Raw genomic sequence first — 57671 nt, 5'->3', positions numbered from 1 at the left:
CGACCGGTCTTGGTGAACTCGACCGAGTAGCGGGCCACACCGTCATCGGTCGCCGGCGGGGCCGCGACGGCGATGTCCTCGTAGGCGACGCCCTCGGGCGGCGGGGTCGCTCCGGGCACCGACGGGTCGTCGAAGCTGAAGCTCTCCTCGTGGTAGCCCGCGAGGTCGTAGCCGATCTCGTCGAGGATGCGGCGCACCGCGTCCATGTAGGGCGCGGGTCCGCAGTTGAAGGTGGTCCGCTCGAGCACGTCGGGCACGACGGTCTGGAGCATGGCCGGCGAGATGCGTCCCCGCATGCCGCCCCAGCGCTCCGAGGGGTAGTCCGCCTCGCAGATGTGGACCACCCGCAGGTTGGGCATGAGCAGCTCGATGGCCGCCAGCTCGCTGCGGAAGACGATGTCGCTCGGCGTACGCGCGCTGTGGACGAAGACCACGTCGGCGTCCGACCCGAGGTCGTAGAGCGTGCGCAGCATCGACATCAGCGGGGTGATGCCGCTGCCGGCGGAGAGGAAGAGCAGCTTCTCCGCGGGCTTGTGGGTCAGCGTGAAGGCCCCGAGCGGCGCCAGGACGGGAATCTTCGTGCCGGGCACGACGTTGTCGTGCATCCAGTTCGACACCGTGCCGCCCACGACCCGCTTCACCGTGATGGCGACGCGGTTCGGACGGGTCGGCGGCGAGGAGATCGTGTAGCACCGGTTGACCGGGGTGCCGTCGATGTCGAGCTTGAGGGTCAGGAACTGGCCCGCGTCGAACTCGAAGAGCTGGTCGCCCTCGGGCTCGAAGACGAAGTTCTTCACGTCGTGGGTGACGTCGCTGACCGCCGTGCACACCAGGACGGCCTGGTCCTCCTCGGCCCAGCAGGCCGGGGAGCGCAGGGGCGGCACGAGGCTCTCGAGTGCCTGGTCGGACGACGACATCTCTTCTCCCGATGGAGTCGGTGGCTGGATCTGGTGGCTACTGGCCGGCGACGGCGTTGAGGTGGCCGAGCTTCTCGACGCTCTCGCGGTGCGGCGCGAGGTAGTCGTGGAGCCGGCCGACGTACCAGTTGAGGAAGGCCTCGACGTCGTCCTCGATCAGCGCGTACGGACCGGGCACGTAGCCGGGGTCGGTGACCCCGCGCTGGGCCTTCTCGACCAGGGCGCGGTCCTGGTCGTTGGTCGCCTTCCAGACGCTGGTCAGGCCCTCGATGGTGTAGTCCTCGCCCTCGACGGCGTCGGGGTGGACCAGCCAGGTCGTGCGGACCATCGACTTGTCCGGACCGAGCGGCAGGACGCTGAAGACGATGACGTGGTCGCTGAGGAAGTGGAACCACGAGTTCGGCTGCATGTGCAGCGACAGGTCCCCGAACTTCTCGGTGGGCGCGTCGCCGATCAGCTTCTTGCAGACCTGGGCGCCGTCGATGCCGAACGAGGCACCGTCGCCGTCCAGCGGCAGCCGCATGATCATGAAGCCCGTCTCGCGGCTGTCGAGCTCGTGGACCAGCTCGCGCGGGACGCCGTTGAGCCGGCAGACGTTGTCGAGGTCCTCGGTCGCCTTCAGGTAGCGCTCGTAGAGCGGCTTGAGGCGCGGGGTCACGTCGGCCTCGTCGTAGCGCAGGAAGGGGAAGTACGACGTGATCAGCTCGGGGTGCGAGGCGTCGCAGTGGTGGCACTCGCGGTTGTTCTCCATCACGAGCTTCCAGTTGCCCTGCTCGACCAGGTCGGTCTGGTGGGCGACCTTCGCCTCCGCGATCCTGTACGACGCCAGGTACGGCTCGATGACCGACGCGACCTCGTCGAAGTCGGCCGGCGGCTCCTCGGCCAGGCAGATGAAGATCAGGCCGCCGACGGTGCGGACGTGGACCTGCTTGAGGCCGAACTTGGACTTGTCGAACGAGGGCGACTGGCTCTCGGCGTACAGCAGCTCACCGTCGGGACGGTAGGTCCACTGGTGGTAGGGGCACACGATGTTGCCGATCGAGCCGCACGGCTCCTCGAGCAGGCGGGAGCCGCGGTGCCGGCAGATGTTGCGCAGCGCGCGGATCTCCTCGTCGTCGTCGCGGGTGATGATCAGCGACTGGGTGCCGATCTCGACGGTGACGAAGTCGCCCGGCTCGGGGATCTCGGCCTCGCTCGCGACGAAGATCCAGTGCTCGCCGAAGATCGCCCGGATGTCGAGGTCGTAGACCTCCTGGCTGGCGTAGAAGGCGGACTCGAGGCTGTAGCCCACCTCGCGGCGCTCGACCATGGCGGCGATCTCGGCCATGTTGGCCGCGGGGGCGGTCTTGAAACTCACAGGGGAACCTCCGGATCAGAAGGGTGGGGAGAGGAGAGGCAGGTCAGCCGCGGAGGCGGGTCATCTTCGGGTCGAACAGGGGCTCGGCGGTGACGACGGCCTCGACGCGCTTGTCGAAGTAGCCGATCTCCACGCGGGTGCCGACCTCGGCGACCTCGACGGGCAGCCAGGCGTAGGCGATGCCCTTCTCGATCGTGTAGCCGTAGGCGGCGGAGGTGACGTAGCCGACCGGGCGGCCGTCGGCGTACACCGGCTCCTTGCCCATCACGACGTCCTCGGTGCTGTCGATCGTGAGGCAGGCCAGGGTCCGCCTCTGGTCGGCCTTGCGCTCGATGAGCGCGTCGCGGCCGATGAAGTCGCCCTTGTCGATCTTGACCGCGAAGCCGAGACCGGCCTCGTAGGGGTCGTGCTCGTTGGTCATGTCGCCGCCGAAGGACCGGTAGCCCTTCTCCAGGCGCAGGCTGTTGAACGCGCCCCGGCCGGCCGCGATGATGCCGTGCTCCTGGCCGGCCTCCCAGATCGTGTCCCAGAGCCGCTGGCCGAGGTCGGCGGTCGTGTAGATCTCCCAGCCGAGCTCGCCGACGTAGGACAGGCGCCACGCGGTGACCGGGACGTTGCCGATGGTCAGCCTCTTGGCGCGGAAGTACTTCAGGCCGTCGTTGGTCATGTCGGCGTCGGTGATCGTGGCGAGCACCTCGCGGGCCTTCGGGCCCCACAGCCCGATGCAGCAGGTGCCCGGCGTGATGTCGGTGACCTGGACGGTGCCGTCCTCGGGGAGGTGGCGCTCGAACCAGTCGATGTCGAGGGCGCCGTTGGCGCCGACCTGGTAGTGGTCCCTGCCGAGCCGGGCGACCGTGATGTCGCTGCGGATGCCGCCGTCGGTGTCGAGCAGGAGGCTGTAGACGACCGAGCCGACCGACTTGTCGACGTCGTTGGTGCACAGCCGCTGCAGGAAGTCGACAGCGCCGGGTCCGGTGACGTTGATGCGCTTGAGGGCGGTCATGTCGTACATCGCGACGCCCTCGCGGGTCGCCTGCGCCTCGGCGCCGACGATCGGGTCCCAGTAGCGGGCGGCCCAGGCGTTGGGCGTCGGCACTTCGTACTTCTCGAGGAGGGCCTTGTTGGCGGCGTACCAGTGCGGCCGCTCCCAGCCGTTGGCCGGCAGGAAGAACGCGCCGAGCTCCTGCTCGCGGGCGTGGAACGGCGAGAGCCGGATGTCGCGCGGGGAGTCCATCGGCTGCAGCGGGTGCAGGATGTCGTAGACCTCGCGGAAGTTCTGGCAGTCGCGCTCCAGGACGTAGTCGGGCGCGAGCTGGTAGTCCTCGAAGCGGTTGACGTCGCACTCGTGGATGTCCCACGACGAGCAGTGGCCGTTCGCGATCCACTCGGCGACGGCCCGGCCGACACCGGCGGAGTGGGTGACCCAGACCGCCTCGGCGACCCAGAAGCCCTCGACCTCGCGCGACTCGCCGAGCAGCGGCATGCCGTCGGTGGTGAAGGAGAAGAGGCCGTTGATGCCCTCCTCGACCTTCGTGTCCGCGGTCGCCGGCAGGAGCCGCTGGGTCTCGGCCCAGGCGGGCTCGAAGTCCTCGGGGGTGAACTCCAGGACCGACGGCATGTTGCCGGAGCGGTCGGCCTCCTCCATCGAGCGGATGTCGGTGGCGGCGTACGGCATCGGCTCGTGGTGGTAGTAGCCGATGCCCACGCCCGCGTAGTTGTCGCGGTAGTAGAGGCCGGACTCCTGGTGGCGCAGGATCGGGCGGACCGCCTCCTGCTCCTGGCCCTTGAGCTCCGGGACGTCGCTGGTCCAGGCGAGCTGGTGACCGAGCGGGGTGAGCGGCAGGCCGAGGCCGACCAGGGCGGCGATCTTGGGGCCCCAGATGCCGGCGCAGGAGACGACGATGTCGGCGGGGAACTCGCCCTTGTCGGTGACGACGGCGGTGACCTTGCCGTCCTCGACGGTGATGTCGGTGACCTCGTGGCGACCGTGGAAGACCACGCCGCGTGCCCGGGCCCGCTCGATCTGGGCGTCCACGGCCCAGACGGCCTTGGCCAGGCCGTCGGTCGGGCACCAGAGGCCGCCGAGGATCAGGTCGCGGTCGACCAGGGAGTGCAGCTCGACGCAGCGGTCGGCGTCGACGACCTCGGCCTCGACGCCCCACGAGGTGAGCCAGCCGTGGCGGCGGTGCAGCTCGGCGAGGCGCTCGGGCGTGGTGGCGACCTCGAGACCCCCGACCTGCAGGAAGCAGGACCGGCCCTCGTGCTGCAGGTCGACGAACTTCTCGACGGTGTACGTCGCCAGCTCGGTCAGCACCTTGCTGCCGCTGGCCTGGAACACCAGGCCGGGCGCGTGCGACGTGGAGCCGCCGGTGGCGGGGAGGTCACCCTGGTCCACGACGGTGATGTCGGTCCAGCCCAGCGCCGAGAGCTCGTCCGCGAGGGCCGCGCCCACGACTCCGGCGCCGATGATGACGGTCCTGCGTCCGACCATGCCCTGGCCTCCTGTTGCGTATCTTGCACTCGATTGCGGCACAAGCAACAATGCAGTGGGCGAGGTCACACCGTCAAGAGCCCGAGCGGATCGATTTCGAAAAGTCCGGCGGCGACCGCCGGAAGACAGGACGTCATGATGGGAAACATGGGCCCGAGGACCGACCCGGCCGACGACCTCACCGTCACCCCGCCCAAGGAGTGGGCGGCCGGTCTGCCCGCGGTGCGCAAGGCGATCGAGTACTCCCTGGGGCAGACCTCGCCCCGGCGTACCGCCCTCACCCTGCTGAGCCTGAACCAGGCCGGCGGCATCGACTGCCCCGGCTGCGCGTGGCCCGATCCCGGGCACCGCCACCTCAACGAGTACTGCGAGAACGGCGCCAAGCACATCAACGACGAGGCCACGTCACGCCGCGTGACCCGGGAGCTCTTCGCCGAGCATCCGGTCGCCGAGCTCGACCAGCGGTCCGACTACTGGCTCAACCAGCAGGGCCGGCTGACCGAGCCGATGATCAAGCGGCCGGGCGCCACCCACTACGAGCCGGTCTCGTGGGAGGACGCCCTGGCGACCATCGCCGCGGAGCTGCGCGGCCTCGACTCCCCCGACGAGGCGCTCTTCTACACCTCCGGGCGGGTCAGCAACGAGGCCGCCTTCCTGCTGCAGCTCTTCGCGCGCGCCTACGGCACCAACAACCTCCCCGACTGCTCCAACATGTGCCACGAGTCCAGCGGCGCCGCCCTCAACGAGACCCTCGGCATCGGCAAGGGCAGCGTGTCCCTCGAGGACCTGCACAACGCCGACCTGGTGCTCGTGGTCGGCCAGAACCCCGGCACCAACCACCCCCGCATGCTCTCCGCGCTCGAGGAGACCAAGCAGCGCGGCGGCAGAGTCATCGCGGTCAACCCGCTGCCCGAGGCAGGTCTGAAGAGGTTCAAGAACCCGCAGAAGGTCCGCGGCGTCGTCGGTCGCGGCACCCCGATCGCCGACCAGTTCCTGCTGATCCGGCCCGGCGGCGACCTCGCCCTGTTCAAGATGCTCAACAAGCTGCTGCTCGAGGCCGAGGACGCGGCGCCCGGCACCGCGCTCGACCACGACTTCATCGCGGCGCACACCAGCGGCTTCGAGGAGTTCGCGGCCCAGGCCCGCGACATCACCTGGGAGCAGACGCTCGCCGCGACCGGGCTGGCGCGCGAGGAGATCGAGGCCGTGCACCGGCAGGTGCTCGGGGCCGGCTCCGTGGTGGTCTGCTGGGCGATGGGGCTGACCCAGCACCGGCACGGCGTACCCACCATCCGCGAGGTCGTGAACTTCCTGATGCTGCGCGGCAACATCGGCAGGCCGGGCGCGGGGGTGTGCCCGGTGCGCGGCCACTCCAACGTCCAGGGCGACCGGACCATGGGCATCTGGGAGAAGATGCCGGACGCCTTCCTGGACGCCCTGGGCACCGAGTTCGGCTTCGATCCGCCGCGCCGGCACGGCGTCGACTCGGTCGGCGCCGTCCGCGCGATGCGCGACGGTCGGGCCAAGGTCTTCGTCGGGGTGGCCGGCAACTTCGTGCGTGCGATGTCCGATAGCGACGTCACCGAGGCCGCACTGCGCCGCTGCCGGCTCACCGTGCAGATCTCGACCAAGCTGAACCGCTCGCACACCGTCTGCGGCGAGACCGCGCTGATCCTGCCGACCCTGGGGCGCTCCGACCACGACGTCCAGGCCGGCGGCGAGCAGTTCGTCACCGTCGAGGACTCGATGAGCATGGTGCACGCGACCCGCGGCAAGCTGCCGCCCGCATCGCCGCACCTGCTCTCCGAGGTCGCGATCATCAGCCGCCTCGCCCGCGCCACCCTCGGCGACCGGTACGACATCGACTGGGCCGGGTTCGAGGCCGACTACGGCCGGATCCGCGACGCGATCAGCCGGGTCGTCCCCGGGTTCGAGGACTTCAACGCGCGCGTCGCCGTCCCGGAGGGCTTCGTGCTGCCCAACCCGGTCAACGAGGGCGTCTACCGCACGGCGACGGGCAAGGGCGTCTTCACCGGCAACCACCTGGACTGGCTGGACACGCCGCCCGGGCACCTGGTGCTGCAGTCGCTGCGCTCCCACGACCAGTGGAACACCATCCCCTACGCCCTGGACGATCGCTATCGCGGCATCCACCACGCCCGCCGGGTCGTGATGGTCAACCCCGAGGACATCGCCGAGCTGGGGTACGCCGACGGCGACGTCGTCGACCTGGTGTCGATCTGGACCGACGGGATCGAGCGGCGGGCGCCCGGCTTCACGCTCGTCGCCTACCCGGCCGCGCGCGGGTCGGCGGCGGCGTACTACCCGGAGACCAACGTGCTGGTCCCGCTCGACAGCGTCGCCGAGATCTCCAACACCCCGACCTCCAAGGGCGTGATCGTGCGTCTCGAGCGCTCCGGTGGAGACACCGAATGAGAACGCCGTGTTACAGCAGATGACGTCGGGGGCCGTACGGCGAGACACTCGGCTCGACCCTCTTGACATGTGTTCCAGGTCACCTATTCTCCTTCTACAAGCAGTTGCGCAGTAAGCACCGCGTTGTGCAGATCGCAACAACTGGCTCTGACTGGAGCAGATGAGAGGAGCGGCCCGCATGCCCGAGCTGTACATCGACGGCGAGTGGCGCTCTGCGTCGGAGGGCGGAACGCGAACCATCGCCTGCCCCGCCGACGGCACCGTGGTGGCCGAGGTCGACGAGGCGTCCGCCATCGACACCCTGGCCGCCATCGCCGCGGCGCACGCCGCGTTCGCCGACGGCGAGGGCGCGTGGGCCCGCACCCCGGCCCGGGAGCGCGGTGCGCTGCTGACGCGGGTGGCCGACCTGCTCGAGCGCGACACCGCGGAGATCGCCCGTGCCGAGTCCATGGACACCGGCAAGCGCCTGGTCGAGAGCGAGTACGACGTCGCCGACGTCGTCTCGGTCTTCCGCCACTACGGCGCGATCGCCGCCGAGGGCGCCGGCCGGGTCATCGACACCGGCCGCGAGGACGTCGCCAGCAAGGTGGTCCACGAGCCGCTCGGGGTGTGCGCCCTGATCACCCCGTGGAACTACCCGCTGCTGCAGGCCGCCTGGAAGGTCGCGCCGTGCCTGGCCGCCGGCAACACCTTCGTGCTCAAGCCCAGCGAGCTCACGCCGCACACCAGCATCCTGCTGATGCGGGTGCTCGCCGAGGCCGGCCTCCCCGCGGGCGTCGGCAACCTGGTGCTCGGCGCCGGCCCGGCGGCCGGCGCTCCCCTGGCCGAGGACCCGCGCATCGACCTGGTCTCCTTCACCGGCGGCCTGGACACCGGGCGCCGGCTGATGGCCACGGCCGCGGCCACGGTCAAGAAGGTCGCGCTGGAGCTCGGCGGCAAGAACCCCAACATCGTCTTCGCCGACGCCGACCTCGACGTCGCGCTCGACTTCGCGCTGACCGCGGTCTTCCTGCACTCCGGCCAGGTCTGCTCGGCCGGCGCGCGGCTGCTGGTCGAGGAGAGCATCCACGACCGCTTCGTCGACGCGCTCGTCGCGCGGGCCGGCAACATCCGGCTCGGCGGCCCTGAGGACCCCAAGGCCGAGACCGGCCCGCTGATCAGCGCCGCGCACCGCGACAAGGTGGCGGCGTACGTCGAGCGCGGCATCGCCGAGGGCGCCGTGCTCCGCTGCGGCGGCTCCGCCCCCGAGGACCCCGCCCTCGCGCACGGCTTCTACTACCTGCCCACCGTCCTGGACGGCTGCACCAGCGCCATGTCGGTCACCCAGGAGGAGTCCTTCGGGCCCGTCCTCACGGTGGAGACGTTCCGCACCGAGGACGAGGCCGTGGCGATCGCCAACGACAGCATCTTCGGCCTGGCGGGCGCGGTCTGGACCCAGGACGCCGGCAAGGGCCAGCGCGTCGCGGCCCGGCTGCGGATGGGCACCGTCTGGATCAACGACTACCACCCCTACGTGCCGCAGGCCGAGTGGGGCGGCTTCAAGCAGTCCGGTGTCGGACGCGAGCTCGGCGAGGCCGGCTTGGACGAGTACCGCGAGATCAAGCACGTGTGGCAGAACCTCCGCCCCACGGTGCAGAACTGGTTCCAGGACTAGGAAGGCTCAGAATGCGCCAGGAACGCTACGACATCGTCATCGTGGGAGGTGGCTCCGCCGGCTCGGCGCTGGCCAACCGCCTCTCCGCCGATCCCGGGACCAGCGTGCTCGTCCTGGAGGCAGGACACTCCGACTGGCGGATCGATCCGTTCGTGCACATGCCGGCGGCGCTCCCAATCCCGATCGGCAACCGCCTCTACGACTGGAAGTACGAGACCGACCCCGAGCCGCACATGAACGGCCGGCGCGTGTCCCACGCGCGCGGCAAGGTGCTCGGCGGCTCCTCCAGCATCAACGGGATGATCTTCCAGCGGGGCAACCCGATGGACTACGAGCGCTGGGGCGCCCAGCCGGGCATGAAGGAGTGGGACTTCGCCCACTGCCTGCCCTACTTCAAGCGCATGGAGTCGCTCCACCTGGTCGACGGCAGCAACGGCGCCGACGAGTGGCGCGGCGGCGACGGACCGCTCAACCTCGAGCGTGGCCCGGCCACCAACCCCCTGTTCGGCGCCTTCTTCGAGGCGGCCCAGCAGGCCGGCTACCCGCTGACCGACGACGTCAACGGCTACCGCCAGGAGGGCTTCGCGCGCTTCGACCGCAACATCAAGAACGGTCGCCGCTGGTCCGCGGCCCGCGCCTACCTGCACCCGGCGATGTCGCGGAAGAACCTGCGCGTCGAGACCCTCGCGATGGCGACCAAGGTCCGCTTCGAGGGCAAGCGCGCGGTCGGCGTCGACTACCTGCGCGCGGGCCGGCCCCGCACCGTGGCCGCCGGCGAGGTCATCCTCTGCGGCGGCGCGATCAACACGCCCCAGCTGCTGCAGCTGTCCGGCGTCGGCGACCGCGACCACCTGGCGCAGGTCGGCGTACCTCTCGTGCACCACCTGCCCGGTGTCGGCGAGAACCTCCAGGACCACCTCGAGGTCTACATCCAGTACGCCTCCAAGCAGCCGGTCTCGATCGCGCCGGGCCTGCGGATGCGCGCCCGGCCGGGCATCGGCTACCAGTGGCTGTTCCACCGCCGCGGCCTCGGCGCCACGAACCACTTCGAGGGCGGCGGCTTCGCCCGCAGCAACGAGGACGTGGACTACCCGAACCTGATGTTCCACTTCCTCCCGGTCGCGATCCGGTACGACGGCACGCAGCCCACCGAGGGCCACGGCTACCAGGTCCACATCGGCCCGATGTACGCCGACACCCGCGGCCGCATCCGGATCAAGTCGCGTGACCCGAAGCAGCACCCGTCGATGGTCTTCAACTACCTCTCGACCCCGAACGACCGGCGCGAGTGGATCGAGGCGGTCCGGGTCGCCCGCGACATCCTGAACCAGCCGGCCTTCGCGCCGTACAACGACGGCGAGATCTCCCCGGGCCCCTCGGTGGAGACCGACGACGAGATCCTCGACTGGGTCCGCAAGGACGCCGAGACGGCCCTGCACCCCTCGTGCACGGCGGCGATGGGCATCGAGGAGATGTCGGTGGTCGACCCGTCCAGCATGAAGGTCCACGGACTCGAGGGCCTGCGCGTCGTCGACGCCTCGGTCTTCCCGTTCGTCACGAACGGCAACATCTACGCCCCGGTGATGATGGTCGCGGAGAAGGCCGCCGACCTGATCGCCGGCAACACGCCGCTCCCGCCGTCGGATGCGCCGTGGTACCGCTACCGGGACGGCAGCCAGCTCTACCCGCCGGGCGACCCCCGCAACAACGAGGAGTGAGCATGTCCACGACGATCCCCACCCGGCCGGCGCCCGTCTCCGGCGCGTCGGCCGACGGCAGCACAGCGGAGCCCGCGGTCCACGTCGAGGGCCTGTGGAAGGTCTTCGGCCCGCGCCCCGACAAGGTGATGGCCTGCTCCGACAAGGACCTCAGCCGCAAGGAGCTCCAGGAGAAGACCGGTCACGTGGTCGGCATCCGCGACGTCAGCTTCGACGTCGCTCCCGGCGAGGTGTTCGTGGTCATGGGCCTGTCCGGCTCGGGCAAGTCGACCCTGGTCCGCCTGCTCACCCGGCTGATCGAGCCCACCGCCGGCGTCGTGCGCCTGTACGGCGACGAGGTCACCTCGATGTCGGACAAGGCCCTGCTCGACACCCGGCGCCGCAAGGTCTCCATGGTGTTCCAGCACTTCGGCCTGCTCCCCCACCGCAAGGTCGTCGACAACGTCGCATTCGGCCTCGAGGTGCGCGGCGAGGCCAAGGCCCAGCGCCGGAACCGTGCGCAGGAGATGGTCGACCTGGTCGGCCTCAGCGGCTACGAGGGCAGCTACCCCGACCAGCTCTCCGGCGGCATGCAGCAGCGCGTCGGCCTGGCCCGCGCGCTGGCGGCCAACCCGGACATCCTGATGTTCGACGAGCCGTTCTCCGCCCTGGACCCGCTGATCCGCCGCGACATGCAGAACGAGGTCATCCGGCTGCACGAGGAGGTCGGCAAGACGATGGTCTTCATCACCCACGACCTCAGCGAGGCGCTGAAGCTGGGTGACCGGATCCTCATCATGCGCGACGGCGAGGTCGTCCAGATCGGTACGCCGGACGAGGTCGTCGCCGCTCCTGCCGACGACTACGTCCGCGACTTCACCCGCGACGTGCCCAAGTCGCACGTGCTCACCCTGCGCTGGGTCATGCAGCCGGTGACCTCCAGCGACAGCGTCCCGGTCGACGGGCCCGTCCTGCAGGCCGGCACGATCGTGCGCGACGCCGCCCGCGTCGTCCTCGACCACCGCGGACCGTGCCGCGTCGTCGACGGCGACCAGCTGGTCGGCATCGTCACCGAGGAGGACATCCTCCGGGTGGTCGTCGCGGAGGATGCGGGATGACCACCGTGACCGCGGAGCCTGCCGCAGCGCCGGCCTCCCCCGAGACGCAGCCGGTGGTCGCGAAGGAGAAGCGCCGTCGTACGCCGCTGCTGCTGGCCGGCGTCCTCGTCGTGTGGCTGGCCGGCTGGCTGCTCTTCCGCGGCAAGGACACGCTCACCCTGCCGTTCCAGCAGCTCAATTCCTTCGACCGCTGGCTCAACAAGCTGCGCGACGACATCGCGACGGCCTCGCAGACCAACTGGTTCTTCCACGGCGTGCTCGGTCACCTCTCGACCGCCGTCAACTGGCTGGTCACCGAGCTCGGCCAGCTGATCGCGCACCCGGCCGGCCTCCGCCCGGTCCCCGAGATCGGCTGGGTCGGCGTGCTCGCCATCCTGACCTGGGCGGCGTACGCCGTCGCGGGCGTCCGCTCGGCCGTCCTGGTCGCCGTCTCCGTCTTCCTGTTCGCCTGGATGGGCTACTGGCCCGACGCCATGGACCTGCTGATCGTCACCGGCCTGGCCGTCGCCGCGAGCATCGTGGTCGGCATCCCGGTCGGCATCCTGATGGCCCGCTCCAACATCGTCTCGGCGGTCCTCACCCCCGTCCTGGACGGCATGCAGACGATGCCCTCGTTCTGCTACCTGCTGCCCTTCTTCATGCTCTTCGGCCCGGGCGCGACCTGCGCGATCGTGCTGACGGCCGTGTACTCGCTGCCGCCGCTGGTGCGCATCACCGAGCACGGCATCCGCTCGGTGCAGGAGACCACGCTCGAGGCGGCCCGCTCGCTGGGCGTGACCCGCAGCCAGCTGCTGCGCCAGGTCCAGCTGCCGATGGCGCGGCGCACCATCGTGCTGGGCATCAACCAGTGCACGCTGGCGGCCATCTCGATGGCCGTCATCGCGGGCCTGGTCAACGGCCCCGGCCTCGGCATCCCGGTCATCTCCGCGCTGGCCATCCTCAACGTCGGCCAGGCGGCCGTTCCGGGCCTGCTGATCGTCCTGATGGCGATCATGCTGGACCGTACGACGACGGCGGCCAGCGAGCGCACCGAGCGGCGCGGCCGCACGGCCAGCTCCGCGGGCAAGGCGACGGCGAACGGGTCGCAGTCCGGCCTGGTCGCGCGGTTGCGGGGCGCCTCCCCGACCGCCCGGCGGCGCGCCGGCCTGGGCGGCGGCCTGGTGGTCGTCGCGGTGCTGGTCTACCTGTCGCGGACCCTCGTGGACTTCGCGCAGTTCCCCACGAACGCCACCGTCGGCAGCCAGCTCGCCGTCAAGATCAACGACGTCGTCAACACCATCGTCAGCCACGTCGACAAGATCACGCTGGGCTTCAAGAACGTGATCAGCTACGGACTGCTCAACCCGCTGCAGGACGTCCTCGCCAACTCCCCCTGGTGGCTGACCGCCCTCGCGATCCTCGCCCTGGCCTACGTCCTGGGCGGCCTGCGGCCGCTCCTGATCGCGGCCGCCTGCGAGGTCGTGATCCTGCTGATGGGCCTGTGGAACGACGCGATGATCACGCTCACATCCACGATCGTCGCGACCGGCCTGGTGATGATCCAGGCGATCGTCCTCGGTGTCTGGATGGGCCGCAGCCGGCGGGCGGACGTCGTGATCCGCCCGGTGCTGGACGCGTTCCAGACGATCCCCGCGTTCGTCTACCTGGTCCCCGCGCTCGCGCTTTTCGGCTCGACCCGGTTCACCGCGATCGTCGCCGGTGTCGCGTACGCCGCCCCCATCGCGGTCAAGCTCGTGGCCGACGGGATCCTCGGCGTACCCGCCACCACCGTCGAGGCGGCCCGCTCCAACGGGGTCACGTCCTGGCAGATGATCCGCAAGGTCCAGCTGCCGATGGCGCTGCCCTCGATCGTGCTGGCCGCCAACCAGGGTCTGCTCTACGTGCTCTCGATGGTCGTCATCGGCGCCATGGTCGGTGCGGGCAGCCTGGGCTACCTGGTGGTGTCGGGCTTCTCCCAGGACCAGCTCTTCGGCAAGGGCCTGGCCGCCGGCATCGCCATCACCGCCCTCGGGATCATGCTCGACCGCATCGCGAAGGCATCCGCCGCGCGACAGACGCGGTGAGCGCACAGATCGTCCCGGTCCGCCGGGGAGTCTCGGACACCAACACGCACCACCTGGAGAGAGGAAACATCGCCATGATCAGTGGCATCACAACGAGGGCGCGCCGCATCGGCGCCCTCGCCACGGCCGCGGCCCTGGCCCTGGCACTCGCCGGGTGCGGGGGCGGGACCATCAAGGACAACACCTCGGCGGCGGGCAAGCCCTGCGGCAAGCCGGTGAACATCGCGCTGAACGCGTGGGTCGGCTACACCGCCGACGCCTACGTCATCGGCAACGTGCTCGAGCAGAAGCTCAGCTGCCAGGTCAACTACGTCAAGCTCGCCGAGCAGCCCAGCTGGGCCGGCATGGCCAACGGCACGGTCGACACGATCGTGGAGAACTGGGGCCACGACGACCTGATCAAGAAGTACATCGACCAGCAGCACGTCGTCCAGGACGCCGGCCTCACCGGCAACACCGGTGTCATCGGCTGGTTCGTGCCGCCGTGGATGGCGCAGAAGTACCCGGACATCACCGACTGGCACAACCTGAATAAGTACGCCTCGCTGTTCAAGACCAGCGAGTCCGGCTCCCAGGGCCAGCTGCTCGACGGTGACCCCAGCTACGTCACCAACGACCAGGCGCTGGTCACCAACCTGCACCTGAACTACAAGGTGGTCGTGGGTGGCTCGGAGGCCGCGCTGATCCAGAGCTTCCGCACCGCCGAGGCCAACAAGACCCCGCTGCTCGCCTACTTCTACGAGCCGCAGTGGTTCTTCTCGGAGATGAAGCTGGTCAAGGTCAACCTGCCCAAGTACACCCCCGGCTGTGACGCCGACCCGGCGAAGGTCGCGTGCGACTACCCGCCGTACCAGCTGAACAAGCTGATCTCCTCGAAGTTCGCCGACTCCGGCTCCCCCGCCGTGGACGTGATCAAGAACTTCAAGTGGACCAACGACGACCAGAACGAGGTCGCCAAGGCCATCGCGAAGGACGGCAAGTCGCCCGACCAGGCCGCGCAGGCGTGGATCGCCGCGCACCAGAGCGAGGTCGACTCCTGGATCAGCGGCTGACCGTCGGCTGACGGTCGGCTGACCCAGTCGGGGCCGGTGCCGGGACTCGTCCCGGTGCCGGCCCTCTGCCCTTCCCCGACTCCTAGGCTCACGTCATGACCGCTGCTTCCGTCGACCTCGACCACACCTCCTTCGCCGTCCCCGACGCCCTGGCCGTGGCGCGGCGACTGCGAGCCTCGCTGGGCGCGGTCCCCGTCATCGGCGAGACCCTGCCGGAGTTCCGCTACCTGTCCCTGTACGCCGGCACGGCCGAGGCGGGGGCCCACATCGAGCTGCTGGAGCCGAACGGACCGGGCTTCCTGACCCGCTTCCTCGACACCCGGGGCGCGGGCCCGCACCACATCACGTTCACCGTGCCGGACCTGGCCGCCTCCGTCGCCCGGGTGCGCGAGCTCGGCCTGACCGTGGTCGGCGAGAGCTACGAGCACGCACCCTGGCGGGAGGCGTTCATCGCGCCGGAGCGCACGCACGCCACGGTGATCCAGCTCGCCCAGACCGACCGCCCCGCTCCCCCGCTGGCCGCGCTGCTCACCACCCGGGAGCGTCGGCCGGAGGACTTCCCGATCACCGCCAAGGCGCTCGACCTCGACTGGTGGACGCCGGTGTGGGACACCGAGTCGGAGGCGTCGGGCGCGCTGGGGGCGACGTACGTCGGCACGAGCGACCCGGACCTCTCACACCGGCTGTTCGCGGAGGTGCTCGGCGCGACCGCGACCGCCGAGGGCGACGCCGTGCGCTTCACCTGGCCGGGCGGCGCGCTCATCGTCGACCCCACCCGGGCGCCGGGCGTGCACGGGATGCAGCTGACCGGCGGGCCGGCCGGCGGGATCGCGATCGGGCCCGCCCTGCTGGGTCTCTAGATCTGGCTCTGGATGCCGGCGAGGAGCTGGCGGGCCATCACGATCCGCTGGACCTGGTTGGTGCCCTCGTAGATCTGGGTGATCTTCGCGTCGCGCATCATCCGCTCCACCGGGTAGTCCCGCGTGTAGCCGTAGCCACCCAGCGCCTGCACCGCGTTCGTGGTGACCTCCATCGCCACATCGGAGGCGAAGCACTTCGCTGCCGCACCGAAGAACGTCAGATCGCCATCACCGCGCTGGGAGCGGCCGGCGGCGGCGTACGTCAGCTGACGGGCGGCCTCGACCTTCATCCCCATGTCGGCGAGCAGGAACTGCAGGCCCTGGAACTCCGCGACCGGCTTGCCGAACTGCCGGCGCTCCTGAACATAGCCCAGCGCGTAGTCCAGCGCGCCCTGCGCGACACCGACGGCCTGGGCGGCGATCGTGATCCGGGTGTGGTCCAGGGTCCTCATCGCGTACTCGAAGCCCTTGCCCTCCTCGCCGATGATCCGGTCACCGGGGATCCGGACGTTGTCCAGATAGACCTCGCGCGTCGGGGAGCCCTGGATGCCGAGCTTCTTCTCCTTGGCACCGAACGTGACGCCCTCATCGGACTTCTCCACCACGAACGCGCTGATCCCCCGCGAGCGCTTCTCGGGGTCGGTCATCGCCAGCACCGTGTAGAACTCCGAGACCCCGGCGTTGCTGATCCACCGCTTCACGCCGTTGAGCACCCACCCGTCGCCGTCACGGACCGCGCGGGTCTTCTGGTTGGCCGCATCGGAGCCGGCATCAGGCTCGGACAGGCAGTAGGAGAACCCGCCCTCACCCCGGGCGAGCGCGCCGAGGTACTTCTTCTTCAGCTCCTCCGAGCCGCCGATCTGGACCGGCAGCGAGCCCAGCTTGTTCACCGCGGGGATGAGCGATGCGGAGACGTCGGCGCGGGCGATCTCCTCGATCACGATCACCGTCGCCAGCGCGTCCGCGCCCACCCCGCCGTACTCCTCGGGCACGTGGGGGGCGTGGAAGTCGGTCTCCAGCAGGGCGTCGTGCGCCTCCTGCGGATAGCGCGCCTCCTCGTCCACGGCCGCGGCGAAGGGCGCGATCTTGGCGTCGCAGATCTCGCGGATCGCCTTGCGGATCTCCTGCTGCTCCTCGGAGAGCCCGTACATCGGGAAGTCGCTCATGGGAACAAATCCTAGGACGTCCGACATTCTTGGAACATGGCGCCCTGGACCAATCAAGACGTGATCGATCTGTTGCTGGACCACAGCGAGGTGTGGGCGGTCGTCGGCCTGGGCGGCGACCCGTACCGGACCGCCTACTCCATCGCCCAGGAGCTGCAGCAGCACGGCAAGCGGGTCATCCCCATCCACCCCTCCGCCGACGGGCACAAGAAGGTGCTCGGCGAGCTCGTCCACCCGACCCTCGCCGACGCGGCGGCAGCCGTCGGGCGGATCGACGTCGTCGATGTCTTCCGGCGCTCCTCCGAGGCCGGGCAGTACGCCGACCAGGCGGTCGCCGTCGGGGCCGGAGGCGTCTGGTTCCAGATGGGCGTGGTCGACGAGGCGGCGTACGAGCGGACGGTGGCGGCCGGCGTACCGATGGTGATGGACGTGTGCCCCAGCCGGGAGTGGTTCCAGCGTGCCCGGCGAGCTTGACCTCAGGATCGACGCGGGCCCGGGTGCTCCGGACGGCCTGATCGTGCCCGCGGCCGAGCTGGTGGAGCGGTTCAGCCGCTCCTCGGGCCCGGGCGGTCAGTCGGTCAACACCGCCGACAGCCGGGTCCAGCTCGAGCTGTCGGTCGAGACGTCGGGCGCGTTCAGCGATGCCCAGCGCCGACGGGTGCTGGACCGGCTCGGGCCGGTCGTCGCGGTGACGGCCTCCGAGCACCGCTCCCAGCACCGCAACCGGGTGGCCGCGCGGGAGCGGCTCGCCACCCTGATCCGGGACGCGCTGGCGCCCCTACCGCCCACCCGTCGCCCCACCAGGCCCGGGCGGGGCGCGAAGGAGCGCCGGCTGCAGGCCAAGCGGGAGCGGTCGGAGACGAAGTCGCTGCGCGGACAGGTCCGCGACGACTGATCGCTCAGAAGCCCGCGCGACGGCCGGTCTGCGCGCCCCGCACGGCCTCGCCCTTGCGCTGCGCGGTCGCCTTCAGGTCGGCCTGGAACGCCGTCATCCGCTCCTGCAGCGCCGGGTCGGTGGCGGCCAGGATGCGCACGGCGAGCAGCCCGGCGTTGCGGGCCGCACCGATGGCGACGGTCGCGACGGGGACACCCGCGGGCATCTGCACGATGGAGAGCAGCGAGTCCATGCCGTCGAGGTGCTTGAGCGGGACGGGTACGCCGATGACGGGCAGCGGCGTGACCGACGCGAGCATGCCCGGCAGGTGGGCGGCGCCGCCGGCCCCCGCGATGATGACCTGGAGGCCGCGGCCGGCCGCCTGCTGGCCGTAGGCGAGCATCTCCTCGGGCATCCGGTGCGCGGAGACCACGTCGGCCTCGTGCTCGATGCCGAACTCGGCCAGCGCCTCCGCGGCCAGCTGCATCACCGGCCAGTCGGAGTCGGAGCCCATCACGATGCCCACGCGCGCAGTCATGCCCGAAGGCTATCGAGTTCATCCGATGGTGCCGCCGATCGGCACCTCCGACCGACGCCGCGGGCCCGTCCGCGGACCTAGCGTTCCGGTCATGACATCCCTCGTCCTGCTGGCCGATCCACGGGTCCACGCGATCCCGGTCGTGGAGAGCGGCGAGCCGCTCGTGGCGCTGGCGGAGTCGGTCGCGGCGCCCGGGGTGCTGGTCCGGGCCGGCCTCGCCGAGCGCCTGCACGCCGCCGCGGCCGCGCTGCCCCGCACGGTCCGGCTGCACGTCGTCGAGGGCCACCGGTCGCCGGCCGACCAGCGCCGGATCATCGACGACTACGGGGCCCAGGTCCGGGCGGCCCGCCCGCACAGCACGGCGGCCGAGCTGGAGGTCCTGGTCAGCCGCTTCGTCGCCCCGCTCGCGGTGGCGCCGCACGTGGCCGGGGCGGCGGTCGACCTGACGCTGACCGACCCGTCCGGCGTACCCCTCGACCTGGGGACGCCGATCGACGCGACGCCGGAGGAGAGCGACGGGCGCTGCTACACCGCCGCCGCGGACATCTCGCCGACCGCCCGCGCGCACCGCGACCTGCTGGCCGCGGCGCTGTCCGGCGCCGGCCTGGTGAACTACCCGACGGAGTGGTGGCACTGGAGCTTCGGGGACCGGTACTGGGCGCTGGCCACCGGCGCGCGGGTCGCGCCGTACGGGCCGATCGGGGGCGACCGATGAGCACGCTGGCCGAGCCCGTCCTCGACGTACGCCGCCGGGGTGCCGCGCTGAGCGTCGACCTGGCCGCGATCGCCGACAACACCCAGGTCCTCGCGGCCCGCTCGGGCGGCGCGCTGATGGCCGTGGTGAAGGCGGACGGCTTCGGGCACGGCGCCACCGCCGTCGCCCGCACGGCGCTGCGCAACGGCGCGTCCTGGGTGGGCGTGACGAGCGTCGCCGAGGCGCTCGCGCTGCGCCTGGACGGCATCGCGGCGCCGATCCTGAGCTGGCTCAACCCGGTCGACGCCGACCTGGCGAGCGCGATCGTCCACGACGTCGACCTGGCGGCACCGGGCCTGGACCACCTCGTCGCGATCGAACGGGCGGCCGTCCGGATCGGCAAGCAGGCGCGGGTGCATCTGCACCTCGACGTGGGGATGGCCCGCGACGGCGCCGACCCGCTGGCCTGGTCGCGGCTGTGCGCGGCCGCGCGGCGGGCCGAGCGGTCCGGCGCGGTCCGCGTCGTGGGGCTGATGGGCCACCTGGCCTGCGCCGACCGCCCCGGGGACCCTGCCAACGCGCTCGCGCGGGACCGGTTCCTGCGCGGCCTCGCGATCGCCCGGCGGCACGGGCTCCGGCCGCCGCTGCGGCACCTCGCCGCGACGGCGGCGACGCTGACCGACCCGCTCAGCCACCACACGCTGTGCCGCGTGGGCGCGGGTCTGGTGGGCATCGACCCCACCGGCACGCGGCGGCTCCGGCCCGCCATGACCCTGACCGCGCCGGTCGTCTCCGTGCGCGACGTCGGTGCCGGCACGCCGGTGGGCTACGGCCACACCTGGGCCGCACCGCGGGCGACCCGGCTGGCGCTGCTGCCGCTCGGGTACGCCGACGGGATCCCGCGGACGGCCTCGGGCCGGGCTCAGGTGTGGCTGCGCGGACGCCGGTGCCCGGTGGTCGGGGTGGTGTCGATGGACCAGGTCGTGATCGACGTCGGCACCGCACCGGTCGGGGTCGGCGAGGTCGCGACCGTGTTCGGTCCCGGCAGCCAGGGCGAGCCGACGGCCGCCGAGTGGGCGGCGTGGGCGGGCACCATCGAGCACGAGATCGTGACCGGCATCGGATCGAGGGTCCTGCGATGAGCCTCATCCGGGTCGCCGTCATCGGCGGCGGCGACAACGCCGAGCACGAGGTGTCCCTGGCATCGGCGGCCGCCGTGCGCGCCCATCTGCCCGCCTCGACGTACGACGTGGTGCCGGTGACGCTCGCCCGCGGTGGCGGCTGGCGCGACGGGGAGGGTCGTGCTCTCGACACGGCTGCCGCCCTCTCACTGTTGGGCACCTGCGACGTCGTCTTCCCGGCCGTGCACGGCGAGGGCGGCGAGGACGGGACCCTCGCCGCGCTGTGCCGGATCGCCGGGCTGCCCTGCGTCGGCTCCCCGGCGACCGCCGGCGCAACCGCGATGGACAAGCACCTCACGAAGCTCGTCGCCGCCGCGGCGGGCGTCGCGGTGCCCGCGGGGGCGCTGCTGACGCCGGGGGCGGCGTACGAGTGGGAGGGTCCGGTGGTCGTGAAGCCCGCGTCGGCCGGGTCCAGCCGCGGCGTCTCCCTGGTCGAGCGCGCCGACGACCTCGACCGGGCGATCAAGGAGGCGTTCGCCTACGACGACCGTGTGCTGGTCGAGGAGGTCGTGCGCGGGCGCGAGATCGACGTCGCCGTCTTCGGCAGCGGCGACGGCGGGCGCCTGGTCGCGCCGCCGCTCGAGATCGTCGGCGATGGCGTCTTCGACTACGACGCCAAGTACGGCGGCGGCGCGGACCTACGGGTGCCCGCGGTCGTGACCCGCACCGAGCGCACCGCGCTGCGCACCGCGGCGCTGCGGATGTACGACGCCCTCGGCTGCCGCGGCTTGGCCCGCATCGACTTCTTCCTCACCGGCGACGGCCCGGTCCTGCTCGAGGTCAACACCATGCCGGGCCTGACCGAGCACTCCCAGGCGCCGCGGATGTTCGCCGCCGCCGGCATGTCGTACGCCGAGCTGCTGGACCTGATGGTCCGTGATGCCCTGCGATGATGGACCCGATGATCGAGCGGCTGCGCGTCTCCCCCTGGCCCGCGGCCGTCGCCGCGGGCGTGGCGGTGCTGGTGGTCGGGTTCCTCGAGGTCGACCGTCCCGGCGCGCTCTTCCTGTACGGGCTGGGTCCCGAGCTGCTCTTCGTCGTCGTGCTGGCGGTGGCGGTGGCGTCGTACCGGATGTGCCCGAGCCTCGGGCTGGCGCTGCTGTGGCCGCTCGCGTTCCTCCAGCTCACGCGCGGGTTCCCGGTGCTGTGGACCGAGCTCGCGGTGGCGCTCATCGCCTACGGCTGCGCGCGGCACGGCACCGTCGTGACGGTGGTGCTCAGCGCCGCCTCGGTGCCGGCGATCGCGCTCACGGCCGGGCTGACGACGCTGCTGGGCTTCCAGGTGCGCTTCGCGACGAGCTCGCTGCACGACCGGATCGGCCACTTCGGCTCGGTGCGGGCGATGCTGCTGCGCACGCTCGTGATCGGCGTGGCGGTGCTGCTGGTCCCGTGGCTGATCGGGATCCTGCTGCGGGTCCTCAACCGTGAGGCGCAGACCCGCGCGGTGCAGCTGGAGACCGCACGCGAGCGCGACCAGGCCGCCGAGCTGGCCGACCTGCGGGAGGGACAGGCGCGGCTGGCACGCGACGTGCACGACGTCGTGGGCCACTCCCTCGCGGTGATCCTCGCCCAGGCCGAGTCGGCGCAGTACCTCCCCGACGACGATCCCGCCCGGCTCAAGCAGACCCTGGCCACCATCGCCGGCTCCGCCCGCAACTCGCTGCAGGACGTGCGCCACGTGCTCGGTGCCACCGACGGCCGGCCGCCCAACGGCGGGCTCGACACCCTCGTCGACGGCGTCCGCGCGAGTGGCCACGAGGTGCTCTCCACCGAGATCGGCGACCCGCGGCCGCTCCCGCCGGAGCTCGCGACCGTCGCCTACCGGGTGCTCCAGGAGATGCTGACCAACGCCATCCGCCACGGCCGCCGCGACGAGCCGGTGCGGGTCGAGCGGCACTGGCAGGACGAGCTCAGGATCGAGGTCAGCAACGTGGTGGACGCGACGAGCAGCGAGGAGGCGCCCGGCAACGGGCTGGCCGGGATGCGCCGCCGTCTCGAGGCGGTGGGCGGCAGGCTCGACGTACGACCCCGAACCGAGGACGGCGTGCCGACCTTCACGGTCACCGCGTGGCTGCCGGTGGGCGCCCGATGATCCGGGTCGTGCTGGTCGACGACCAGGACCTGTTCCGCGAGGGCGTCCGGGTCATCGTCGACGCCCAGGAGGGCATGGAGGTCGTCGGCACCGCCGCCGACGGGCTCGAGGCGATCGCGGTCGCCGACGAGACCGCGCCGGACGTCGTGCTGATGGACCTGCGGATGCCCGAGATGGACGGCGTCGAGGCGACCCGCCAGCTCCTCGCCCCCGAACGGGTGGCGCGGCGCGAGCGGCCGCTGCGGGTGGTCGTCCTGACCACCTTCGACCTCGACGACCGCGCCGCCACCGCGATCCGGTACGGCGCCAGCGGCTTCCTGCTCAAGGACACGACCCCGCTGCAGCTCGCCGAGGCGATCCGCACGGTCGCCGCCGGCAACGCGGTACTCGCCCCCTCCGACCTCGCCACCCTGCTGGACCGCTCGTTCACCGCGACCACGGCTCCCCCGCCGGCGTACCTCGCGCTGACCGAGAAGGAGCGCGAGATCTTCACCGCCGTGGCCCGAGGCCTTTCCAACAGCGAGGTCGCCGCGACCGTGCACCTCAGCGAGTCGACCGTGAAGACCCACGTGGGTGCGATCCTGCGCAAGCTGGGCCTGCGGGACCGGGTGCAGATCGTGGTGTTCGCGCACGAGCACGGGGTCGTGTGACGGCTCGTCTGGTCTCGGGGCTGGTGGAGGCGGCCGCACCGTAGCTCGTCGGCCCCCGCCGTCAAGGACGCCTCCGGCGCCGCTACGCGGTCGCTGCGCGATCCTTGACTGCGGGTCCCGGACGACGAGCTGGACGGCGCGACAACGGCACGGGCTTCGCCCGCGCCGCCGCTGCGCGGCCGCCCTTGCGGGTCGCTGTCGTGTCGCTGGACCCCATGGGTCACCTGACCCATGGGGTCCAGCGCCGCGCGATGCCTTGCGCGGAGTCCTCCCGGCGCCTGGTGCCGGGAATCTTCCGACTTGTCGCCTCGACGGGCCTAAGCGCTCGAAGGGCCGCCCCGCGACGTACAAGATCGCCCACAGGTGCCCTCTTCGCGGCCCCGGCAACCCGAAACACCGTCAAGATCGCCCCCGTGGGCGATCTTGCACGCGGGCGGCCGCGCAGCGGCGGCGCGGGCGAAGCCCGTGCCGACTCGGCGCCGTTCAGCCGTGCGCCAAGGCCCCGCAGTCAAGGACGGCCGAAGGCCGCCGCGCAGCGGCGCGAACGAAGTGAGCGTCCTTGACGGCGGGAGGCGCACGGCTAAGGTGCGGCCGCCAGACCAGCCCCGAGGCCCAGACCAGCCCCGAGCCCTATTCGCTCTCGTTCCCCAGGTCCCCCCGGAACCACGACGCCGCGTGCCGGGCCCGCGCGAGCACGTCGTCCAGGTCCTCGCCGTAGGCGTTGACGTGGCCGACCTTGCGGCCGGGCCGCAGCTCCTTGCCGTACAGGTGCACCCGCAGCCGGGGGTCGCGCGCCAGGGCGTGGGGGTAGCCGTCGTACAGGCGCCCCACGGAGGGGTCGGCGGAGCCGAGGATGTTGACCATGACGGTCCAGGGCGCCCGCGGCTCGGGCGAGCCGAGGGGCAGGTCGAGGACGGCGCGCAGGTGGTTCTCGAACTGCGAGGTGACGGCGCCGTCCTGGCTCCAGTGGCCGGTGTTGTGCGGCCGCATCGCCAGCTCGTTGACCAGCAGCCGCCCGTCGACGGTTTCGAACAGCTCGACCGCCATCACGCCCGTCACGCCGAGCTCGCCGGCGATCCGCAGCGCCAGCGCCTGCGCCTCCCCCGCCAGCACCGGCGAGAGGTCGGGCGCGGGGGCGATGACCTCGTGGCAGATCCCGTCGAGCTGGGTGGTCTGCACGACGGGGTACGCCGCCGCCTGGCCGCTCGGCGAGCGCGCCACGATCGCGGACAGCTCGCGCCGGAAGTCGACCAGCTCCTCGGCCAGGATCCGCACGCCCGCGGCGGCAGCGACCTCGAAGGCCTCCCCCGCGTCGGCGGCCGAGCGGACGACCCAGACCCCCTTGCCATCGTACCCGCCACGGGTGGTCTTCAGGACGCACGGGAGGCCGAACGCCTCGACCTCGGCCACCGAGGTGACGATGGCGTTGCGCGGGCACGGCGCACCCAGCTCACCCAGCCGCTCGCGCATCAGCCCCTTGTCCTGGGCGTAGACCAGGGCGTCCGGGCCCGGCCGGCACGCGACACCCGCCGCATCGAGGGCGCGCAGGTGCTCGGTCGGCACGTGCTCGTGGTCGAAGGTGACGACGGCGCACCCGTCGGTCACGGCCTGCAGGGTGGCGAGGTCGCGGTAGTCGCCGAGGAGCTGGTCGGGGATCACCTGCGCGGCCGAGACCCCCTCGGCCTCCGCGAGCAGGCGCAGCGGTACGCCGAGCGCGACCGCCGGCTGGGCCATCATCCGGGCGAGCTGACCGCCGCCGATCACGGCGATCCGAGGAGCGAAGGACACGACACGCACCCTAGAGCCACGGGCCCTAGGCGACCGACTCCTCGTTGCCGATCTCGAAGCGCAGGCCCTGGCCACGGATGGTGGTGATCAGCCGGTACGGGTGCCGGTCGTCGCCGAGCTTGCGGCGTACCCACCCGACGTGGACGTCGATGGTCTTCGAGGAGGTCCAGAAGGTCGCCTGCCACACGTCGCGCATCAACTCGTCGCGGGAGACGATCTCGCCCGCCCGCGCCATGAGTGCGCTCAGCAGCTCGAACTCCTTGCGGGTCAGCCGGATCTCCCGGTCCCCCCGCCAGGCACGACGAGCGGCCGGGTCCAGCCGCACATCCTGCACCTCGATCACATCGCTCAAGGTAGGGACAGGAGGGCTCCCGTGCGGTCGGTTTGGCAAAACTTTGTCTTTGGAAGTGCCCTGTGACCTGCAGGAACGTGCAAGCTGTCCCCGAAATAGCGGGTCCCGAAAGCCTGCGGAGAACCTACGGCCGGCGCACCGCGACCGGCTCGACCACGCCGAATCCCCGCACCGGGCGGGGCGGGAGCCGTCGCGACTCGATCTGCTCCTCGGGGAGCAGGTCGGCGGTCTCCTGGTCGACGATGATCCGGTTGCGCCGGGCCACCTGGGTGAGCCGGCTGGCGAGGTTGACCGGCGGCCCGAACACGTCGCCGAGCCGCAGCACCACCGAGCCGGTGGCCAGACCGACCCGTACGTCGGGCATCCGCTGGTCGCGCCCGATCACGTTGATGATCCCCTCGGCGGTCTCGAAGGCGTGCAGCGGATCGTCGTTGACGAACAGCACCGCGTCCCCGATCGCCTTGATCAGCCGGCCGTGCCGGCTCGCGATCACCTCGCCGCACCGCGACTCGAAGATCTCGACGAGATCCCCGATCCGGTCCCGGCTGACCTCGTTGGACAGCGCCGTGAACCCGACGATGTCGGCGAACCCGACGGTCAGGTGGGTGGTGCCCGGCGCCTCCTCGATGGCGCGGGCGCTCTCCATCCGGCCGGTCGCCGCGACGAGGTGGCGACGCCAGGCGTAGAGGAGCAGCTCCTCGAACCGCTCGCCGTACTCCTGGGTGAGGCGTACGGCGGCGGACACGTCGCTGGGCGGGCCCTCCGCCGCGGCGTCGCGCGCGGCGTACATCTCCTCGGCCCGCTGGATCAGCGCCCCGACCTCCCAGTCGGCCAGCCGGGACATCGTCAGCCCGATGCCGCGGGCGACGTTGAGGGCGTTGTCGAAGTCGATGAGGCCGTCCTCGAAGAACGAGGCGAACAGGCGCAGCGCGGCCACGTCGGGCTCGGTGTACGCCGCCTCCTCGCCCCGGTCCGGGAAGCCGAGCGTGCGCCACAGCCGGCGCGCGCGGCCCACGGGCACGCCGGCGGCCGCGGCGGCCTGATCGGCGGTCAGCCGGGGCCCGTCGCCGAGGACCTCCTGCTCGAACCCGTTCTCCGTCACGCGTCCTCGGTCGGCTGCGCCCCGCCGCCCTGGTGCAGCTGGAAGAGCAGCTCGTTGAGCCGGCGCTGCACCGTCTCCACCTGCGGGATGTCGTTGAGCCGGGTGGTGCCGTTCGTCGAGGCATCGGAGACCAGCAGGCTGCCGCACCCGAAGGGGCGGTCCATCAGGTTGATCTCGATCTCGATGTCGCTGACCCGCGACAGCGGGATGTCGTGCCCGCGGCGGGTGATGATCCCCTGCCGGGTGATGATCCGGCGGTCGGTGAAGCCGTAGACAGTGGCGAACCAGTCCAGGAACGGGCGCAGGAAGAACCACACGGCGCCGACCGCCACGAGGATCCACACCGCCCAGCGCAGCCAGGCGTGCTGGTCGGCGATCACCTGCACCGCCACCCCGAGCGCAAGCAGGACGATCAGCGCGAGGATCGGCCCGATCAGCCTCTTGACGTGCTGACGGCAGCTGAGGACGAGGTGCTCGCCGGGGTTGAGCAGCTTGCTGGAGATGGCCACGCGGTCATCATTCCATCCGCGGCCCTCAGGCGGGCCGAACGTGGATGACGTCGCCGGCCCCGACCGGGGTCGCGCCGTCGGCGGTGTCGACGACCAGGCGGCCGTGCTCGTCGATGTCGGTGGCCCGGCCCTCCAGGGCGCCGCCGCCCGGCAGCTCGGCGCGGACCTGCTGGCCGACCGTCGCGCAGTTGGCGAGGTACGACGCCCGCAGCCGCTCGTGCGCGGGCTCCCCGCCTGCCTGCCAGAGGTCGAAGCCCTCCCGGATCGCGGTGACCGCGCCGATGAGGACGTCGGACCGGTCCGGGGTCGGTACGGCGTCGACCAGCGCGAGGCTGGTCGCCGTCTCGACGGGCAGCTCCTCAGCGGTCGTCGAGACGTTGATGCCGACGCCGATGACCGCTGCGGGGCCCTGCGGGGTGTCGATGCGCTCGACGAGGATCCCGGCCACCTTGCGCGGCGCGTCGCCGTTCTCGCCGGTGAGCAGGATGTCGTTGGGCCACTTCACCGCCGCGTCGTACCCGTGGGCGATGAGGGACTTGGCCACGGTGTGCCCGACCAGCAGCGGGATCCACGGCCAGCGCCCGTCGGGGACGGTCGGGCGCACCAACAGCGAGAACGTCACGCCGGCGCCCGCGGGCGTCTCCCAGCTGCGGTCCAGGCGCCCGCGACCGGCCACCTGGTGGTCGACGACGACCACCAGCCCGTCGGGCGCGCCGGCCTTCGCGCGCTCGGTGGCGACCTGATTGCTGGACCCCGACTCGGCCAGCAGCTCGAGGCTGAGGTCGGGGTAGGTGGCGACCGCCTCACCGAGAGCGGTCGCGTCGAAGGGTGGGCGCGGAGTCGAACCGAGAGTCACGGGCACTAATCTTCCCTACGGAACCAAGGAGGCCAAGTGACCGCCCAGCCCGAGATCAAGCCCGAGATCGACCTTCACACCACCGCCGGCAAGCTGGCGGACCTCGAGCGTCGTACCGACGAGGCCGTGCACGCACCCGCCGCCAAGGCGCAGGAGAAGCAGCACGCCAAGGGACGCAAGACCGCTCGCGAGCGCATCGAGATGCTCTTCGACGAGGGATCGTTCGTCGAGCTCGACGAGTTCGCCCGGCACCGCTCGACCGCCTTCGGCCTGGAGAAGACCCGTCCCTACGGCGACGGCGTCATCACCGGCTACGGCACCGTCGACGGCCGCCAGGTCTGCGTGTTCTCCCAGGACTTCACCGTCTTCGGCGGCTCGCTGGGAGAGGTCTACGGCGAGAAGATCGTCAAGGTGATGGACCTCGCCATCAAGACCGGCTCCCCGATCGTCGGCATCAACGAGGGTGCCGGCGCCCGGATCCAGGAGGGCGTCGTCTCCCTGGGCCTGTACGGCGAGATCTTCCGCCGCAACGTCCGCGCCTCGGGCGTCATCCCGCAGATCAGCCTGATCATGGGCAACTGCGCGGGCGGCCACGTCTACTCCCCCGCGGTCACCGACTTCACGATCATGGTCGACGGCACCTCGGGCATGTTCATCACCGGCCCCGACGTCATCAAGACCGTCACCGGCGAGGACGTCACGATGGAGGAGCTCGGCGGCGCCCGGGCCCACAACACCAAGTCCGGCTGCTCGCACTACATGGCCTCCGACGAGGAGGACGCGATCGAGTACACCAAGGCGCTGCTCAGCTACCTGCCGAGCAACAACCTCGACGAGGCTCCGGCGTACGACGAGATCGCCTCGCTCGAGGCCAGCGACGAGGACCTGGCCCTCGACACGATCATCCCGGACTCCCCGAACCAGCCCTACGACATGCACGACGTGTTCACCACCGTGCTCGACGACGGCGAGTTCACCGAGGTCCACCCGCTGTTCGCCCCGAACATCATCTGCGGCTTCGGCCGGGTCGAGGGCCGCTCGGTCGGCATCGTCGCCAACCAGCCGATGCAGTTCGCCGGCTGCCTGGACATCGACGCCTCCGAGAAGGCCGCGCGCTTCGTGCGGACCTGCGACGCGTTCAACATCCCGGTGCTCACCTTCGTCGACGTCCCGGGCTTCCTCCCCGGCACCGACCAGGAGTGGGACGGCATCATCCGCCGCGGCGCGAAGCTGATCTACGCCTACGCCGAGGCCACCGTCCCGATGGTCACCGTCATCACCCGCAAGGCCTACGGCGGCGCGTACGACGTCATGGGCTCCAAGCACCTCGGCGCCGACATCAACCTGTCCTGGCCCACCGGCCAGATCGCGGTGATGGGTGCCCAGGGCGCGGCCAACATCGTGCACCGCAAGACGCTCGCGGCCGTCCAGGCCGAGGGTGGCGACGTCGAGGCGCGTCGGGCCGAGCTGATCGACGAGTACGAGACCACGCTGGCCAACCCCTACATCGCGGCCGAGCGCGGCTACATCGACGCGGTCATCCGCCCGCACGAGACCCGCGCCGAGATCGTGAAGGCGCTGCGGCTGCTCAAGACCAAGCGCGACAGCCTGCCGCCCAAGAAGCACGGGAACATCCCGCTCTGATGGCCGGCCAGGACGACGTGGAGAGCGTGGAGACGCCGCAGGCTCCGGCGCTGCGGATCGTCACGCCCGACACCACGCCGGAGGAGATCGCCGCGATCGTGGCGGTCTTCTCCGCGCTGGGCGGCGGCGAGCCGGCGCCCGAGCCGACGCGCTCGCTGTGGGCCTCGCCGGAGCGCACCATGCGCACCGCGCCGGGGCGCTCCCTCGCAGCCGGCCGGGGCGCCTGGCGCGCCAGCGGCCTGCCGCGCTGAGACCGATGAGTGTCGCGGAGGTCCAGACCCCGCGCCCGCGCCGGACCCCGGCCCGGATCCTGAGCTCGGGGTGGTCGCGCCGTACCGCCGCGACGATGCTGCTCTGCTTCGTCGTGTGCGCCGGGCGGAGCCTGCAGGTGTGGTCGCAGCTGCACCTCGGCGGGTTCGACGTGGGCATCTTCGACCAGGGCATCCGCGACTACGCCCACTTCCATCTCCCGGTCTCGGAGATGAAGAACGTCCACCACAACTTCCCGCCGGACTACTCGCTGCTCGGCGACCACTTCTCCCCGATCCTGGCGCTGCTCGCGCCGCTGTACTGGATCTGGAGCGACCCGCGGGTGCTGCTGCTCGCGCAGGCGGCGCTGTTCGCCACCGGTGTCCCGCTGGTCCGGCGCATCGCCCGGCGCAGCTTCGCCGACCTGCACGTCGCGGTCCCCACCGAGCGGCTGGTCGACCTCACCGGACTGGTCTACGCCACCGGCTGGCCGCTGATGTCGGCCGCGGGGGCGGGGTTCCACGAGGTCGCCTTCGCCGTACCGCTCACGCTGCTGCTGCTCGACGCGGCCGCCACCCGGCGCTACCGGCTCGCCGGCCTGGCCGCCGTGCTGCTGTGCCTGTGCAAGGAGGACCTGGGCCTGATCGTCGGCGTCTTCGGGCTGGTGCTGCTGCTGCGCGCCTGGCGCGCCGGCGATCGCGCGGGCAAGGTCACCGGGGCGGCGATGCTCGTGCTGGGCCCGGTCGTCTCGATGATCCAGATCGAGGTGCTGCTGCCGGCGATGGGCGGGGTCCGCGGCTACTACTGGGACTACGACCGACTCGGGGCCGACCCCGTCGGCGTGCTGACCAACGTCGCCACGCACCCGTGGATCCTGGTCACCGCCGCGACCGACCAGGGCGTGAAGCTGCAGCTGATCGGCTGGATCGTCGCCTCCCTCGCGCTGCTGCCGCTCGGGTCGCTGACCTCGCTGTGCTGGCTGCCGCTGCTCGCCGAGCGGCTCTACTCCAGCAACCCCAACCACTGGACCGTCACCAACCAGTACGACGCCTTCATCTGGCCGTTCCTGCTGGTCGCCGCCATCGAGACGTTCGCCCGGCTCGCGCCGTCGCTCACCCGCCGGCGCCTGTACGCCGTCGGCGCGCTCACCCTCACCACGGCCCTGCTGACCTCCGCGGCGCTGGGCCTGGTCGGGTGGATGCTGCCCGCCGACGAGCGGCCGAGCCCGATGGCGCAGGCACTCATCGACGCCGCCCGGGAGATCCCCGCGGGCGCGAGCGTCGAGGCCACCAACAACGTCGCGCCGCGGCTGCTCGAGGACCACTCGGTCGTCATCGCCGACGAGACGCCGCGCTGCATGGACTACGTGCTGCTGCCCTCCGAGCCGATCCTCACCTTCGGCTTCCTCACCCCGCAGGGCCCGGTCCAGCGGGCGCGGATGCTGGAGCGGCACGGCTACGCCGTGGTCAGCGACGAGGGCGGCGCGATCCTGCTGCGCAAGACCCCCGCGGCTGACGTGCCCGGCTGCCGCATGCCGGGCCCGGGCAGCACCCCGGTCCGCGAGGAGGTCCCGCCGGGCCAGAGGCTGCCGCTGTTCTCCGGGGCCTTCACCGGCGGCTGAGCCGGGTCAGAGGCGCATGCACAGCGGCGCGACGTTCGACTGGGCGGACCAGGCGACGACCGGCGGGCGGGCGTACAGCGGCCGGCAGCTGCTCCGGGTGAGCGCGTGCCGTCCACCGGCCTCCGCGATCCCGTTGCCCACGCACCAGTCGGAGGAGACGAACGCCTGAGGGTCCGCGCTGGTCGGCCGCTCGCCGCGCCCGACGAAGTGCAGGACCAGCGCGGAGTCGCCGTGCATCGTGCCGAGGCAGTCACGCGGCCGGTCCGGTCCCCCGCCCAGCGGCGCGGCGCGGATCGCGCGCACGACGGCGCGCGCCCGCGCGCCCCGGATCGAGGTCGCGGCGGCCATCCGCGGAGCTCCGGACCCGGTCCGGTCGTACTGGCACACCGAGATGGAGCCGACGTCCGCGGCGGCCGGGAGCGCGCGGCCGCTCGGGAGCTGCCCGCGGGCGAGCTGTGGCGGCGCGACGCTGGCGCAGCCGAGACGGTCGACCGCGACCCGGTGCGCCGAGGCGAGGACGCGCGCACCGAGGTCCGCCTGCCCGCTGCGGGTCAGCACCGAGATCGACAGCACGCCGACCCGCGCGCGCTGCAGCGTCCAGCCGCCGTAGGTCCACGTGCCGGCGGGGGCGCCCGGCACCCGGTCGGCGCGGCGCAGCGCGACGTGCGGCTGCCAGAGCCTCAGCGCCAGCTTGCCGAACTCCACCGGCAGGTCGGCGGGGACGGATCGCAGGCACAGCACCAGGTCGTCCGCGGCATCGAACTGCCCGATCTCGACGTACGGCGCGGTCGTCTCGGCTCCGCCGTGCACGCAGGCCTCGTTGGGCGGCAGCGCGCCGATCCGCCAGGCCTTCGGGACCGCCACCTCGACGCCGTACGACGACACCCACCGCATCACCGTCGGCGTGCTGATCCTCGCAGGCGTCACGCTCGGAGCCGCCTCGGGCGTCGGAGCGCTCCCGCACCCGCCCAGCAGCACCAGCGTCGCGATCGACCCGACAGCTCTGCGCATACCCACATGAGAACAGACGGACTCCGTCCCCGGGTCGGTTCCACCCGAGACCTTCGTCCCGAGCAACGCACCCCCGCTCAGCCGGTGACCGTCCGCGCCGATCGGACAGCCATGAGTCGCCGTGTCGCGGCGGCGGTCGTGGCCGTCGCCGCCCTGCTGAGCGGGCCGGGTGTGCCGGCCGCCGGCCCGGCCCACGCCACAGGACGCCCGATCACCGAGTTCGACCCGGTTCCGGACACCCCGGCCCCGGTCAGCCTGGCCGAGCCGGTCGCCACGACCGTGGCCGACACGTTCGCGCTGCACAGCGACCCGGGGGCGCCGTACACGATCTATCTCGACTTCGTCGGGTTCAAGGTGGCGGGGACGCTGTGGAACACGCTGACCAGCATCCTGATGCCGGCGGTCACGGTCCCGCCGTGGGACCCGGACAACAACGGCGCGGGCTTCTCGGCCGACGAGCTGTCGCGGGTGCAGGAGATCTGGGAGCGGATCGCGGCCGACTACGCGCCGTTCGCCGTCGACGTGACGACCGAGGACCCGGGCTCCGCGGCGCTGATCAGGTCGAGCAGCACCGACCACCAGTACGGCGTACGGGCGCTCTTCCTCGGCAACGACGCCGCCAGCTCCACCGTGTACGCCGACGTGTGCAACAGCACCTGCGGCGGCATCGCGTTCCAGCCCAGCTTCGGCTCGGCCGATCTCACCCCGGCGCTGATCTTCGCCCGCTCGCTCGGCCCCAACGACCCCAAGTACATCGCCGACGCCGCCAGTCACGAGCTCGGCCACACCCTGGGACTGAGCCACGACGGGCTCTACCCCAGCGGCACGGCCGGGCACCAGGAGTACTACCCGGGGCGCGCCGGGTGGGGGCCGCTGATGGGCGACCCGTACTCCATGCCGATGAGCCAGTGGTCCAACGGCAGCTACGCCAACGCCTCCAACACCGAGGACGACGTCGCCATCCTGCGGGGCACGCTGGGGCTGCGCCCGGACGAGTCCGGCGACGGACCGTCGGCGGCGGTGCCGCTCGGCGCCGGGATCGGCTCCATCACCAGCCGCACCGACGCCGACACCTACGCGCTCGGGCAGTGCTCGGGCACGGTGCAGGTCACCGCCGCCCCCACCGCCGTCGGCACCGACCTCGACCTCGACCTGCGCCTCCTCGACGCATCGGGTGACGTGGTCGCGGAGAGCGACCCGGGGCTGCAGGTGGTCTCCTACGACACCGCGAACGGGCTGGGAGCCTCGGTCAGCGCCGACCTCCCGGCCGGCAGCTACTACGTCCGCGTCGACGGCGGCGGTGCGAGCTCGAACAACCCCTACGACGACTACGGGAGCCTCGGCGCCTACCAGGTGTCGTTCGCGGGCGGGTGCGCACCCAGCGTCGACGCCGGCACGCCCGGCGCCCCGCAGTCCGTGGTCGCCACCGCCGCCGCCGACCGCGCCGCCGTCACGGTGCGCTGGGAGCCGCCGGCCGATGCCGCCGGCGTGACCGGCTACCGCGTCCAGCTCGGCGGCTCCACCGTCTCCGTCGACGCCGCCACCCGCTCGCACACCTTCGCCGGCCTGGCCCTCGACACCGGCTACGTGGTCACGGTCGCGGCGGTCAACGGGGCCGGGGTCGGCGTACCGTCCGGCGCCGCGGCGCACACGGTGGCGTCGGTCGCGTCCGCGCCCGGTCACGTCCGCGACCTCGGCGCACGCTGGCACGCGGGCGGGCGGTACCTGCGGGTGCACTGGCTCGCTCCGGCGTACGACGGCGGGACGGTGGTCACCGGCTACCGGATCGCCGTGGACGGTCGCGCGATCGGGACCGTCGGTGCGGGTCGCCGTGCCGTGACCGTGCGGAACCTGCACCGCGGGCGGCACGTGGTGACCGTCCGCGCGGTCAACGCCGTCGGCAGGTCAGCGGCCGTCCGGAGGGCTGTCCGCGTGCGGGGTTAGTGTCGGGGCCATGACGCGCCCCGTGGACTCTCGGACCGACCGCTTCGTGGAGGAGTACGCCGCCCACGACCCCATCACCGCGACCTTCGCGGGCATCCCGGGCCATGACGGCGAGCTGCCCGACCTCTCCCCCGACGGCTTCGACGCCGGCGAGGAGCTGCAGCGCCGCGCGCTGGCCGAGGTGGCGGAGCTGACGCCGAGCGACGCGCGCGAGCAGGTCGCCAAGGACGCCTTCCTGGAGCGGGTCGGGCTCGGCGTCGCCCGCGCCGAGGCGGGCGTCGAGCGGAGCGAGGTGTCGGTCATCAGCAGCGCCGCGCACGCGATCCGCGAGGTGTTCGACGTGATGGCGACCGACACCGACGACGACTGGCGCGCGATCGGTGACCGGCTCGCCGCCGTGCCCGCCGCCCTCGCGGGCTACCGGGAGACCCTCGCCCGCGAGGCCGACGCCGGCCGCGTCTCCGCGCGGCGGCAGTACGTCGAGGTGGCGGCCCAGGTCAGGGGCTGGACCGGGCAGACCGGCAAGGCCGGCGACTACTTCGCGAAGGCGGTCGCCGAGGCGCCCGACGGGCTGCGCGCGTCGCTGGAGAAGGCCGCCGCGTCGGCGTCGTCGGCGTACGCCGAGTTCGGGCGGTTCGTCGAGACCTCGCTGGTGCCGCGGGGCCGCGAGCGCGACGGCGTCGGCCGCGAGCACTACGCGCTGGCGTCGCGCTACTTCCTGGGTGCGGAGATCGACCTGGAGGAGACCTATGCGTGGGGCTGGCAGGAGCTGAAGCGGATCGAGGACGACATGGCCGCCACGGCCGGCCGGATCGTCCCGGGCGGCTCGGTGGACGATGCGGTCGCCGCGCTCGACGCGGATCCCGCACGCGACCTCGGCAGCCGGGAGGCGTTCCAGAAGTGGATGCAGGGCCGCGCCGACGAGATCATCGCGAGCTTCGACGCCGTCCACTTCGACATCGCCGACCCGATCAAGCGGATCGAGTGCCGGGTGGCGCCGACCAACGACGGCGGCGCCTGGTACACGCCGCCCACCGAGGACTTCTCGCGCCCGGGCACCATGTGGTTCTCCTTCACCGACGACCACAGGATCTACTCGACCTGGCGGGAGACCACCACGGTCTTCCACGAGGGCGTGCCGGGCCACCACCTGCAGTGCGCGCAGGCCGTCCACCGCGCCGACCTGCTCAACCGGTGGCAGCGGCTGCTGTGCTGGGTGAGCGGTCACGGCGAGGGCTGGGCGCTGTACTCGGAGCGGCTGATGGACGAGCTCGGCTACTTCGCCGACGCCGGCGACCGGCTCGGCTTCCTGGACATGCAGGGATTCCGGGCCGCCCGGGTCATCGTCGACATCGGCGTGCACCTGGGGCTGACGATCCCCGAGGACAACCCGTTCGGGTGGCGGCCCGGCGAGGTCTGGGACGCCGACCGGGTGCTGGAGTTCATGCGCGCCCACTCGCGGATGGACGACGGCTCGCTGCGGTTCGAGGTCAACCGGTACCTCGGCTGGCCGGGCCAGGCGCCGTCGTACAAGGTCGGCGAGCGGATCTGGCTGGAGGCCCGCGCCGACGCCCAGGCCCGGCACGGCGACGCCTTCGACCTCAAGGCCTTCCACACCGCCGCGCTCGACCTCGGCTCGCTCGGGCTCGACCCGCTGAAGGCGGCCCTGGCCCGCCTGTGAGGTCGCGGTGATCGAGCTCAGCGCGGAGCAGGCCCGGCGGATCGCGGTCCGGGCCCAGCTGCTGGACGCCTACCGGCCGCTCTCGCTGGTCGAGATCGTCGACCAGCTCACCCTGGTCCAGATCGACCCGACCACCGCGATCGTGCGCAGCGCGGACCTGGTGGCGTGGTCACGGCTGGGGGCGGCGTACGACCCCTCGGACCTGGTGTTCGCGCTCGAGACCGAGCGCTCGCTGACCGAGCACGTGACGTTCATCCGGACGATGGACGACATCGGCATCCACCTCGCCGTGGCCGACGAGTGGATCCACCGCAACACGACGAGCTGGATCGAGGCGAACCCGCGCTACCGGGAGCGGCTGCTCGCGCAGCTGCGTGCCGAGGGCCCGACGGCCGCGACGGACCTGCCGAGCGACCCCGAGGTGCCCTACGCGTCGACCGGGTGGAACGACGACAAGAACGCCAACCGGATGCTCGAGGTGCTGTGCCTGCGCGGCGAGGTCGCGGTCGCCGGCCGGCGGGGCCGGAGCCGGCTGTGGGACCTGGCCGAGCGGGTCTACCCCGCGGACCTGTTCCGGCCACCTCCTGAGGAGGCGCGGCGGCTGCGCGACGAGCGCCGGCTGGCCTCCCTCGGCATCGCCCGCGCCAAGCCGCAGCGCTCCCCCGGCGAGCCGTCGCCCGTCGGTCCCTTGGGCGTCGAGGCGACCGTCGCGGGGGTCGAGGGCAGCTGGCGGGTGGACCCCGACGCGCTGGCGGCCCTGGACGAGCCGTTCGAGGGTCGATGCGCGTTCCTGTCGCCCTTCGACCGCCTGGTCTACGACCGCGATCGGGCTGTCGACCTCTTCGGCTTCGAGTACGTCCTGGAGATGTACAAGCCCGCCGCCCAGCGTCGCTGGGGCTACTTCGCCCTCCCGATCCTGCACGGCGACCGGCTGGTCGGGAAGCTCGACGCCAAGGCGGACCGGAAGGCGGGCGTGCTGCGGGTCAACGCGATCCACGAGGACCACCCCTGGGATCCCGTCATCGGTGACGCCGTGGATGCGGAGATCCAGTCGCTGGCGGGGTGGCTCGGGCTGGAGGTGGGGCGGGGGTGAGGGGCGCGTCGTTGGTTGAGTAGCCCGAGCCGCTAGGCGAGGGCGTATCGAAACCAACTCCCTCCTCCGGGGTCGGTCTGGGCGGCCGCACCTTAGCCGTGCGCCTCCCGCCGTCAAGGACGCTCACTTCGTTCGCGCCGCTGCGCGGCGGCCTTCGGCCGTCCTTGACTGCGGGGCCCTGGCGCACGGCTGGACGGCGCGACAACGGCACGGGCTCCGCCCGCGCCGCCGCTTCGCGGCCGCCCGAAAGATGTGCTCTGACCTGCGATTTCGTTCGATTTCGGGGTACCGAAAACGTTCGAACAGATGTATCATGGAAGGTAGTTGATCAGTCCGTCTCGGGGAGCATGTCATGGTCGCAGGAACGGTGTCTTTGCACCCGCTCCTCGCGTGCGCGCGGTCTCTTCAGAACGACCTCGCGGCAGTCGCGGACATGCCGGCCGACTACCTCCGCACCCGCGACAAAGCCGACTTGTTGACCGACCTGGCCAAGGTCAAGGCCCAGCTCGCCGAGCTGGAGCTCCGCGTCCTCGCCGCCTCCGGTGATGTTGCCGAGGAACACGGCTCGCGTGACGCCGGCTGCTGGCTCGCCCACACCACCCGCATCACCTCCTCCGCCGGCCGGGCCCAGCTCCGGCTGGCCGAGGAGCTCGAGCAGCACCCGCTCACCGCGGCCGCGATGCGCGAAGCGCGGGTGAACGAGGCCCAGGCGAGGGTCATCATCCGCGCTATCGACAAGCTCTCCGACGCCGTTGACGAGCCAGTCCGCCTGCAAGCAGAGCAGCACCTGATCGAGCTGGCCGCGATCTATGACCCGAAGGACCTTCAGGTGCTCGGCACCAAGATCCTTGAAGTCGTGGCACCCGAGGTCGCCGAAGCCGAGCTCGGCAAACAGCTCGAACGCGAGGAACAGGCCGCACGGGACGAGGTCGCCATCCGCATCCGCAAACGCGGCAACGGCATCACCCGCTGGATCTGCGACCTCCCCGACTCCGTCTCCGAACGAGCCCTCACCTACCTCGAAGCCCAAGACTCCCCCCGCGTCACCCAAACCCGATCCCGCAACAGGGGCGAGGTGTTCTGCCGACTCCTCGAACTGCTCGACCCCAACAGGCTCCCCGACCACGGAGGGGACGCGACCACCGTCATGGTCACCATCCCGTTCGAGGGCCTGCTGAGCGAGCTGGGGTCGGCGATGCTCGGCGATACCGTCATCTCCGCCTCGGAGGCCCGCCGGCTGGCGTGCACCGCGAAGATCATCCCCGTCGTCCTCGGCGGCACCTCTGAACCCCTCGACCTCGGCAGAGCCCGCCGACTGTTCCAACCGCCCCAACGCAAAGCCATGCGCCTGAGAGACCGCAGATGCCGCGCCGAGGGCTGCTCGATCCCCGCAGCCTGGTGCGAGGCCCATCATCTGAAGCCCTGGTCCGAGGGCGGGAGGACCGATCTCGCCGACGGCGTACTGCTCTGCTCCCACCATCACCACCGAGCCCACGACACCCGCTACGACATGGCCCAGCTCGCCACCGGCGACTACCGGTTCCACCGAAGGACGTAGGCCGGGACAGAGTCCCGATTCCCACCATTCCTGCCCGCGCTCCTCGAGGACCCTCCTACGGTCCCGCCATGTCCCCACGCATCGCAGCCGTCATCGCCGCGGCCACCGTCTCCGTCTCCCTCGTCTCCGTGTCCGGCCAGGCCGACGCCGCGACGTCGTACTCCTCCTGCACCAAGCTGGCCCACGTCTGGCCGCACGGCGTCGCCAAGTCGGCCGCCGCTGCGCAGCGCCAGGTCAACCAGGGCTACGGCCGCCCGGCCTCCGGCCCGCGTGCCCGTGCCGTCTACTGGGAGAACTACCGGAACCTCGACCGCGACCGCGACGGGACCGCCTGCGAGCGCTGAGCCGCCCTGGCCCCTAGTCCGTAGCACCGCGACACCCACCCCGGTGGCGGCCGCGAAGCGGCGGCGCGGGCGAAGCACGTGCCGTTGTCGCGCCGTCCAGCTCGTCGTCCGGGACCCGCGGTCAAGGAGGCCGAAGGCACCGCGCAGCGGCGCCGAAGGCGTCCTTGACGGCGGGTGACGACGAGCTAGGGTGCGGCCGCCCCACCGGCCCACAGCTGGGAGGCAAGCCGGCGTACTGTGCCAGCCGTGCCGTCGCCGTCCTTCCGCAGCCACTCCGATCCGGCGGCCTACCTGGCGGCCGACGACCTCATCGAGGCTGACCACCCCGATGTCCGCGCGCTCGCCGGCGACCTTCGTGCCCGGCACGGGCAGGACGAGGAGTTCGCTCGCGCGGCCTTCGACTGGGTGCGCGACAACGTCGCGCACTCCTTCGACGCCGGCGATCCGCGAGTGACCCTGGCGGCGAGCGAGGTGCTGCGCGAGCGCGTCGGCCTCTGCTATGCCAAGTCCGTCCTGGTCGCCGCGCTCCTGCGGAGCGAGGGCATCCCCGCCGGCCTCTGCTACCAGCGCGTCGGCAGCAGCGAGGACGGCTTCTTCCTCCACGGCCTCGTCGCGGTCCACCTCGGGTCCGCGTGGCACCGCCAGGATCCTCGGGGCAACCGACCCGGCATCGATGCCCGGTTCTCCATCACCGGAGAACGGCTCGCCTACGACATCGACGAGTCGGCGGGGCAGCGGGACTATCCCGAGATCTATGCGAGCGTCGTACCGGAGGTCGTCGCCGCCCTGAGCGGAGCGTCCGACGTGCTGACCGCTCGCCTGCCGACCGGACTCAGCGGTGTCGACCCCGGTACCGCTCCCGCCGGCGCCGCCGCACCTGGATGAGCAGGTCGATCAGGCCTCCGACGACCACGATCCCGCCGAGGACGGCCGCGATGGAGAGCCACGGGAACGACCGGTCCTCGCTGATGGCGGGGCGCGAGGCGGCTCCCGATCCCGACGACGGCGCGGGCCGATCGGTCAGCGAGCCGTCCACCAGACGCGAGTCGGCGACCGGCGCCGGCGCGCCCGCGACCTCGGTGTAGAGCGGCGCGGTGCTGTCGCCGGGGCGGATCTGCACGGTGAGGCGCACCGGCAGCGGAGCGGCCTTCGCGGCCGTGGGCACGTAGCTGACGGTGATGTAGTGGACGCCGGCCAGGTCGGCCCCGTTCACGGCCGGGTTGACCGACTCGCGGTTGAGGTAGGCGATCGTCTCGGTCATCACGCCCGTTCGGTAGGCCCGACGATCGCGGGTCGCGCCGAACGCCGGGTCGGTCCCGAGATCCCCGGTGTCGGCGGGATCGAGCAACGGCCCCAGCAGGTGCAGGCCGATCCCGGTGTCGGCCGGGTCGACCGAGGCCGGGAGCTGGGCGTCCAGCTGGACCCGGACCGTCTGACCCCAGTCGACGGGTACGGCGAGGAAGTCGTCCTGGCCCGGCCGGAGCGTGACGGCGTACGTGCCGTCGGTCAGCACGGGGGCGGCGTCGACGACGTGCGCCGGCCGCACGGCCGTGGCGAGCGCCGGCGACAGCTCGGTCCACTCCTCCGGGCTCGGCGTGGTGAGCAGCGAGAGGCTGCTGTCGCTGACCGGCGGCTCCTCGTAGATCCGCAGCTGTAGCGCGCGCCCCACGTCCTGACGATCGGTCGGGGCGCGGATCGTCAGGTAGAGCGTCGTGTCGGTCGCGCACGGGTGGTCGTCGACCGAGGTCCAGGTGGACGTGGCGGCGTACAGCACGGGCGCGCCCTCCCCCAGCGTCGGCCGGAACGCGACGGCCGAGCCGCAGTCGTCCCGGTCCGGCTCGGTCCCGACCTCCACGTCGAAGCCCTCACCGATCGAGCCTCCCCGCCCGACCAGCTGGGCGCCGACGTGCAGCGTGGTGCCGGGCCGCGCCCGCTCGATCCGGAGGTACGTCGGATGCGCGGCCATCCTCGTCACGAAGCGGCCGGTGCCGACCTGCGGCGCCTGCCGCGGAGCCGTCGCCGCGGCGACCACCTCGCCGGCCAACGCGGTCGTCGGCGCGTGCGGAGCGGCCGCGACCGGCGCGACCGCACCCGCCAGCGCCAGCCCGAGAGAGACGACCGCGATCAGGCCGATCAGGCGTGGTCCGCCCACAGGGCCGTCCATTCGTGTCCCAGCCGGCGCACCAGGTCGCGCAGCAACGGCAGGCTCACCCCGACCACGTTGTGGTGGTCACCCTCGATCCGGGTGACGAAGCCGCCGCCGAGTCCGTCGACGGTGAACGCACCGGCGACGTACAGGGGCTCACGCGTGGCGACGTACGCCGTGATCTCCGCATCGGTCACGTCCGCGAAGTGCACCGTCGTGGACGCGGTCGCGGCGACCGTGGTGCCCGTCGCGGTGTCGGTCAGGCAGTGCCCGGTCCGCAGTACGCCGCTGCGGCCGCGCATCGCCTGCCAGCGCGCCACCGCCTCCGTCGCGTCGGCGGGCTTGCCGAGCGCCGCGCCGTCGAGCTCGAGCACCGAGTCGCACCCGAGCACCAATGCCCCCGCGGGCACCTCCGCACGGCCGGCGACCGCCTCGCACTTGAGCTCGGCGAGCCGGAGCGCGAGGTCCTCCGGAGGCAGCCCGTCGACCTGGTCCTCGTCGACCCCGGACACGATGACCGCGGGGTCGAGGCCGGCGTTGCGCAGGGTGGTCAGGCGCGCCGGGGAGGCCGACGCCAGGACGAACGGTGTCACGGTGGGCACACGCGCACGCTACTCGACGGGCAGGCCGAGTCCCCGCGCGATCAGCATCCGCTGGACCTCCGAGGTGCCCTCCCCGATCTCCAGGATCTTGGCGTCGCGGTAGAAGCGCGCCACGGCGTACTCCTCCATGAAGCCGTAGCCGCCGAACACCTGGGTGGCGATGCGCGTGGCGTCCATGGCGGCCTCGGAGGTGAACAGCTTCGCGACCGACGCGGCCTGCTTGAAGTCCTTGACCGAGGGGCCGCGGCCGCCCAGCATGGCGTCCTTCATCGCGGCCGCGCGGTAGGTGAGCATCCGCGAAGCGTGCAGCTTGACCTCCAGGTCGGCGATCTGGAACGCGACACCCTGCTTGCGTCCGATCGGCCCGCCCATCGTCTGCCGCTCGAGCGCGTAGGTGACGCACAGGTCGACGCAGGCCTGGATGAGGCCGACCGCGAGCGCGGCGATGGCGACCCGCCCGTCGTCGAGCGTGGCCAGGAACTGCGCGTACCCGCGGCCCCGCTCCCCCAGCAGGTTGCCCGCGGGGACGTGACAGTCGACGAAGGTGAGCGGGTGGGTGTCGGAGATGTGCCACCCGAGCTTCTCGTACGCCGGCTCCGCGGTGAACCCGGGCGTCCCCGTCGGGATCACGATCGTGGAGATCTCGGCGCTGCCGTTGTCGCGGACGCCGGTGCGCGCCGTGACGGTGACCAGCTTGGTGATCGAGGAGCCGGAGTTGGTGATGAACTGCTTGGCGCCGTTGACGACCCAGTCCCCGCTGGCGGGGTCGGTCTCGGCCTTGGTCCGGGTCGCGCCGGCGTCCGAGCCCGCGCCCGGCTCGGTGAGCCCGAAGCCCGCGAGCATCTGCCCGCTGACCAGGTCGGGCAGCCACTCGGCCCGCTGCGCGTCGGTTCCGTAGGTGAGGATCGGGTTGATGCCGAGACCGACGCCCGCCTCCAGGGTGATGCCCATCGACTGGTCGACACGGCCGAGCTCCTCGATGGCCAGGCACAGGGAGGTGAACGGGCCGTCCTCGGGATCGATCCCGGCGCCGCCGTACTCCTCCGGCGCGGTGAGCCCGAACAGGCCCAGGTCGCCCATCTTCTGCACGACGTCGGTCGGGAAGTGGTGCGCCTTGTCCCACTCGGCGACGTGCGGTGCAATCTCCGCCTCGGCGAAGCTGCGGACCGTACGCCGGAACTCCTCGTGCTCACGCGACAGCTCAAAGCTCATGGGCTGCATGCTAGCCCCGCAGGTTAATGATTGTTAACCCCACGGCGGATCGAATTCCCGGTTACCCTCAGGGCTCATCTCCGGAAGGTCCTCGCCATGCATCTGCGCCGCATCCCGCTCGCCGCCCTCGCCGTGACGAGCGCGCTGGCCCTCGCCGGCTGCGGCACGAACACCTCCATGGGCGCGAGGGGAGACATCCCGGCAGGCCCGGCGACATCGGCGGCGACCTCGTCGGCACCGGCGACGACACCAGGGCCGTCCTCGATCCTCACCAAGGCCCAGGCCGCGAACGCGGTCATCTCGCTGGCCGACCTGGGCAGCGGCTTCAAGGTCGATCACGACAAGAGCGACGGAAGCTCGGACCTCGGCTGTCTCGACGACATCGACAAGCTGCTGAAGCAGGAGGGCGCCGGTGACGACCACAGCACGGCGGCCACCGAGCGCGAGGCGCAGTACAAGGCCGCGACGCAGATCAGCATGCCGTTCGTCCTGAGCTCGGTCGACAGCGAGCGCTCCACGACCCAGATCCAGCTCGGCTTCTCCCAGATCGAGAGGGCCCTCCGAACATGTCGGCGCGTGGACACCACCGATGACAGCGGCGCCCACCTGCAGCTCGCCGTCACCACCGATCGGAGCGTCAGCAACGGCGCGGACGACCAGCTGAACCTGTCCGCGACGGGCCGGATGTCCCTGCCGGGGCCGAACGGCCAGACCATCACCGTGCCGTTCTACCTCCGCGTGGACTTCGCGCAGGTGGGCAACAACCTCGCCATGGTCGGCTACGGGTCGATGGTGCCGCGCTCCGAGGGAGACCAGGACGCGGAGGGACTCACCGAGTTCGCCGTCGCGCGCCTGAAGGCCGTGGCGACCGGTACGACGGTGCCCACAGCGCCCGACTTCGGGCTCCGCACGATCACCATCGCCGACCTGCTCAAGGGACTCTCGGGCGGCGGCACCAGTCCGGTCTGACCCCGGCGCTACCCTCGGGGCGTGTTCAAGATCCTGCTCGCCCTGCACCTGCTCACCGCGATCTTCGCGATCGGCCCCCTCGTCGGCGCGGCGACCACGGCGTCCCGTGGCCTGCGCAAGGCCGATGCCGGCGCGACCGAGTCGGCGGCTCGCACGCTCACCATCTACGGCTACGCGTCGATCGCGGTCGTGGTGTTCGGCATGGGAGTGATGTCGTCGAAGTCGCCGTACACGCACCAGACCGTCGCCGACATGGGCGACCTGTGGATCTGGCTCTCCCTGCTCCTGTGGGTGGCATCCCTCGGCCTGCTCTTCGCCGTCACCATCCCGGCGCTGAAGAAGGCCACCGTCGCGATCGGCGCCGGCGGTGCCGCCGAGGCCCTGACCGGCAAGGTGGCCGCGTCCGGCGGGATCATCGGGCTCATCTACGCGGTCGTCGTCTTCCTGATGGTGTACCGCCCCGGTTCCTGATCGGCCGGCACGGCCGCTGTGATGCGGCCCACTGCCGGATAACTGACCAGTAACGGAGACACGGCGCGGTCCCGGAACCGGTGCGTCCTAGACTGCCCAGCGGTCCGCAAGGACTTGAGACGACGAGGAGAGTTGCGTGCCCGAGATCAAGCCGTTGCAGAAGGTGCTCATCGCGAACCGTGGTGAGATCGCCGTCCGAGTGATCCGTGCGGCCAAGGACGCCGGCATCAAGTCGGTGGCCGTGTACGCCGAGCCCGACCGCGACGCCCTGTTCGTCCGGCTGGCCGACGAGGCGTACTCCCTCAACGGCTCGACGCCTGCCGACTCCTACCTGGTGATCGAGAAGATCATCGACGTGGCCAAGCAGTCCGGCGCCGACTCGGTCCACCCCGGCTACGGCTTCCTCGCCGAGAACGCCAACTTCGCCCAGGCCGTCATCGACGCCGGGCTGATCTGGATCGGCCCCTCCCCCGAGGCGATCGACGGCCTCGGCGACAAGGCCAAGGCCAAGCAGATCGCGCTCGCCGCCGGCGCCCCGCTCGCCCCCGGCCTCAAGGACGCGGTCAAGGACGCCGACGAGATCGTCGCCTTCGCCAAGGAGCACGGCCTGCCGGTCGCCATCAAGGCGGTCTTCGGCGGCGGCGGTCGCGGCCTCAAGGTCGCGCGCACCCTGGAGGAGATCCCCGAGCTCTACGAGTCGGCCACCCGCGAGGCCATCAGCGCCTTCGGCCGCGGCGAGTGCCTGGTCGAGAAGTTCCTCGACAAGCCGCGCCACGTCGAGACCCAGTGCCTGGCCGACCAGTACGGCAACGTCGTCGTGGTCTCCACCCGCGACTGCTCGCTGCAGCGCCGCCACCAGAAGCTGGTCGAGGAGGCGCCCGCGCCGTTCCTCACCGACGAGCAGAACGCCCGCCTCTACGAGTCGTCCAAGGCCATCCTCAAGGAGGCCAAGTACGTCGGCGCCGGCACGTGCGAGTTCCTCGTCGCCGCCGACGGCACCATCTCCTTCCTCGAGGTCAACACCCGCCTCCAGGTCGAGCACTGTGTCTCCGAGGAGGTCACCGGCATCGACCTGGTCCGCGAGATGTTCCGGATCGCCGCCGGCGAGGAGCTCGGCTACGACGACCCCGAGATCCGCGGCCACTCCATCGAGTTCCGGATCAACGCCGAGGACGGCGGCAACAACTTCATGCCCGCCCCCGGCACGCTGACCAAGTGGAACCCGCCGCAGGGCCCGGGCATCCGCGTCGACGGCGGCTACGAGAACGGCGAGACGATCCCGGGCGCGTTCGACTCCCTGATCGCCAAGCTGATCGTCACCGGCCGCGACCGCACCCAGGCCATCGAGCGCTCGCGGCGCGCGATCGCGGAGTTCGAGGTCGACGGCATGCCGACCGCGCTCACCTTCGACGAGGTCATCGTCAACGACCCCGCGTGGGTCGGCGCCTCCAACCCGACCGGCGAGGGCTCCTTCGACGTCTACACCACGTGGATCGAGACCGACTTCAACAACACCATCACCCCGTACGCCGGCGCGGCCGGTGAGCCGGCCGAGGAGGCCGGAGAGCGGCAGACCGTCGTCGTCGAGGTCGGCGGCAAGCGGGTCGAGGTCGTCCTGCCCGCCGGCGTCGGCGCCCTCGGCGGCGGTGTCGCGGCCGGGCCGAAGAAGCCGGCCCGCAAGGCCGGCAAGAAGGCCGGCGCGGCCGCGTCGGGCGACTCGGTCACCAGCCCGATGCAGGGCACCATCGTCAAGGTCGCCGTCGAGGAGGGCCAGCAGGTCGCCGAGGGCGACGTCGTGGTCGTCATGGAGGCCATGAAGATGGAGCAGCCGCTCAAGGCCCACAAGGCCGGCGTCGTGACCGGCCTCAAGGCCGAGGTCGGCGCCACCGTGAGCAACGGCGAGGTCATCTGCGAGCTCAAGGACGCCTGAGCCACCAGCGCACCCGAGGGGCGCTCCGTCGTACGACGGGGCGCCCCTCGGCCGTTGTCGCACGTTGCTTGTCTAGTGTCGGGACGTGAGCCCCGACCTTCGCGACCCCGCCCACCGGGTCAGCCCCCGAGCGCGGACGCTGTGGCATGTGGAGGGCGCGATCGCGGCCGTCGTGGTCGCCGTGGCCGTGGCCGTGGCGGTGGCGATCTGGCTCGACCACCCGTGGGGGTGGGCGATCGTCGCGGGGGTGGTGCTGCTCGGTGTGGCCCAGGCGATCGGCGTGCCGGTGTGGCGCTACCGGGTCCACCGCTGGGAGGTCTCCGCGACGGCCGTCTACACCCAGCGCGGGTGGTGGGCGCGTGAGCGTCGCATCGCCCCCATGTCGCGGGTGCAGACCGTCGACCTGGCCCAGGGGCCGCTGGCCCGGCTGTTCGGCCTGAGCACGGTCACGGTGACCACCGCCTCGGCCGCCGGGGCGCTCCGGATCGAGGGGCTCGACCGGGAGGTGGCACTGCGCCTGGTCGATGAGCTGACCCGCAAGGCCGACCTGGTCGAGGGCGACGCCACGTGACCGACTGGCAGCGGCTGGACCCGCGGATGCTCCTGGTGCACCCGATCAAGGAGGTCGTCCGGTTCCTCCCGGTGCTGTTCGGCATCGTCGTGGCCGGCGAGCTGACCGACGGCCCGTGGGGCCTGATCGGCGTCGGCGTACCGGTCGCGCTCGGTGTGGTGCGCTACCTGACGACCACGTACCGGATCACCGCCGGGCGGGTCGAGCTGCGGCACGGCCTGCTGCAGCGGCACTCCCTGTCGACCCCGCTGGACCGGGTGCGCACCGTCGACCTCACCGCCTCGCCGATCCACCGGATCCTGGGGCTGGCGACCCTCGTCATCGGCACCGGCAGCGCGACGAAGGACGACGACGACCGGATCACGCTCGACTCGCTGCCGCGCGCCGACGCCGCCCGGCTGCGGACCCGGCTGCTCGGCTCCGCCGCATCGAACGAGGACACGACCGCCGCACAGCACGCGACGGTCGTGGCCAGCTTCTCGGCCCACTGGCTCTGGTACGCGCCCTTCACCGGCACCGTGCTGGTCGCGGCCGCCGCCGTGATCAGCGCGAGTGGGCCCTTCCTCAGCTCGGTGCACCTGCACCTCAGCAGCGACGACGTCGCGTTCCTGTCGCCTGCGGTCGTCGTGGCGCTGGTCCTGGCGGGCGTGCTGATCGTCCTGCCCGCCCTGTTCGTGGCGGGCTACCTGGTCACCAACGGCGGGTTCCTGCTGTCGCGCGAGGGCGGCGCGTGGCACATCAGCCGGGGCCTGCTGACCCACCACGAGACCAGCATCGACGAGGCCCGTCTCGCCGGCGTGTGTCTCGGCGAGGCCGCCGCGCTGCGCGCCGCGCGTGGCCGACGGCTCCGGGCGATCGTGACCGGCCTGGGCGGGCGGAACCAGAGCGGCTCCACGGTCCTCATGCCGCCGACCCCCCGGCGTACCACCCTGGCGGCCGCGGCGGCCGTCCTCGGCTCCGAGGTCCCGCTCACCGGCGCCCTGCGCCCGCACGGGCGCCGGGCGGCCACCCGGCGCTACACCCGGGCGCTCCTGGGAGCCGCGCCGGTCGTGCTCGGCATCGTCGTCGCGATCGCGGGCGGCGCGCCCCTCGCCCTCGGCGCCGTCGCCGTCGTGGTCATGGCCGCCGCCCTCCTCCTGGCCGCCGACCGGGCGCGCGGCCTGGGCCACGCCCACCTCGCCGGGCACGTGGTGATGCGGTCCGGGTCGATCGCCCGCCACCGGTCGATCCTCGGCGACGGCCACATCATCGGCTGGACCCTGCGCGCGACCTGGTTCCAGCGCCGGGGCGACCTCGTCACCGTCACCGCGACGACCGCCGGCGGCGACGGCCGGATCGAGGTGTACGACGTCCCCACGGCCGACGCCGTCGCGCTCGCCCGCGCGGCCACTCCCGGCCTGCTCGACGAGTTCCTGGCAGGCTGAGTCCCGTGAGCATCCCGGACGGCAGCTACGCACCGCACCCCGATGGCCGCCCGGACCCGGGCGAGGTCTGCTGGGGCTGGGTGCCGTACGAGGACGACCCGACCCGGGGCAAGGACCGTCCGGTGCTGGTGATCGGCTCGGAGACCGCTCCGGACGGCAGCACCCTCCTGCACTGCCTGGTGCTGACCAGCAAGGACCACGACCGCGACGCCGCCCAGGAGGCCCGTGCCGGGCGGTTCTGGATGGACGTCGGCACCGGCGCCTGGGACCCGCAGCACCGGGCCAGCGAGGTCCGGCTCAACCGCCTGGTCGCGCTCCGCGCCGATGCGGTACGCCGGGAGGGCGCCGCGCTCCCCCGCGACGTCTACGAGGCGGTCCTGGCCGCGCGGGCGCCGTACGCCTGACTCAGGCCTCGCAGCGCCGCTTGATCTCGGTGCCGCAGATGTCGGCGCCGCCGCCACCGTCGCCGAGGTCGCGCCCGGCCCCGCCGAGCAGCAGGTCGTTCCCGCCGCGGCCGAGCAGCGTGTCGGCGCCCGCACCGCCGTCGAGGTAGTCCGGCTTGGCGGTGCCGGCGATCCAGTCCGCGTGCGCGGTCCCGTGGACCACGGTGATCTGGTGGACGCCGATCGCGTGGGTGCCGAAGCTCGCGGTCCCGGCGGCGAGGTCGACCCGCACCGCGACCTTCAGCCCGCGGAAGGAGAGCTGGTTGATGTCGTCGCCGCCGTAGACCTGGCCGGTCGACTTCTGCGAGCGCACGCCGAAGGTGTCCACACCGGCATCGCCGTACGCCGTCGCGCCTCCGGACGCCAGCTGGACCAGGTCGCGCCCGCCGTTGCCGTGCACGACCGCTCCGCGGCCGGCGGTGATGCTGTCGTCGCCGGCGCCGCCGGTCCCGGTGCCGCCGAAGACCCACAGCGCGTCGTCGCCGGCCCCGCCGGTGATCGTGGCGCCGCGTCCGGTCAGCACGTCGTTGCCGCCTCCGCCGGTCAGCACGTCGGCCCCGCCGCCGCCGCTGAACCAGTCCGCCTCGTCGCCGCCGGTCATCGTGTCGGCGTACGGGCTGCCCACGACCCGCTCCACACCGCGGTAGACATCGGTGCCGTCGCCGGTCACCGTCCGGGTCGCGCCGTCGACGCTCACCGCGCTCGGCGAGAGCACGTAGCTCAGCAGGTCGGTGCCGCTGCCCCCGTAGAAGTGCTCGTCGCCAGCCGCGTCCGCGAGGGTGTCGTTGCCCTTGCCGCCGATGATGCTGTCCGGCCCGCCGTGGCCGTTGAGCGCGTCGCGGTCGGCGCCTCCGTCGAGGACGTCGCGGTAGCCGGTCTGCGCGCTGCCGATCAGCCGATCCCTGCCGCTCCCGCCGCAGACCAGGTCACCGACGGCAGTACCTCCGAGGAGGTTCGTGGCCAGGTGGCCGTGGAAGACGTCGTTGCCGCCGCCGAGCACGTAGACGCCGGGCGTGGAGGTGCCGTTGACCACGTCGCGGCCGGCCGTGCCGACGTACGTCGCCGGCTTGCCGTGGCAGTACGGCGTGGCCGCGTGGGCCGGCGAGGTGACCACCGCGGCGAGCGCGGGGGCGGCGAGCAGCAGTGCGATCTGGGGGCGCATGTCCCGTCAACGATCTCCTCGGCCCGACGTCACCCGCCGATGCGTCACACCTGGTGGAACAGGGTGGACTTCAGGCCCATCATCGACCGGAACGCCTCGCCCGAGACGGTCTTCGACGTGGTGCTGCCGACGATCTGCAGCGAGGTCACGCGCCCGCCCCAGGCGCCGTTGCCGTCACGCGAGACCACGACGAGGCGCTGGAAGGTGCCGATGTCGACGCCGTACCAGCTCTGGACCGCCGCCTGGATCGCCGTGGCCTGCAGCGTGGCGCTCCACCCGTAGCTGTCGTAGGTGTCCGGGTGCGCCTGCAGGTAGGGGACGCCGTCGACGGCCACGGAGTAGCCGCCGTTGCTCGCCGAGAACTGGGTGAACGCCGGCTTCCCGCCATAGGTGAGCACCTGGCCGGCGGTCGCCTTGATCGCCGCGTCCGACGCGGGGTGCTCGGCCGAGGCGCCGGCGTACACCTGGCAGTGCGAGGTGTCGCAGATCTGGTAGTCGGGGTTCGTGCTGCTCGCGCGCTCGTACGCCGCGTAGGTGCGCGCCGCGACGGCCTGCGACCGGACCGCGGCCGGCTTCCACAGCGCCGGCATCTCCTGCGGCACGACCCCGCGCAGGTAGGTCTCCAGCGACACGACGTTGACCGTGGAGCGGGTCGCGCCGCCGGCCGACCGCAGCACCCCGCGGTAGGTGCGCGATCCGCCCGGGTAGTAGAGCCGCATCGGCGCGCCGCCGGCCGCGAACTGGGCCGTGCCGACGACCGTGCGGACCGTCTGCCAAGTGGAGGTGAGCACCATCAGCCGGGTGTCGGCGCCGCCGTGGACCGGGACCAGCTTCCAGCGGCGGGCACCGGAGCGCTTCAGGCTCCAGGTCCGCTGCGAGGTCAGCGCCTTCAGGGTGAGCCCGGTCCGGTTCGCGACCACGAGGTCCGCGGTGGTGTCCTCGGTGATCCACACCGCCACGCCGCCGGTGGCCCTGCCCCAGGACGTGCCCGGGTAGTAGAAGCCCATGATCTGCCGGGTGGTCATCCCCGCGGCGGCTCGGCCCTGGGCGCCGTACTGCGACATCCCGTGGCCGTGACCGTAGCCACGACCCTGCAGGCTGACCGACGTCGGCCCGGTCGCGGCGTACGCCGAGGGGGCTGCCAGCGCGCCACCGAGGGCGGTCACGAGGGTCAGGGCGAGGGCGATCAGGGTCCGACGCATCCACCGAGGTTAACCAGACCGGGCAATCACGATCCGCCGCCGATCCGGTGCGGATTCAGCGCGGACGGCCGGTGACCCTAGGATTTGTGCCCATGAGCGACACCCAGGAGACCCCGGCACCGGAGACCACGGCGGCGAGCAGCCCGACCGTGACGGTACCCGAGAAGCCGGCCCTGGAGGGCCTGGAGGAGAAGTGGGCGGCGCGCTGGAAGGCCGACGCGACGTACCGCTTCGACCGGACCCAGCCGCGCGAGAACGTCTACGCCATCGACACTCCCCCGCCGACGGTCTCCGGCTCGCTGCACGTGGGCCACGTCTTCTCCTACACCCACCCCGACCTGATCGCCCGCTACCAGCGGATGAACGGCAGGTCGGTGTTCTTCCCGATCGGCTGGGACGACAACGGCCTGCCCACCGAGCGCCGGGTGCAGAACTACTTCGGCGTGCGCTGCGATCCCTCGCTGCCCTACGACGCCTCCTTCGAGCCGCCGCAGAACCCGGACCCGAAGAAGCAGGTCCCGATCTCGCGGCCGAACTTCATCGAGCTGTGCAACCAGCTGGTGGTCGAGGACGAGAAGGTCTTCGAGTCGCTGTGGCGCACCCTCGGCATGTCCTACGACTGGGACCTGCAGTACACGACGATCGGCACCAAGGCCCAGGCCGTGTCGCAGCGTGCCTTCCTGCGCAACCTCTCCCGCGGCGAGGCCTACCTGCAGGAGGCGCCGACCCTGTGGGACGTCACCTTCCAGACCGCGGTCGCGCAGGCCGAGCTCGAGGCGAAGTCCTACCCCGGCGCGTACCACCGGGTCGGCTACCACCGCCCCGACGGCTCCAAGGTGTACGTCGAGACGACGCGACCCGAGCTGATCCCGAGCGCCGTGGCGCTGATCGCCCACCCCGACGACGAGCGCTACCAGCCGCTGTTCGGCACGACCGTCGCCTCGCCGGTGTTCGGCGTGGAGATCCCCGTCCTCCCCCACCCGGCCGCCGAGATGGACAAGGGCGCCGGCATCGCGATGTGCTGCACCTTCGGTGACCTCACCGACGTGCAGTGGTGGCGCGAGCTGCAGCTGCCGGTCCGCACCGTCATCGGGCGCGACGGCCGCTTCCTGCGCGACACCCCGGAGTGGCTGGCCTCCGAGGCCGCCGCGGCGGCGTACGAGGACCTCAAGGGGCTCACCGTGCACTCCGCCCGGGAGGCCGTGGTCGCCAAGCTCCGCGAGAGCGGCGACCTGGACGGCGAGCCCAAGCCGACCGAGCGGATGGCGAACTTCTACGAGCGCGGCGACAAGCCGCTGGAGATCGTCTCGACCCGACAGTGGTACATCCGCAACGGCGGCCGTGACGCCGACCTGCGCGACGCCCTGCTCGCTGACGGCCGCTCGATCACCTGGCTGCCCGACCACATGCACCACCGCTACGACAACTGGGTGGGCGGCCTCAACGGCGACTGGTTGATCAGCCGCCAGCGCTACTTCGGCATCCCCTTCCCGGTCTGGTACCCCCTCGACGCCGAGGGCGAGCCGGACTACAGCCGGCTGCTGCTCCCGACCGAGGACCAGCTGCCCGTCGACCCCTCGACGGCCGCCCCGGCCGGCTACACCGAGGAGCAGCGCGGCAAGCCGGGCGGGTTCATCGGCGACCCGGACGTCATGGACACCTGGGCGACGTCGTCGCTCACCCCGCAGATCGCGGGCGGCTGGGGCCACGACGACGAGCTCTTCGAGCGCGTCTTCCCGATGGACCTGTGCACCCAGGGCCACGACATCATCCGCACCTGGCTGTTCAGCCGGGTCGTCCGCTCCCACCTGGAGAACGGCGCGGTCCCGTGGTCGCACGCCATGCTCTCGGGCTGGATCCTGGACCCGGACCGCAAGAAGATGTCGAAGTCCAAGGGCAACGTGGTCGTCCCGACCGAGATCCTCGACAAGTTCGGCGCCGACGCGGTCCGGTGGCGTGCCGCGATGGCCCGCCCCGGTCTGGACTCGCCCTTCGACGAGACCCAGATGAAGGTCGGCCGCCGGCTGGCCATGAAGGTCCTCAACGCGTCCAACTTCGTGCTCGGCCGGGTCGGTGCCTCGACGTACTCCCCCGCGACGATCAGCGAGCCGGTCGACGTCGCGCTGATCGGCCGCCTGGCAGGCGTGATCCGCCGCGCGACCGACGCGTTCGAGGCCTACGACTACACCACCGCGCTCGAGGTCACCGAGAAGTTCTTCTGGGAGTTCTGCGACGACTACGTCGAGCTGGTCAAGGAGCGCGCGTACGACGCCGACGGCGGCCTCGCCTCGGATTCCGCCCGCGCGACGCTGGCCTTCGCCCTCCAGGTCCAGCTGCGGCTGCTCGCGCCGTTCCTGCCCTACGTCACCGAGGAGGTCTGGTCCTGGTGGCAGCCGGGGTCGGTCCACCTCGCCGCCTGGCCGACGACCACCGAGCTCGGCTCCGCCGCGGCCGCCGACGGCCACGCGATCGACGCGGTCGCCGCCGCGCTGTCGGGCATCCGCGGCGCCAAGTCGCAGGCGAAGGTCAAGATGCGTGCCCCGCTGGCCAAGGTCGAGATCACCGGCCCCGCCAAGCTGGTCAAGGACGCCGAGGCCGCCGCGAGCGACCTGGGTCGCGCCGGCAACGTGGTCGGCGACCTGGTCTTCACGGTCGCCGTGGACGCCACCGAGCTCACCGTCACCGCCGAGATCGCCCCGGAGGACGCACCCGCGGACGCCCCTGCCGAGGGCTGATCCTTACCTTCGCCGGATCCGCCTCCGGGCGGCCCGGCGAGGCCCTACCGTCGGCGCATGAGCACACCGTGGAGGTTCCCCACGGCCGCGACTGCGGTCGTGCTGCTGAGCGCCGGGCTGGCGACCGCGCCCGCCCATGCGACGACGGTCGAGCCGAGCAGTCCCACGACGGCGTACGTCTCCGTCGTCGTGGACGGGCCGATCGCCGTCGCAGGCGATCCCTACTGGATGAGCGGCGGGTTGCAGACCACGACCCAGCCGCCGTCCGGGATACCCGATGAGCCGTTGCAGGTCCAGGTGATGCCCGCCGCCGAGACGGCCTACCGAACCGTGGCGACGCTGACCACCGACTCCGGCGGCTACGTCTCCGGGTCGCCGTTCCACCCGCGCTACAGCTTCAGCTACCAGTTCTTCTTCCCCGGCGACGCCACCCACCTGCCGTCGACGAGCCAGGAGGTCCAGGTCCCGGTCGGCCCGCGGGTGAGCCTGTGGCTGACCTCGCGCGACGTTCCGCGCGGCGGCCGGGTCATCGCGCACGGCCGCACCGGCCCTCACCGCGTCGGCCGGCTGGTCAGCCTCTACCAGGGGCAGACCGCCCGCGGCGGCTACGTCCCGAACCTGCCCACGCCGGTGCTGCTGGCCACCGGCCGCGTCGACGCCGACGGTCGGTACCGCCTCGTCGGACGGGCCCGCTGGACGGGCACCCGGCGGGTGTACGTCGAGGTCGCCGGCGGTGGCCTGAACGCGACGGGCTGGTCGCCGTACCGCTGGGTCACCACCCACTGACGGGCCAGGCGTCGATGAGCGGCGACACGCTCGCGCCTACGAGCGTCTTGCCGCCAGACCAAGGCGGGACCTACGCACTCGCGCCTACGAGCGTCTTGCCGCCAGACCAAGGCTGGACCTACGCGAGACAACCGCGCGCGCGGCAGCGCGGCGCCGCCGGCGCCGGTTGCCGAGCACGGTCGACACGGGAGCGTAGGGAGCGCCAGCGACCGGAGCGAGCGGGTCGCCCGGGTGAGGCAAGGCGCCGATCAGCGGCGACGCACTCGCGCCTACGAGCGTCTTGCCGCCAGACCAAGGCTGGACCTACGCGAGCCAACCGCGCGCGCGGCAGCGCGGCGCCGCCGGCGCGGGTTGCCGAGCCTGGGTGACGAGGCGACGGAGGGAGCGAGGAACGAGCGACCGGAGGAGCCGAGGCAACCAGGTGAGGCGAGGCGCCGATCAGCGGCGACGCGCTCGCGCAGAAATCACGCCGACTTCTTCTTGGGCTTGCGGAGGACCAGCGTGGGCTCGGCCTCCTCGTCGACGACCTCGCGGGTCACGATGACCTTCTCCACGTCGCCGCGGGAGGGCACGTCGTACATCGAGTAGAGCAGGGTCTCCTCGATGATGGCGCGCAGGCCTCGGGCACCGGTCTTGCGCTCCAGCGCCTTGTCGGCGATCGCGTCGATGGCCTCGTCGCTGAACTCGAGCTCGACGCCGTCGAGCTCGAAGAGCTTCTGGTACTGCTTCACGAGGGCGTTGCGCGGCTCGGTCAGGATCTGGACCAGCGCGGCGCGGTCCAGCTTGTTGACGCTGGCGATCATCGGGAGCCGGCCGATGAACTCGGGGATCAGGCCGAACTTGGTGAGGTCCTCGGGACGCACGTGGGACAGCAGGTCCTCGGCGTCCTTCTCGGCCTGGCCGTGGACCTCGGCGGTGAAGCCGAGGGTCTTCTTGCCGACCCGCTGCTCGATGATGTGCTCCAGGCCGGCGAAGGCGCCGCCGACCACGAACAGGATGTTCGTGGTGTCGATCTGGATGAACTCCTGGTGCGGGTGCTTGCGGCCACCCTGCGGCGGCACCGAGGCGGTGGTGCCCTCGATGATCTTCAGCAGGGCCTGCTGCACGCCCTCACCGGACACGTCGCGCGTGATCGAGGGGTTCTCGGCCTTGCGGGCCACCTTGTCGATCTCGTCGATGTAGATGATGCCGGTCTCGGCCTTCTTGACGTCGTAGTCGGCGGCCTGGATCAGCTTGAGCAGGATGTTCTCGACGTCCTCGCCGACGTAGCCGGCCTCGGTCAGCGCCGTGGCGTCGGCGATCGCGAACGGGACGTTGAGCATCCGGGCCAGGGTCTGGGCGAGGTAGGTCTTGCCGCAGCCGGTGGGCCCGATGACGAGGATGTTGGACTTGGCGACCTCGACGACCTCGTCCTTGGAGTGCTTGCCGCTGACCGGCGAGACACCCGCCTGCACCCGCTTGTAGTGGTTGTAGACCGCGACCGCGAGGGTCTTCTTCGCCTGCTCCTGCCCGATGACGTAGGAGTTGAGGAACTCGAAGATCTCCTTCGGCTTCGGCAGCTCGGCGAGCTCGACGTCGGTGCCCTCGGCGAGCTCCTCCTCGATGATCTCGTTGCAGAGATCGATGCACTCGTCGCAGATGTAGACGCCGGGGCCGGCAATCAGCTTCTTGACCTGCTTCTGGCTCTTTCCGCAGAAAGAGCACTTGAGCAGGTCGCCTCCGTCACCGATGCGAGCCACGGGCGGTCCTCCTTGGGTGTGAACTCCCCGACGGTACCCCGTGCCGCCCCCGCTGGGGAGCGTGACACGGGAGTACGTCGAGACGCTCGTTCGTGTTCTGATCGGCCGGTCGGGGACCGGCTTGTGGAGTTCTGGTCAGGTGAGTGCGGGGGTCTGCTTGAGCGACTCGAGGATCGAGTCGATCAGGCCGTACTCGACCGCCTGCTGCGAGGTCAGGATCTTGTCCCGCTCGATGTCGCGGCTGACCTCCTCGACCGACTTGCCGGAGTGGTCGCTGATCATCCGCTCGAGCAGCTCGCGCATCCGCAGGATCTCGTTGGCCTGGATCTCGATGTCGGAGGTCTGGCCGAAGGTGCCCTCGGTGTAGGGCTGGTGGATCAGGATCCGGCTGTTGGGCAGTGCGAGCCGCTTGCCGTGGGTGCCGGCCGCGAGCAGGATCGCCGCCGCGGAGGCCGCCTGGCCGATGCACACGGTCTGCACGTCCGGCTTGATGAACTGGATCGTGTCGTAGATCGCGGTCAGCGCGGTGAAGGACCCACCGGGGCTGTTGATGTAGATGCTGATGTCCTGGTCGGGGTTCATCGACTGCAGGCACAGCAGCTGGGCGATGACGGCGTTGGCGACGTCGTCGGAGATGGGGGTGCCGAGGTAGATGATCCGGTCCTCGAACAGCTTGGCGTAGGGGTCGATCCGGCGGAAGCCGTACGACGTACGCTCCTCCCACTGCGGGATGTAGTAGTTCATCGTCCTCAGTCCTTCTTGTGGGCCGGGCGGCCCTCGCTGGTGGCTTCCTTGGCGCTGGCGATGACCTTGTCGACCAGGCCGTACTCGAGCGCCTCCTGGGCGGTGAACCAGCGGTCGCGATCGGCGTCGTCGGTGACCTGCTGCACGCTCTGGCCGGTGTGGTCGGCGATGAGCTCGAGCAGCACCTTCTTGATGTGCAGCGACTGCTGGGCCTGGATCTTGATGTCCGAGGCCGAGCCGCCCATGCCGGAGGACGGCTGGTGCATCATGATCCGCGCGTGCGGCAGCGCGTAGCGCTTGCCCTTGGCGCCGGCGCACAGCAGGAACTGGCCCATCGACGCGGCCAGGCCCATGCCGACCGTCGCGACGTCGTTGGGGATGTAGTTCATGGTGTCGTAGATCGCCATGCCGGCGTCGACGGAGCCACCCGGGCTGTTGATGTGCAGGAAGATGTCGGCCTCGGGGTCCTCGGCCGAGAGCAGCAGCAGCTGGGCGCAGATCGCGTTGGCGTTCTGGTCGCGCACCTCGGAGCCGAGGAACACGATCCGCTCGCGCAGCAGCCGGCTGTAGATGTTGTCGTCGAGGAAGCTCATGCCCGCCGCCCCATTCATCTGGGGTGCGGTGGTCTCGGGATTCAGGCTCACGGAGGCGAGGCTAGCCCTCGAACCGGCCCGAGCCACGCGTTCTCGGCCTCTGTTCGCCGACAGCAGATTCTCCGCACGGTCCCGGTCCTGCCCTAGGGTCGGCGGTCATGCGCTACTGCGTGCACTGCGGTGCACCCCTCGATGTCGGCCAGCGGTTCTGCAGCAGCTGCGGCCGGGCCGCCGAGCCCGTCACGCCCCCGGCCGCGCAGACGGCCCCGGCGCCGGCGTACGCCGCTCCCCCGCCGCCCTCCCCGACGGTCGGGACGGCGTGGCCCTCCGGGCCGCCGCTGCCCCCGCTG

51 protein-coding genes (1 of these 51 running past the window's edge) are annotated in these 57671 nt (G+C 71.8%); 32 read left to right on the top strand and 19 right to left on the bottom strand.

All coding sequences use genetic code 11. The features are described from left to right. The 3 genes in view from ACYU8V_RS15175 to ACYU8V_RS15165 are tightly spaced (at most 43 nt apart) and all read right to left on the bottom strand, a layout consistent with a single transcriptional unit that may run on beyond the window. Positions 1–917, bottom strand: the 5' portion of a protein-coding gene (locus ACYU8V_RS15175) for an FAD-binding oxidoreductase (RefSeq protein ID WP_460848528.1). It extends 229 nt beyond the left edge of the window; the window shows 917 of its 1146 coding nt (coding positions 1–917); it begins with the start codon at positions 915–917; its stop codon lies beyond the left edge, outside the window. A 37-nt stretch (positions 918–954) separates the two neighbouring features. After that, complete coding sequence (locus ACYU8V_RS15170) at positions 955–2274, bottom strand: aromatic ring-hydroxylating oxygenase subunit alpha (RefSeq protein WP_460848526.1); 1320 nt, start codon at positions 2272–2274, stop codon at positions 955–957. Positions 2275–2317: 43 nt separating this feature from the next. Beyond that, on the bottom strand, positions 2318–4765 hold the full coding sequence (locus ACYU8V_RS15165) for a GcvT family protein (RefSeq protein ID WP_460848525.1): 2448 nt from the start codon (positions 4763–4765) through the stop codon (positions 2318–2320). Positions 4766–4912: 147 nt separating this feature from the next. Between ACYU8V_RS15165 and ACYU8V_RS15160 the strand changes: the two genes are divergently transcribed. From ACYU8V_RS15160 to ACYU8V_RS15130, 7 genes are all read left to right on the top strand, one after another. Next, positions 4913–7201: an FdhF/YdeP family oxidoreductase gene (locus ACYU8V_RS15160; protein ID WP_460848524.1), complete on the top strand. Its 2289-nt coding sequence runs from the start codon at positions 4913–4915 to the stop codon at positions 7199–7201. A 178-nt stretch (positions 7202–7379) separates the two neighbouring features. Further along, positions 7380–8855: an aldehyde dehydrogenase family protein gene (locus tag ACYU8V_RS15155; RefSeq protein WP_460848523.1), complete on the top strand. Its 1476-nt coding sequence runs from the start codon at positions 7380–7382 to the stop codon at positions 8853–8855. An 11-nt stretch (positions 8856–8866) separates the two neighbouring features. Further along, complete coding sequence (betA, locus tag ACYU8V_RS15150) at positions 8867–10573, top strand: choline dehydrogenase (protein WP_460848522.1); 1707 nt, start codon at positions 8867–8869, stop codon at positions 10571–10573. A gap of 2 nt (positions 10574–10575) precedes the next feature. Beyond that, positions 10576–11670, top strand: a complete 1095-nt coding sequence (locus tag ACYU8V_RS15145) for a quaternary amine ABC transporter ATP-binding protein (protein WP_460848521.1) — start codon at positions 10576–10578, stop codon at positions 11668–11670. Continuing rightward, positions 11667–13733: an ABC transporter permease gene (locus ACYU8V_RS15140; protein ID WP_460848520.1), complete on the top strand. Its 2067-nt coding sequence runs from the start codon at positions 11667–11669 to the stop codon at positions 13731–13733. Before ACYU8V_RS15145 ends, ACYU8V_RS15140 begins: the two co-directional genes overlap by 4 nt. A 74-nt stretch (positions 13734–13807) precedes the next feature. Next, on the top strand, positions 13808–14785 hold the full coding sequence (locus ACYU8V_RS15135; protein WP_460848519.1) for an ABC transporter substrate-binding protein: 978 nt from the start codon (positions 13808–13810) through the stop codon (positions 14783–14785). A 95-nt stretch (positions 14786–14880) separates the two neighbouring features. Then, positions 14881–15645 carry a VOC family protein gene (locus ACYU8V_RS15130; protein ID WP_460848517.1) on the top strand — a complete coding sequence of 255 codons (765 nt, stop codon included), beginning with the start codon at positions 14881–14883 and terminating at the stop codon, positions 15643–15645. On the opposite strand, the gene ACYU8V_RS15125 is transcribed toward ACYU8V_RS15130, so the two are convergent. Continuing rightward, positions 15642–16811, bottom strand: a complete 1170-nt coding sequence (locus ACYU8V_RS15125) for an acyl-CoA dehydrogenase family protein (RefSeq protein WP_460848515.1) — start codon at positions 16809–16811, stop codon at positions 15642–15644. The genes ACYU8V_RS15130 and ACYU8V_RS15125 overlap by 4 nt on opposite strands. 60 nt (positions 16812–16871) lie before the next feature. On the opposite strand from ACYU8V_RS15125, the gene ACYU8V_RS15120 reads away from it, so the two are divergent. Both ACYU8V_RS15120 and arfB read left to right on the top strand, forming a co-directional pair. After that, positions 16872–17285, top strand: coding sequence for a CoA-binding protein (locus ACYU8V_RS15120; protein WP_460848514.1), 414 nt, complete (start codon positions 16872–16874; stop codon positions 17283–17285). Next, a complete protein-coding gene (arfB, locus tag ACYU8V_RS15115; protein WP_460848512.1) occupies positions 17269–17706 on the top strand; it encodes an alternative ribosome rescue aminoacyl-tRNA hydrolase ArfB in 438 nt (145 codons plus the stop codon). The genes ACYU8V_RS15120 and arfB overlap by 17 nt, the downstream gene beginning before the upstream one ends. Before the next feature lie 4 nt (positions 17707–17710). Here the strand turns inward: arfB and purE are convergent, their stop codons facing one another. Further along, a complete protein-coding gene (gene purE, locus ACYU8V_RS15110; RefSeq protein WP_460848511.1) occupies positions 17711–18223 on the bottom strand; it encodes a 5-(carboxyamino)imidazole ribonucleotide mutase in 513 nt (170 codons plus the stop codon). A gap of 91 nt (positions 18224–18314) precedes the next feature. Between purE and ACYU8V_RS15105 the strand changes: the two genes are divergently transcribed. From ACYU8V_RS15105 to ACYU8V_RS15085, 5 genes are read left to right on the top strand one after another with little or no spacing between them, the layout of a single operon-like run. Then, entirely contained in the window at positions 18315–18938 is a 624-nt protein-coding gene (locus ACYU8V_RS15105; RefSeq protein WP_460848510.1) for a M15 family metallopeptidase, read from the top strand. Continuing rightward, positions 18935–20059: an alanine racemase gene (gene alr, locus ACYU8V_RS15100; protein WP_460848508.1), complete on the top strand. Its 1125-nt coding sequence runs from the start codon at positions 18935–18937 to the stop codon at positions 20057–20059. The genes ACYU8V_RS15105 and alr overlap by 4 nt, the downstream gene beginning before the upstream one ends. Beyond that, positions 20056–20991 (top strand): D-alanine--D-alanine ligase family protein, encoded by a 936-nt coding sequence (locus ACYU8V_RS15095; RefSeq protein WP_460848507.1) that lies wholly within the window; start codon positions 20056–20058, stop codon positions 20989–20991. Before alr ends, ACYU8V_RS15095 begins: the two co-directional genes overlap by 4 nt. Then, positions 20991–22190: a sensor histidine kinase gene (locus tag ACYU8V_RS15090; protein ID WP_460848504.1), complete on the top strand. Its 1200-nt coding sequence runs from the start codon at positions 20991–20993 to the stop codon at positions 22188–22190. The genes ACYU8V_RS15095 and ACYU8V_RS15090 overlap by 1 nt, the downstream gene beginning before the upstream one ends. Continuing rightward, positions 22187–22840 (top strand): response regulator, encoded by a 654-nt coding sequence (locus ACYU8V_RS15085; RefSeq protein ID WP_460848547.1) that lies wholly within the window; start codon positions 22187–22189, stop codon positions 22838–22840. Before ACYU8V_RS15090 ends, ACYU8V_RS15085 begins: the two co-directional genes overlap by 4 nt. A 630-nt stretch (positions 22841–23470) precedes the next feature. Here ACYU8V_RS15085 and ACYU8V_RS15080 read toward each other — a convergent pair. The 5 genes from ACYU8V_RS15080 to ACYU8V_RS15060 form a co-directional block, all read right to left on the bottom strand. Then, the gene (locus ACYU8V_RS15080) at positions 23471–24628 is read right to left on the bottom strand and encodes a 5-(carboxyamino)imidazole ribonucleotide synthase (protein ID WP_460848503.1); all 1158 of its coding nucleotides are present in this window, start codon (positions 24626–24628) and stop codon (positions 23471–23473) included. Between the two features lie 25 nt (positions 24629–24653). Beyond that, positions 24654–24971: a winged helix-turn-helix domain-containing protein gene (locus ACYU8V_RS15075; protein ID WP_460848500.1), complete on the bottom strand. Its 318-nt coding sequence runs from the start codon at positions 24969–24971 to the stop codon at positions 24654–24656. Between the two features lie 133 nt (positions 24972–25104). Beyond that, positions 25105–26082 carry an adenylate/guanylate cyclase domain-containing protein gene (locus tag ACYU8V_RS15070; protein WP_460848499.1) on the bottom strand — a complete coding sequence of 326 codons (978 nt, stop codon included), beginning with the start codon at positions 26080–26082 and terminating at the stop codon, positions 25105–25107. Next, positions 26079–26591, bottom strand: a complete 513-nt coding sequence (locus tag ACYU8V_RS15065; protein WP_460848496.1) for a PH domain-containing protein — start codon at positions 26589–26591, stop codon at positions 26079–26081. The genes ACYU8V_RS15070 and ACYU8V_RS15065 overlap by 4 nt, the downstream gene beginning before the upstream one ends. Before the next feature lie 25 nt (positions 26592–26616). After that, on the bottom strand, positions 26617–27453 hold the full coding sequence (locus ACYU8V_RS15060) for a biotin--[acetyl-CoA-carboxylase] ligase (protein ID WP_460848495.1): 837 nt from the start codon (positions 27451–27453) through the stop codon (positions 26617–26619). A gap of 30 nt (positions 27454–27483) precedes the next feature. Here ACYU8V_RS15060 and ACYU8V_RS15055 point away from each other — a divergent pair, with 30 nt between their 5' ends. Genes ACYU8V_RS15055 through ACYU8V_RS15045 form a run of 3 tightly spaced genes read left to right on the top strand, consistent with a single transcriptional unit; the run spans position 27484 to position 30961 of the window. After that, positions 27484–29091, top strand: a complete 1608-nt coding sequence (locus ACYU8V_RS15055) for an acyl-CoA carboxylase subunit beta (protein ID WP_460848493.1) — start codon at positions 27484–27486, stop codon at positions 29089–29091. Next, entirely contained in the window at positions 29091–29342 is a 252-nt protein-coding gene (locus tag ACYU8V_RS15050) for an acyl-CoA carboxylase subunit epsilon (protein WP_460848492.1), read from the top strand. The genes ACYU8V_RS15055 and ACYU8V_RS15050 overlap by 1 nt, the downstream gene beginning before the upstream one ends. 5 nt (positions 29343–29347) lie before the next feature. After that, on the top strand, positions 29348–30961 hold the full coding sequence (locus ACYU8V_RS15045) for a DUF2079 domain-containing protein (protein ID WP_460848491.1): 1614 nt from the start codon (positions 29348–29350) through the stop codon (positions 30959–30961). Positions 30962–30967: 6 nt separating this feature from the next. Here ACYU8V_RS15045 and ACYU8V_RS15040 read toward each other — a convergent pair whose 3' ends face one another. Then, positions 30968–31972: a hypothetical protein gene (locus ACYU8V_RS15040; protein ID WP_460848490.1), complete on the bottom strand. Its 1005-nt coding sequence runs from the start codon at positions 31970–31972 to the stop codon at positions 30968–30970. Positions 31973–32083: 111 nt separating this feature from the next. On the opposite strand from ACYU8V_RS15040, the gene ACYU8V_RS15035 reads away from it, so the two are divergent. The 6 genes from ACYU8V_RS15035 (at position 32084) to ACYU8V_RS15010 (ending at position 39477) form a co-directional block, all read left to right on the top strand. After that, positions 32084–33916, top strand: a complete 1833-nt coding sequence (locus ACYU8V_RS15035; protein WP_460848488.1) for a fibronectin type III domain-containing protein — start codon at positions 32084–32086, stop codon at positions 33914–33916. Positions 33917–33926: 10 nt separating this feature from the next. Beyond that, entirely contained in the window at positions 33927–35597 is a 1671-nt protein-coding gene (locus ACYU8V_RS15030; RefSeq protein ID WP_460848487.1) for a DUF885 domain-containing protein, read from the top strand. 7 nt (positions 35598–35604) lie between these two features. Then, the gene (locus ACYU8V_RS15025) at positions 35605–36690 is read left to right on the top strand and encodes a DNA glycosylase AlkZ-like family protein (RefSeq protein ID WP_460848486.1); all 1086 of its coding nucleotides are present in this window, start codon (positions 35605–35607) and stop codon (positions 36688–36690) included. A gap of 352 nt (positions 36691–37042) precedes the next feature. Then, complete coding sequence (locus ACYU8V_RS15020) at positions 37043–38248, top strand: HNH endonuclease signature motif containing protein (RefSeq protein ID WP_460848485.1); 1206 nt, start codon at positions 37043–37045, stop codon at positions 38246–38248. A gap of 68 nt (positions 38249–38316) precedes the next feature. Then, complete coding sequence (locus tag ACYU8V_RS15015; protein ID WP_460848483.1) at positions 38317–38592, top strand: hypothetical protein; 276 nt, start codon at positions 38317–38319, stop codon at positions 38590–38592. Positions 38593–38838: 246 nt separating this feature from the next. Further along, positions 38839–39477 carry a transglutaminase-like domain-containing protein gene (locus ACYU8V_RS15010; RefSeq protein WP_460848482.1) on the top strand — a complete coding sequence of 213 codons (639 nt, stop codon included), beginning with the start codon at positions 38839–38841 and terminating at the stop codon, positions 39475–39477. Here the strand turns inward: ACYU8V_RS15010 and ACYU8V_RS15005 are convergent. The 3 genes from ACYU8V_RS15005 to ACYU8V_RS14995 are packed head-to-tail and all read right to left on the bottom strand — an operon-like array spanning position 39425 to position 42552. Then, positions 39425–40744 (bottom strand): hypothetical protein, encoded by a 1320-nt coding sequence (locus ACYU8V_RS15005; RefSeq protein ID WP_460848480.1) that lies wholly within the window; start codon positions 40742–40744, stop codon positions 39425–39427. The genes ACYU8V_RS15010 and ACYU8V_RS15005 overlap by 53 nt on opposite strands. Beyond that, positions 40726–41331, bottom strand: coding sequence for a Maf family protein (locus ACYU8V_RS15000; RefSeq protein WP_460848545.1), 606 nt, complete (start codon positions 41329–41331; stop codon positions 40726–40728). The genes ACYU8V_RS15005 and ACYU8V_RS15000 overlap by 19 nt, the downstream gene beginning before the upstream one ends. Positions 41332–41349: 18 nt before the next feature. Further along, positions 41350–42552, bottom strand: coding sequence for an acyl-CoA dehydrogenase family protein (locus ACYU8V_RS14995; RefSeq protein ID WP_460848479.1), 1203 nt, complete (start codon positions 42550–42552; stop codon positions 41350–41352). A 96-nt stretch (positions 42553–42648) separates the two neighbouring features. On the opposite strand from ACYU8V_RS14995, the gene ACYU8V_RS14990 reads away from it, so the two are divergent. From ACYU8V_RS14990 to ACYU8V_RS14965, 6 genes are all read left to right on the top strand, one after another. Further along, complete coding sequence (locus ACYU8V_RS14990) at positions 42649–43521, top strand: hypothetical protein (protein ID WP_460848478.1); 873 nt, start codon at positions 42649–42651, stop codon at positions 43519–43521. Between the two features lie 21 nt (positions 43522–43542). Further along, on the top strand, positions 43543–43992 hold the full coding sequence (locus ACYU8V_RS14985) for a hypothetical protein (protein WP_460848477.1): 450 nt from the start codon (positions 43543–43545) through the stop codon (positions 43990–43992). A gap of 136 nt (positions 43993–44128) precedes the next feature. Continuing rightward, a complete protein-coding gene (locus ACYU8V_RS14980) occupies positions 44129–45922 on the top strand; it encodes an acetyl/propionyl/methylcrotonyl-CoA carboxylase subunit alpha (RefSeq protein WP_460848476.1) in 1794 nt (597 codons plus the stop codon). An 85-nt stretch (positions 45923–46007) separates the two neighbouring features. Further along, positions 46008–46493: a PH domain-containing protein gene (locus ACYU8V_RS14975; RefSeq protein ID WP_460848474.1), complete on the top strand. Its 486-nt coding sequence runs from the start codon at positions 46008–46010 to the stop codon at positions 46491–46493. Continuing rightward, entirely contained in the window at positions 46490–47917 is a 1428-nt protein-coding gene (locus ACYU8V_RS14970; protein WP_460848472.1) for a PH domain-containing protein, read from the top strand. Before ACYU8V_RS14975 ends, ACYU8V_RS14970 begins: the two co-directional genes overlap by 4 nt. A 5-nt stretch (positions 47918–47922) precedes the next feature. Further along, the gene (locus tag ACYU8V_RS14965; protein WP_460848470.1) at positions 47923–48321 is read left to right on the top strand and encodes a type II toxin-antitoxin system PemK/MazF family toxin; all 399 of its coding nucleotides are present in this window, start codon (positions 47923–47925) and stop codon (positions 48319–48321) included. A 1-nt stretch (position 48322) separates the two neighbouring features. Here the strand turns inward: ACYU8V_RS14965 and ACYU8V_RS14960 are convergent, their stop codons facing one another. After that, entirely contained in the window at positions 48323–49522 is a 1200-nt protein-coding gene (locus tag ACYU8V_RS14960; RefSeq protein ID WP_460848469.1) for a calcium-binding protein, read from the bottom strand. Positions 49523–49566: 44 nt separating this feature from the next. Beyond that, the gene (locus ACYU8V_RS14955; protein WP_460848467.1) at positions 49567–50724 is read right to left on the bottom strand and encodes a SpoIID/LytB domain-containing protein; all 1158 of its coding nucleotides are present in this window, start codon (positions 50722–50724) and stop codon (positions 49567–49569) included. Between the two features lie 92 nt (positions 50725–50816). Between ACYU8V_RS14955 and valS the strand changes: the two genes are divergently transcribed. Continuing rightward, entirely contained in the window at positions 50817–53459 is a 2643-nt protein-coding gene (valS, locus tag ACYU8V_RS14950) for a valine--tRNA ligase (protein ID WP_460848466.1), read from the top strand. A 57-nt stretch (positions 53460–53516) separates the two neighbouring features. After that, positions 53517–54245 (top strand): hypothetical protein, encoded by a 729-nt coding sequence (locus tag ACYU8V_RS14945; RefSeq protein WP_460848464.1) that lies wholly within the window; start codon positions 53517–53519, stop codon positions 54243–54245. A 464-nt stretch (positions 54246–54709) separates the two neighbouring features. Here ACYU8V_RS14945 and clpX read toward each other — a convergent pair whose 3' ends face one another. The 3 genes from clpX to ACYU8V_RS14930 form a co-directional block, all read right to left on the bottom strand. Continuing rightward, a complete protein-coding gene (gene clpX / locus ACYU8V_RS14940) occupies positions 54710–55984 on the bottom strand; it encodes an ATP-dependent Clp protease ATP-binding subunit ClpX (RefSeq protein ID WP_460848463.1) in 1275 nt (424 codons plus the stop codon). Positions 55985–56119: 135 nt separating this feature from the next. Continuing rightward, complete coding sequence (locus tag ACYU8V_RS14935) at positions 56120–56728, bottom strand: ATP-dependent Clp protease proteolytic subunit (RefSeq protein ID WP_460848462.1); 609 nt, start codon at positions 56726–56728, stop codon at positions 56120–56122. A gap of 5 nt (positions 56729–56733) precedes the next feature. Then, complete coding sequence (locus ACYU8V_RS14930; RefSeq protein ID WP_460848544.1) at positions 56734–57339, bottom strand: ATP-dependent Clp protease proteolytic subunit; 606 nt, start codon at positions 57337–57339, stop codon at positions 56734–56736. A 140-nt stretch (positions 57340–57479) separates the two neighbouring features. On the opposite strand from ACYU8V_RS14930, the gene ACYU8V_RS14925 reads away from it, so the two are divergent. Then, positions 57480–57671 (top strand): zinc ribbon domain-containing protein (locus ACYU8V_RS14925; protein WP_460848460.1); only part of this gene is annotated, 192 nt, incomplete at its 3' end.

The organism is Nocardioides ultimimeridianus (genome assembly GCF_054777895.1).
This window is presented reverse-complemented; position numbering and strand designations above follow the sequence as displayed.

What these genes read in the sequence shown, in the direction of transcription:
- ACYU8V_RS15165 (WP_460848525.1), bottom strand. Translation starts at nt 4,765, where the DNA reads ATGGTCGGACGCAGGACCGTCATCATCGGCGCCGGAGTCGTGGGCGCG.
- ACYU8V_RS15160 (WP_460848524.1), top strand. Translation starts at nt 4,913, where the DNA reads ATGGGCCCGAGGACCGACCCGGCCGACGACCTCACCGTCACCCCGCCC.
- ACYU8V_RS15155 (WP_460848523.1), top strand. Translation starts at nt 7,380, where the DNA reads ATGCCCGAGCTGTACATCGACGGCGAGTGGCGCTCTGCGTCGGAGGGC.
- betA (WP_460848522.1), top strand. Translation starts at nt 8,867, where the DNA reads ATGCGCCAGGAACGCTACGACATCGTCATCGTGGGAGGTGGCTCCGCC.
- ACYU8V_RS15145 (WP_460848521.1), top strand. Translation starts at nt 10,576, where the DNA reads ATGTCCACGACGATCCCCACCCGGCCGGCGCCCGTCTCCGGCGCGTCG.
- ACYU8V_RS15140 (WP_460848520.1), top strand. Translation starts at nt 11,667, where the DNA reads ATGACCACCGTGACCGCGGAGCCTGCCGCAGCGCCGGCCTCCCCCGAG.
- ACYU8V_RS15135 (WP_460848519.1), top strand. Translation starts at nt 13,808, where the DNA reads ATGATCAGTGGCATCACAACGAGGGCGCGCCGCATCGGCGCCCTCGCC.
- ACYU8V_RS15130 (WP_460848517.1), top strand. Translation starts at nt 14,881, where the DNA reads ATGACCGCTGCTTCCGTCGACCTCGACCACACCTCCTTCGCCGTCCCC.
- ACYU8V_RS15125 (WP_460848515.1), bottom strand. Translation starts at nt 16,811, where the DNA reads ATGAGCGACTTCCCGATGTACGGGCTCTCCGAGGAGCAGCAGGAGATC.
- purE (WP_460848511.1), bottom strand. Translation starts at nt 18,223, where the DNA reads ATGACTGCGCGCGTGGGCATCGTGATGGGCTCCGACTCCGACTGGCCG.
- ACYU8V_RS15105 (WP_460848510.1), top strand. Translation starts at nt 18,315, where the DNA reads ATGACATCCCTCGTCCTGCTGGCCGATCCACGGGTCCACGCGATCCCG.
- alr (WP_460848508.1), top strand. Translation starts at nt 18,935, where the DNA reads ATGAGCACGCTGGCCGAGCCCGTCCTCGACGTACGCCGCCGGGGTGCC.
- ACYU8V_RS15095 (WP_460848507.1), top strand. Translation starts at nt 20,056, where the DNA reads ATGAGCCTCATCCGGGTCGCCGTCATCGGCGGCGGCGACAACGCCGAG.
- ACYU8V_RS15090 (WP_460848504.1), top strand. Translation starts at nt 20,991, where the DNA reads ATGGACCCGATGATCGAGCGGCTGCGCGTCTCCCCCTGGCCCGCGGCC.
- ACYU8V_RS15085 (WP_460848547.1), top strand. Translation starts at nt 22,187, where the DNA reads ATGATCCGGGTCGTGCTGGTCGACGACCAGGACCTGTTCCGCGAGGGC.
- ACYU8V_RS15050 (WP_460848492.1), top strand. Translation starts at nt 29,091, where the DNA reads ATGGCCGGCCAGGACGACGTGGAGAGCGTGGAGACGCCGCAGGCTCCG.
- ACYU8V_RS15045 (WP_460848491.1), top strand. Translation starts at nt 29,348, where the DNA reads ATGAGTGTCGCGGAGGTCCAGACCCCGCGCCCGCGCCGGACCCCGGCC.
- ACYU8V_RS15040 (WP_460848490.1), bottom strand. Translation starts at nt 31,972, where the DNA reads ATGCGCAGAGCTGTCGGGTCGATCGCGACGCTGGTGCTGCTGGGCGGG.
- ACYU8V_RS15035 (WP_460848488.1), top strand. Translation starts at nt 32,084, where the DNA reads ATGAGTCGCCGTGTCGCGGCGGCGGTCGTGGCCGTCGCCGCCCTGCTG.
- ACYU8V_RS15030 (WP_460848487.1), top strand. Translation starts at nt 33,927, where the DNA reads ATGACGCGCCCCGTGGACTCTCGGACCGACCGCTTCGTGGAGGAGTAC.
- ACYU8V_RS15020 (WP_460848485.1), top strand. Translation starts at nt 37,043, where the DNA reads ATGGTCGCAGGAACGGTGTCTTTGCACCCGCTCCTCGCGTGCGCGCGG.
- ACYU8V_RS15015 (WP_460848483.1), top strand. Translation starts at nt 38,317, where the DNA reads ATGTCCCCACGCATCGCAGCCGTCATCGCCGCGGCCACCGTCTCCGTC.
- ACYU8V_RS14995 (WP_460848479.1), bottom strand. Translation starts at nt 42,552, where the DNA reads ATGAGCTTTGAGCTGTCGCGTGAGCACGAGGAGTTCCGGCGTACGGTC.
- ACYU8V_RS14990 (WP_460848478.1), top strand. Translation starts at nt 42,649, where the DNA reads ATGCATCTGCGCCGCATCCCGCTCGCCGCCCTCGCCGTGACGAGCGCG.
- ACYU8V_RS14960 (WP_460848469.1), bottom strand. Translation starts at nt 49,522, where the DNA reads ATGCGCCCCCAGATCGCACTGCTGCTCGCCGCCCCCGCGCTCGCCGCG.
- ACYU8V_RS14955 (WP_460848467.1), bottom strand. Translation starts at nt 50,724, where the DNA reads ATGCGTCGGACCCTGATCGCCCTCGCCCTGACCCTCGTGACCGCCCTC.
- valS (WP_460848466.1), top strand. Translation starts at nt 50,817, where the DNA reads ATGAGCGACACCCAGGAGACCCCGGCACCGGAGACCACGGCGGCGAGC.
- ACYU8V_RS14945 (WP_460848464.1), top strand. Translation starts at nt 53,517, where the DNA reads ATGAGCACACCGTGGAGGTTCCCCACGGCCGCGACTGCGGTCGTGCTG.
- ACYU8V_RS14935 (WP_460848462.1), bottom strand. Translation starts at nt 56,728, where the DNA reads ATGAACTACTACATCCCGCAGTGGGAGGAGCGTACGTCGTACGGCTTC.
- ACYU8V_RS14930 (WP_460848544.1), bottom strand. Translation starts at nt 57,339, where the DNA reads ATGAATGGGGCGGCGGGCATGAGCTTCCTCGACGACAACATCTACAGC.